This window comes from Klebsiella sp. 18074 (genome assembly GCF_902705905.1).
In the GTDB taxonomy this organism is placed as follows: Bacteria; Pseudomonadota; Gammaproteobacteria; order Enterobacterales; family Enterobacteriaceae; genus Klebsiella; species Klebsiella terrigena.
Genome location: NZ_CACSIS010000032.1, coordinates 1 through 56053, shown reverse-complemented (window position 1 = coordinate 56053; position 56053 = coordinate 1). Strand labels below are relative to the sequence as shown.

Genomic DNA, 56053 nt, shown 5'->3' with positions numbered 1-56053 from the left:
TTTAGGCAATCCGCACCCTGTTAAACTTAAGCAAAGAACACTAGCTAACAAAACCCTAAACATGTGTAAGCCCTTATTATATTTACAATATTGATTTTTGTGATTCGTATCATATAAGTTACAAGAATTCAAATGTAATTATAAAAGGTGCAGGTTGGTCTCAATCACTATACTTATTATCTTGCAGTTAACATTTGAAATTATTCCATCCAGACGAGCCATGAGCTTTTAGATATCCGATCTAATAAGCCATAGCATTCATTATGTCCGCTCCTGGCACGAAAGAGTCGATCAGGGGGCAGACATGTCTGCTCATAGCAGCCATTCAAAGCATTAATAATTTTTGTAGATTTTCTATTCCACATAATGTCAGTTATCGAGAATGGTTTGACTATCCAACTGGTAGTGCATCCTTTCCTGATCGACAAACCCATCGCGCCGGTAAAGAGAGCAGGAAAACGGATGGCGTGTAACGCAGAGTGAAAAAGATGATCGATTAAACCGATCGATTAGTAAAAATTGATCTGCAAAATGAATTATCCGGCCCGGTAGTGCCTGTGATAAATTCCAAAAAGCTCATTTAACGTATTGTTTATTAATTTATTTCCTGTCTTCTGGCGGGCGGACTTCTTTTGTCCTGCGGGCACGGCATGGGAATGCGACAGCAGGTGATGGAATGAAAAGATGTGCCAGATGTAACAAGAAAAGAAGCATTCTGGACCGGATTTTCGGGCTTGATAAAGAATTTTGCGATGGCTGTCTGATGGTGGTTAACCAGGAAATCAGAGAAAAACGAGTGGTGTCCACACCAGCACGAAAATCACCGGGACGCTCTTCCTGACAATGTTTCTTACCCGGCAGGTTATTGCCCCTGATGGGGTAACAACTCTGAAGCTTCCCTCTGTTTACATTCCCTTTGATCAATGAAAATCAACATCGATATCAGCGTCATCATTCCTGCCTTCAATGCAGCTGACAGCATCGGAGCTCTGGTCCATACACTGCTTGGCGAAACAACGCTCAGTACTGAAATCATTGTTGTGGATGACGGTTCAACCGACGAAACATGGACGCTACTCAGCGCCATTACAGATGAACGGCTTATTCTCATTCGTCAGGAAAATCAGGGCGTGTATGCTGCCCGTAATGCTGCACTGGCGATTCACCGTGGTGAATGGGCGGTGTTCCTAGATGCGGATGACCGGGTTGTGGCAGATTTTCTGCAGGAGCGGCTGCGCACAGCCCGCGAAGCACAGGCCGATGTCGTCCTTTTCAATGCCCGGCATACAGACAGCGCCGGACATCTGCGGCATACCGTTCACCGCAGACAGCCTTACGGTCAGACGCTGACGGGTCAGCAGTGGATATGCCATTGCGTCAGTCAGAGGGAATGGCCGCATTATCTGTGGCTGCAGATAATCCGTTCAGCGTATATTCGCGAGCATGACCTGCGATTCCAGGAAGGGAAAAGCCACAAGGACATTCTCTGGACGATACAGCTTGCCGCCGCAGATGGCCGATTTTATTTCTCTGACAGACAGGATTACCTGTGGGTGAATAACCCGGCGTCAATTACCCACAGCCCGGATTATTACGATATCCGCGCGTTCAGCTATTGCGACGTGATTGCAGATATTCTGGCACTCAGTACACAGACGCAGTACCGATCTGTCAGACGAGCGCTGGTCAGGCATGCGCTGGTGGAAAGCCGCCATTTTCTGGGCCTGTACCGGCGCAAGGTGAATGACCGGCTGGCGGTCCGGGCGCGTTTTCGTGCGCGGATAGCCCTTCGCCATCTGGTATCCGGCGTGAGCAACCTGAGCGATGTCTTTTTCCTCCTGAAGCTGGTCCGCAATATTTATCTGCCTGGTGTCCGCAATACTCCCGCAGCCGTTTCGCAGGTGCGGCGTTAATCCATGGATATCGCAACGCTTCTGGCGCGGTCGTGGCAAACTGCGACAACGGGTGATGACTCCATTCGCTCCGCAAGGGATATCGTCGAACACTGGTATGATAAAGGCGGTGACCTCACCCGACGGACCCGACAGTTTATGCTGCGGGAATGCCTGTGGATAGCCGCACATTACTGGGACACTGAAACGGTACTCACCCGACAGTTTCGCCTGCTGGCTGTGTTACTGTATCTGGGCGGTAGTTTTCCGAAAGGAAATGCCGACGGCATGCTCCCGGAGAAATGTTTCATTTTACTGAACGCCCCGGAATTAAGCCCCATCCTGACAGACGATACGGCCCCTGATGTTCTGGCGGCGTCCTGCCACACCCTCTTCTACCTCAGACGGATATCTCCGTTAAGGTGTTACCGCCATACGCGCTGTTTGAGCGAACATCTGTTTCAACTAATGGAGATCTGATAAAAGTGCCAGTCTTTGTACTGGTATCTGAGGGGCTGATCGCTGACGGTGTTGGCGTCAACGATCAGGGCTAACGTCATTATTTCCCTCCGCTGAATCTGCCACCTGTGATGTCAGTAACGGTTTTATATCCCTTGCGGGTCATCAGCCCGGTAGCCTTCCGGGCTCGGAGCATATCAAGGCTGCCGATAAACGGAGACTGCTCTTTCACGCTGAAGCCGTGACGGTCAGTACGCACCTGGTCGTACTTTTCCACGATAAAATTCACAGCGTCACACAGTGAGATTCCCGCATCAATGTGTTTCTGGATCACACTGTCGTTGCCAAACGGTGTGTAGTTGAGGGTAAGGCCGTAGTGTTGCTCCAGCAGATACTCCAGTAATTTTTGCCAGATTTTGACTGATGACAGACGTGACGATGCCGCCCTTTGAGGGGGCAGGGATTGTATTTGCATGGTTTGCACTCTTTTGACGAAGGAAAAGCGTCCGGGGTTTATGCGGTTGTTGCAGACGCCGGATAAATTTCGATATACAAATAGCCACAGGAACCGAGCGTATCGGCCTCACATATCAGCCCTTTTGCGTGGATCGTGATGCAGCGCTGAATGTGGGGCGTGAGTTCATTGCTGGTCAGCATAAGCTCCATCTGCTTCATCAGTACCGGAAATGCCTGGTCCGGATGGCGTAAATCTGCGTCATTAAATGTCCCGGCAATGCTGGCGCGGTCAGCAAGGTAATGCAGGTGGTTACCCTCCTGTACCAGCCGTGCACCAAAACACGGCGTGATGTTGCGTCTGAGGCCCCACCAGGGTTCCGTGATGTTATGGTTGATTACACGGGTTGCTTTCTGCATGTAAGTACTCCTTAACGGTAAGTCAGTTCAGGATGACGCTGCGCAGGATCACATACGGACCATTGCGGTCCTGTCGGCGTTCAGCAAACACGGCCAGCACACCCCGGATATCCTGCACTTCCCTGCCGTGGTAATGGCAGATACTGCCGGACCACTTATATTTCCCGGTACAGAAACGAAACAGCCGGGACTCAGAATGCTGGCGGTATATCGCCATTGCCTGACGTTTGCTGATGATTTTCATCGTAATTCTCTCCCTAAAGCCAGCCTCGCTCGGCAAACGAGACGATGTCCATGCCTCCCACGACCAGGTGGTCCAGCAGGCAGATATCCACGAGTTTAAGTGCCTGTTTCAGATGGCCAGTGAGCAGTCGGTCGGCATGGCCGGGTTCCGCATAACCTGAAGGATGATTGTGTGAAAGTACGATGGCAGCCGCATTGTGTTTCAGTGCTGCCTTTATCACTTCACGGGGATGTACCTGCGTATGGTTGATGGTGCCGGTGAAGAGCGTTTCATGAGCAATAAGACGATGCTGGTTATCAAGGAAGAGCGCCATGAAGACTTCACGCTCCAGCGTGGTGAGCTGCAGACGGAGCCAGTCACGGACCGCCTGGCAGGAGGTGAATGCCTCGCCGGGTTCGCGTAACTGGCGTTCCAGCAGGGTCAGTGCGCGTCTGATGGTGCGCTGTGCGGTGGGAGATATTTCCCCGCTGTCGGGGGGACACGTGGTGGTATTCATTTGCTTTTCCTGTCTGTTGACGTATCCGGGACGGATGTGTTGTACAGTTTCACGGCAACGACGAACCCGTCGTGCAGGGATTCAAACCATGACCAGATATGGAAGAGAGGGGTACCTGTCGGGAAATGCAGGAAGGGTTCGTCGGTCACAAGGTCACCGTCCTCATCCCCGACCGTTGTTTTCCCCAGCGCATCCCACAGGTCATTAAGGTGAGACAGTTCATACGGCATGGCGGAACGCTCAGTCGATAATGCGCATGATGGCGCTGCATTCCGGGTGATGCAGCGCATAGTCACGCAGGCGCCAGTAATGCTCCGTCATGGCGTCGCATTCTGTGCGGCATGCATGATGACTGTAAGCGATAAGACAGACCGCAATCCCTGCAGCTTCGGCGCTCATGTCTGCGGCGTTGCCATTCATGGTGTTGAACAGCGACCAGAAGGCATCGTTGTCCGTTTCCGGAGCCATGAAGGCCCCGCCGTTGCTGAGAGTATAAAAATTCCAGATACCGCCGCTGTAGTCAGCGCAGAACCGGTCTATCCACGCAAAGACCTGAGGTTCAAGGGTTATCCACTGCGGGATGTTGCCAAAGTGCTGCGGCCAGAATTCCACACGCTGTTCGTCCGGTACGGGCGTGGCTGCCAGAGCAGGTGCAGAACCGTTATCGCCAGCCTGCAGAGGTCGCTGATGGTTATCGTTAATATTAATAATGTCGGTCATGTTAATTTTCCTTATGCATGGAGATGTTGAATGGAAGTGTCGGGCCGGGGATTGATTTCGGTGGTGGGGCGCGGGTGATTACCTGTCCAACAGGTTCAGCATGTTCTCCGCCATCACCCAGAGCGCACGGTTTAACTTAACGTCTCCATCAATCCCGTTTACTGCGCGGGTGTGGGTACGTTTACCCTGCGCGGTACGGCCACTTAGCCCGCCTTTCAGCAGGTTTTCCTGAATGCGCTGGTAAGTGGTCCACAGGTCATCGCTCTCGTCCTGCCAGCGGCGGGATGCAAGAATTTGCGCTTCGGTTACTGGCTGGTACTCTTCCCCAAAACGATATGTCAGCGCCGCTGTAGCCAGTGCATGTTGTGCGGGTGACGGGAGTTGCAGGGACTGCATGGCGTCACGTTTCTCTTCCACCCGGTCAAAGACGCTGAGAACCTCATAGGCCCCCTCAATCACCTTCCCGACAACGTCGCCCCTGTGTGGCACGCGGATCTCGCCAAACGACTGTCCGCAAACGAGCGAATTGGTGCAGACGCTTCGGAATATTCCCGGCAGTAACTGAAAACTTGATGCGCCATCGTGCGAATTCAGAATGATGATTTCCGGTACCTGCTGACCGTTTATCTGACCGGCACGACGCAGGCGCAGCATATGCTTTGTATGTTCCCGTCGGCTCTGGTCGCGCACTCGTGACTGACAGGCAAAGAATGGCTGGAACCCTTCACGTTTAAGGTTCTCCAGCAGGGTAATGGTGGGTATGTAGGTGTACTTTTCGCTTCTGGAGTCGTGCTTGTCTTCCCCGAAGACGCTGGGGACATGCTGCATCAGTTCTTCGTGGGTTAAGGGACGGTCACGGCGAATCTGGTTCACCCGACCAAAACGGCTGGCTAATCGCATAGTTGATTCCTCATCTGATTAATCTGAAGGCGTAAAAGCAAAAGCCCCTGCTCCGTGAGGAGGCAGGGGCTGGATGTGTTGTTCTCAATGAACGGATAGGGCGGGATTACAGCGTATCCAGAATCTTCAGTATCTGCGCCATCAGGGCGGTGATAAGTGCAGTGACCAGCAACGTGACCGCTTCCCGGGCTGTATCAATGCTGCTGTCATCGTAGCCTGCCTGACGCAGACGAATTTCAATAAATTGACGGGCCTGATGCCCGCCGCACCAGGTCAGTGCCTGGGCCAGGGTCGTCACCAGCATTTTCAGAAAGGTCATAGGATTTACTCTGGACTGCGCAGCGGCAGCCCATTGGTCATGTGGCATTTTTTAGGTTGGGAAACGTTAATCAGGGGCGGGGGACTCAGTGGTAAGTGTAACGCCATCCCCCCTTATCAGTAGTGACGACGACTTCTGAAGCCACGCAGTTATTATAAAAACTCACGCTGACGGACTGCCCGTAACGCAGGGTGGCAGGCAAAATAGTTTCTTTATTGCTGGAGTACAGATATTTCTGGTTGGCAATGCGACAGTTTCCCCGGTTCACGTCAATATTTTCGACTTTCACGGTGTTATCCAGTGCAGTGACCACGACCGTGACGTAGCGTGTTCCGGCAGGGTGAACCTGATTACTGGTCTCCACTTTGATGGATGGCGTTGGCTCAGCCAGCGCCAGGGCTGACAGTGCAAACAGTGCGGGCACCAGCATGTGTTTAAATTTCATAAACTGTTCCTTTTAAAAATAACGTAATCAACAGGTATTAAATTCAGATGCAGGCTAGAGTGCATCTTTACCCACGCAGCCGTGGGTCCCGAATACTGGCAATACCTTTGCTGCCCCAGCCAGCGTGAATGTGGCATCCTTAACACCGTCTCCGGTTACTGAGACCTGTTTGCCATTACGTAGCTGAGCCCAGGCCAGCGCCAGGTTATTACCGCCCACTCGACTGCCAGATTCGCTGATGTCGATGGGGGCTCCACCGTCGATACTGACCTGAAGGCTTTTATCTTCATCCATACTGACCTGATGCCCGCTGGCGTCAGTGAATATGACTGTGGCCGGTTGCGAGCCGTAATCCTCACAGGTCAGAGACAGTTGCGATTGACTTTCCCCATTGATAACAAACTCTGATACTCCCTGACCCCAGCCCCGGGTCCAGGTGGTTTGATTACCGAAGGCCATTGCCACTGTCGGTACCAGCGCACAGGTCAGTAGTAAAGGGTGAATCATTTTTCTGTTCATTTTTGTGCACCTCTGGTTTTCGTAAAACGCTACCCGGAAAGGGTATCTGCATGATTTTTAGTAGAAGACAGACAGTCATAAGCATCCCGTTGGGATTTTATAGCTGCAAAAAAGAAGGGGACAACGATGAAATTCGATCGAACCGATCGACAAAATTGATCGTGGTTCAGTAAATATATTTACCGTAAACCTCGCCCGAGTTTATCGATGGTCCGGTTTCACTTCAGAAGGGTGATATATATCTGAGATTTTATTGAACACAGGCTGAGGAAATGCATCACTGAGGCGGTATGGCGCAGACACCGTCCTCTGTGACAGGAGGAACACTAAAAAAGCGGTTATAGAAGAGATTACAGGCTCTGTGGTCGCTGGTGTCAATGTGAAAATATTTTGCCATGTACTGGCTGAGTATATGCTGAAATTCGTCGTAGATTTGTTGAGACCCCCGCTTGTGCTTCACCCTGATTTCATCGACTAAACGATAACATTGCTCCAGCAGGCGGTCGCCGTCGCCGTTCAGCAACGCATGAAACGCGGCAACGGAAAATAATTCATTCGCAGGCCCGGCATTAAGCCAGACGCTGACTTCGGTACAAACCAGCGTTTCCCATAGTGACATCAAATTCAGGCGTAAGGCTTCCTCTTTTAACAGACGGGTTAGTGGAGGGAATGCGTAAATATCAGTGTCAAATAGCCTGCGTGACAGACTTAAATCAGCAAAGGCAAGATGCTTAACTCCGTACAATGCTTCCTGTACAGCATCTGAACCGTATTTATCCGTTAACGCTTTCAGTAAGGTCGATTTAACCGGTTGAGGTGTTTCCATTGCTTTTATGCCACTCAGCACTCCTGACTGACAGCAGGGGATAAAATCCTTCATCATTCGGTTTATAGCAGCAGGTGCGATGATAATGTTTCTGGCGATATTTGCACCGCCCTTAGAGTTAGGGTAAATGTGGCATAGCTCAAGATCCAGCCAGGGGATTAACCTTTTTGTCGTATCAGCAACTCTGTGCCCGTTCAGCGTATTATACGTTTTCTGGTGGCCAGCTTTGCGCTGATATAACCGAATGAGGTCTGCAATATCCGTCGGACCGGTGATACTCCCCAGTCCAAGGGAATTATTTTTTAGCATAGCTTCCACATTGAGCCAGTAAGAGTGCTTAACCAGTCTTATAATAGCATCGTCATCGATTAACCTCCGGGCTTTATCCCGATGTTCCTTACAACAATAAAACTGATTGCGGGTTTCAGATATACTGATACCACAGGCGGGATACTGGCATATTAATGCTGCTCTTTCCGTTCGTCTGGCTGCATTTAACTGTCTGCCCTGATAATGTGCCGGGCATAGCCGTAATATCCGTTCGGCGGGTGAATGGCCGATCTGTGCCATGCAGTTATTTCTTTTACATACGGCCATAATTAAACTCTTATTTAATATGATAATATCTTTGCTTTTATTGTTAATAACAATGATGCTATTTATATATCTCATTAAATATATTTATTAATCAACGTTAATTAAATGTTAATGTATTTGTCTCAAATGAGTAAGAAATACACTAGCAAAACACATTGTGTTAAATTACATGTTTTGATGGCTATTAATGGTTCATATCCACAGAGCTTTCCACCAGTCGTCATTATCTGTTTTTTAGCACTGTATTCTGAGAAAACCCCGCGCGGATTGCGACCAGTCGCGACTGGCGTGGGGTTTTTGCCTCTGTGGCTGTTTTTCGAAGACATTTAACCGGTTTACGCTCTGGCCATTCGGGTGTCTGTAGTGAGGTGTCCCGATTAATATTCCAGCCTGTTAAAGTCAAAGTATTCAAAACCATACCTGCCAGTAACATTCTCTGGCGATGCAATAATCGGATTATGTCCGTTCTCCAGGAATGCCGGTGGAATACACCATGAGTGGCGATCTTCCAGGGAAGGCATGGCAATATACACCGCAGAATGACGGCCCGGACGAATAAAACAAATCAGACCCAGTGCGATTAACTGCTCCAGAACAGATTGTGATTTACTGGCGTCACGCAACCGATTCGGGCCGTTCCGGTTTACCTCATTTTTCCTGAATGGATATCCCTTATCATCGAGAAATTTCTCCTTAAGCCACCTGAACATCTCGTAAACGTCTTCCATAAATGCATTCCGTTCAGAAGAAGGGAAAAAAAGCCTTTCCGCTTCTTCAAGATGCCATTCCACAATGTTGAAGGCGGCCTGGATTACCCCCCGCGAAATACATAAACTCTCAGATGAATACATATATGTCAGGATGGCCGCAACCCTGAGGGCATTCGCCCCCGCTTTGGCTGCAATTTCACTGATATGTTCCATCTGTTGTCCGGGGGCTGCTTTACGGCTGAGCTCTGACTGTTTTTCTGCCCAGTAAGCGGTCGCATCATCAGATAACCTGAGCGTTTGTTTCTGCGAGTCGTTACTATAAAAACGCACCTTCTGCTTATCAAGTAACTGGTTTATTTTCTGGTGGAATACATTTAATGCTTCATCAGACTGAGCGTGACCTGTATTGGTGCGGCGACGACCCAGTGTGCTGATGGTATTGATGTAAAGAAACCGTGACAGAAAACCACTCCCCTTGCTGAGTTCACCGTGGTTGCGGCAGTAATTTTCAAAGACCGGAGGCTGAACCATTAATGCCAGGGTCAGACAGGCATTGATATCGTACTCTTCGCCGCCCGGGCGGTGGTATTCATAGGTCTCCCCGTCCCAGGCTTTATTCAGTAAACCGAGGTTGTTTTTCAGATACCCTTTAAAAAAGGTAATTGCCTCATCTGAGACCACCCCGGCTTCAGAGTACCGGCTCAGACCTTCCAGGAGCGCCTTTGCGGTGGTGTCATCATAAAGCATCGCCAGACGGGCTGGAGGCTGCTGCCGGGTTTCTGCATGCTCATCTAACAGCCGTTCTTCTTCCATCCCCTCATAACCGTTTTTGATGGCAGTGTACAGATTACTGGTCAGTGCTTTCTGGTGTATTTTCCAGATATTGTCAGCACGCAGGTGCGTCTTCATCAGACTGTCGTGCTGCTGCTTCATTTGCTCAGAGAACCGGTAAAAAGGTTTCATCACTTTTTTGCTGATACTGGTCTTACCTTCTCCTGAGACCGCCAGCGTCAGTAGATACAGTGCACAGTGCATCGGATCCGATGAGTGTGGTGGTACCACCTCAATATGAGCCTGACAGGCGAGGGAAGCGGCTGCCAGTACGGCCCCCGCTATCAGTTCCGCCGGGATACCCGTCTCGTTATAAAGAGCATCAATGACATCCCGCATCACCGGCGGGAACGCGCAGACAGGGTAACCCTCCGGGGTTCTGTTTTGTACGGGAATATAAGGCTCCGGCATTTTCGGAATGACAGTGTATGGCAGTAAATTCTGCATGTAATATTCTCCTTGGTTACTGTTTTCAGTAACGGGTTAGTTGTGAATATAATAAAATAGCCAAGCGTCAAAATTTATTTAAAGTAATAATCTTACCCAATAAATAATCGCATTCTGTTTCCTTGCAACTGGCAAAAATATGTCGCAGCGAGCGCATATTTAAATCAGAGACGTTGTTATATAACCTGCGTATCCTCCTTTAATTTTTACCAATACTATCTCATCGCTTATGATGGCTGCTGGCGTTCCAGCAGCCATGCATCTAGCTCTGACTCAAGCCAGCCGACGGACTGCATACCCAGCCTGCGCTGTTTCGGGAAGGTCGGGTCGTAACGCGGTGACTTCGGGTTGATCCAGTCATAGATGGTTGAGCGGGCGATGCCCGTTTTGTTAACAACGGCGCGTATGCGCAGTATCCTGATACCTTGTACAGACATATCTGTTAATTCCCCCTGTTCTTTCGATATGGACGCAATTGTATGGTGCCGGAACAGGTAATGGCACCCGCCTGGTGGCTGTAGCAAAAAAGGCATTTTATAACAACGAGATAGGTTTTTTTTTAGGGTTTTTTTCCCGTTTTTTGTTGGTGACAGAATGTTTTTTTTCGAAAATGGTGTCGGAAGCGTCTGGCTAAGGGCAAGAATGAGTCGTTCCAGGTGTCAGGCAAGGAAATTTACTGGAGTATAGAAATTGTCATTCGAAAAGAGGGACTTCATGGCTGATTTAGACAGGGATTTTACCCCTGATGAGTTACTCATCGTATTTCGTAAAAAGAGGAAAGCGTTACGTTTTCATCTCGGGGTCAGACAGAAACATATCGCCAGGCAATGGCTGAATAAAGATACTGAAATTGTTATCGTGCTACAAACAGGGAGACAAACGAAGGATGAAGATTTAGCGCGGCGACTTGCTGATGAGCACGGAGAGAAAAAATGGCGGCGTTATCTGAAAATTTTCAGTCTTTCAGAATGGATGATAAAGGGGATCAGGAACGATATGTCTGAGGCTGAACAATACTGGGAGCAGGGAACATCGGCTCTCGAATCTGATCCAGATCATGCGGTGCAATTAATGCTGAAGGCTATCGCGTTGTTGGATCGCGGTCTGAAACGCAGTGAATCCGCAGCAGGTAAAAGAATCAAGGAACGGCATAAACTCAATTCTGCTTATGGCGGAAAGGTCAAAGCGACACGTTTTGATGGCGTTAAAGACGAAGTGATAAAACACCTGGAAGCGCAACCTGAGGGCTGGGAAACTAAAACCGATGCCATCAACGCAATTATTAAAGCGTTAAGGCCCTATATTGAGGAGCATGGATGGCCTTCCGCACAGGATAAAAACGACTCACGGGACGCGGCAATGGTGGAGGCAAGCCAGAGCAAGTTGTTGGCTGAATGGTCAGTCAAAGACAAAAGAGTGAAGGCGGCGTTCGCGAAGGCAGTACAAAAACGTATCGGGGTGTCGCAAAATCGATAGTCCGGTACCTTGAGAGCGCGTACGTGATTCAATGTGACTGCCTTTTCTCAGATGTGGCTGTGCAGAAGAGCATAGAGCTGATAATAAGACGATACGAGCTCCCCTGAACATCATCGTCTTTTTAGCGATACTGACAGGGTTGATAGCGATACAACTTTTTAATGAGTAATCTGTCGGGAGTACCTTGCACTTTTTAATGGTATGCCGGATCATACTGTCCAATCTGGCAATGGTATTCGTCGTGTAAAACCGCCTCTGCCGCTGGTACCCCAGGTCATGGGTTAATGCTTTGTAGTCCTTCTAAGATACGAGCCGCAGGCTATTACGCACCATGTGAATGATACAGAACTTAATCCGCTCTCCGGATAAACTGCATTAATGGCGTCAGAGATGCTCTTCAGCTCATCAACGTAGGTGATGAGGATATCTTAACTTCGGCACAACTCAGCTCATAGCTTAATTAGTTGATAAAAATCAGCGTGGGGCCCCTCGCTATATCTGCTCATAGATCAGGTTTGACCTGACGCAGCTATTACACAAAACTAAACCAGCTACTCTTAAAATCCGAGAATGTACAGTCTCTAACGGCTTTCCAATAGTTACCGAAATTCTCAACGACTAGGTAAATGTCATCATACAGCGGTCAGTTCTGCATCCGCAGTATATTTGCTCGTATGTTAACCTAGCATTAGTACAACATCATTCTTAGGCGAATGGCCCAGCAGGCTTTTTACTCCTTAAAAATTCACTTCTGGTTAAGTAAATTATTCAATGATTTTTGTCATTTAAATCAATTGGTTAATTTTAATTGCGATTTGCTTTTAACCCTAGCGATTTAGACGTATTATTTTGAGATTAATCCACTTGCCATGCATTCCCTACCACATTTCAAATGTGAATGGAGAATGATTTTAAGGTTATATATCATGGAGTTATTGAAGTTTCTGGCGGCGATTTTAGTAATTTACTTGTTGTTTTTTAGAAAGAAAAAACGTAAATCTCCAAAGTCTTATGCTTCAAGCCCCGTGAAAGCACCGCCAAAAGAATGGCTCGCTGACATCAAGAAAAAAGAGACGGTTGTGCGAAACGATGATAGTGAAGACGATAACCTTGCAACTTTTACATTGAGCGGTGGCCGGGGTGTTGAACTTCGGGTGACAACCAATCATTACCGGAACACCTCAAAGTCAGCAGGTGCACTAGCTCGATGGGTACTTCCGGGTGAGATGATAACTGTAGCTGGTGTAGCAATTAGCGGTGGCCACATTTACTTGGGGCAACGTATGAAGCCCTCCGGTCAGGAATCAGGCGGCTATTATGACGATGGAAATGAGGCATCATTAATTGATGACACATGTAAGATAAAACCTACTTCTTATCTTTACGAGGACAGTTCATTAGGATACTGGCCCAGTTTTTCCTCTCTTTCCCCAGAAGCACGCGGTGCGTATGTCAGTTGGCTCGCCAGCGATAGGTCTGATCCATCGTGTCCTATCGGCTATGTTTTTATCTACCTCTACGGCCTGGAAAGAAAAGCGCTCATAGATTCCACTGACCCAAAATTCCCTGATGCTGAGTTCCGTAATCTGTTCAAAGAAGTCGCTCGGTTAAGATCCGTATTCATTGAGAACCGCTCATTCCGTGGATATTCGGCCCAGTTACTCGAAGCCATGTCTATTCTGCGCCCGAACATGGGCTTAGCCACTGAGCTCGATAGCAATTCAGGTTTCAGCAACAGCATGCAATTTAAGCTGGCTCTGGCAAAAACTGTACATGAAGGAGTTCCTGTATCAGCTGAACTGGCGTTGAACTGGGTAATAAACCACACCGAGTATTCGCTGCGTACCCCGGCTCGCCGCTGTGCTAAAGAGTTTGCTGCGCTTTTCAAACGGCGTTACACCCTCAAATATGGTGAAGGGATGGTCGTTAAGGCGAATAAAACGCGCCTAAGGTTAGATTACACACCAGCAAGTCCTAGTTTGCGAGGTGTTCGACTCCCTGTTCCCGACCTGCCTGATCCAAGTGCGTTGAAGAGCCCTGTCCAGAAAATTATGGCTCTTGCCGACATATGTACGGATGAACTTGATGCTTATAGTCGCTACCTTGGTAGGAAAGGTACGTCAGTCAATGATACGGCTGCAATTATGTTGCTCCCTTCAGAGATCGTTAATGAAAGCGCAGAAAAAATATTAAGCTCATTCAAACGCTGGGCTGATGAGGCGATCCTCGTCAAGGAGGGGTTAGTCTCAGTTGCTGACTTTTGGGCACATATGAATGCCAGTTGCCCCAATAAGATCAATAAAAAAGAGGCCGATTTGATGCAGGCCTTTGCTCTGAAGATGGGTTACGGTCTGGCACCTGACCCGTATTATCACCATGTGAAGGCGGATGTTGATGGGACACTTGTTCTATTCCCTGCCGCCGAAGGTGGACGCTTCTCACCTTCTTCTGAATTTATCTCAGCAGTAATGACGCTCAGATTAGGGGCGATGGTCGCCTTGATTGACGATTCTCTTGATCAAGCTGAACAGAAAGTGCTTGAGAATGCCATCAACAACAATACTGGCTTCACCGATGATGAAAAACGCTCTCTACATGCGTATTTAACGTGGCAACTTCATACCCCAGCCAATATGACAGGAATGAAAAGCAGGATTGAGTTGATGGGGGCCGCGGAAAAAGCTGCTGTGGGTAAAGTTATCGTTAGTGTTGCCTGTTCGGATAGGACAATAGCGCCTGCCGAAATCAAACAGCTTGAGAAGATTTATTCAAGTTTGGGGCTGGATCCCTCATCTGTCTCGAGCAATATCCATCAGCATTCCGCAACTGAACATGATCTCGTCTCGTCTGTACCAACTGATCAGCCAGCAGTAGGGTTCACACTGGATGCTAATGTACTTGCCCGCCACGAATCTGCCACGGATGATGTTCGTAAATTGCTGAACACAATTTTCACCGAAGAAGAACCGGAAGAGCCAGAAAGCGCTCCAGCCTCATTAACGGAGGCGGGGGGGCTAGACTCCGCACATAGCCAGCTTTATCGCAGTTTGCTGGAGAAAGAACAGTGGTCCCGGAAAGAGGCGACAGAATTGTGCGGAAATTTGAATTTGATGCTCGGCGGTGCGCTTGAGGTGATTAATGACTGGTCCTATGCGGTGGTTGATGCTCCGGTACTGGACGATGCCGATGATGATATCTGGGTTGACCTGGAAATTGCCAAAGAATTAGAGGGATAGTGAATGTCTGTAACACGTATAAGAGTGAAAGAACGCGACGCTATTATTCAGTCACTTAAGTCAGGTGTAACGCCAAGGATAGGCATTCAGCATATCCAGGTTGGCCGCGTGAATGAGATCACCGCTCTCCACCAGGATATTGAGAGGATTGCTGACGGTGGTGCAAGCTTCAGACTTATCATCGGTGAATATGGTTCTGGTAAAACGTTCTTTCTGAGTGTTGTGCGCTCTATTGCGCTAGAGAAGAAGCTGGTGTCAATCAGTGCAGACCTTTCTCCTGACAGACGCATTCACTCATCGGGAGGTCAGGCTCGTAATCTCTATTCTGAGCTTATGAAAAACATGTCCACCAGAAACAAGCCGGATGGTAATGCGTTACTTAGCGTTGTTGAAAGATTCGTTACGGAGGCAAGGAAGGAAGCTGACACGAACGGCTCCGAGGTTTCATCAGTTATTCATAAACGCCTGGCAGCACTATCAGATATGGTCGGCGGATATGACTTTGCGAAGGTCATTGATGCATTCTGGCGCGGGCATGAGCAGGATAACGAAACACTAAAATCCAATGCTATTCGCTGGTTGCGGGGAGAGTACACCACTAAAACTGATGCCCGTAACGATCTCGACGTTCGGACTATTATCTCAGACGCTTCATTCTATGACTCTTTGAAGCTGATGAGCCTTTTTGTCCGCCAGGCAGGCTATGCCGGTCTTTTGGTCAGCCTCGACGAAATGGTGAACCTCTTTAAACTGAATAATACGCAAGCAAGAACAGCGAACTACGAACAGATTTTGCGGATCCTGAATGACTGCCTGCAAGGCTCAGCCGAGAATATTGGTTTTATCCTCGGGGGGACGCCAGAGTTCCTTTTCGATCCTCGCAAAGGTCTTTACAGCTATGAGGCGCTCCAATCACGTCTGGCGGAAAATCGGTTCGCGCAAAAAGCAGGAGTGATTGACTACTCGTCTCCCACTTTGCATCTTGCCAGCCTCACCCCTGAGGAACTGTATATTTTACTGAGAAATCTTCGTCATGTTTATGCAGGCGGAGATCCAGAGAATTATCTGGTTCCAGATGAGGCACTGACTGGATTTCTGCATCACTGTAGTAAAACCATTGGAGACGCTTACTTCCGTACCCCCCGTAATACCATAAAAGGTTTCCTGGACATGCTGGCCGTGCTGGAACAAAACAGAACGATGAACTGGCAAACACTAATCGAGGGTGTGGCGATTGAAGAGGACAGGCCCAGCGAAATGGATGACGCCATTATAGAGGAAAGCGATGACGACGACGGACTGGCGAACTTCAAATTATGAGCAGTGCCTATGATAGTCTCGATCCCCGCGTCCGTAAGTGGGTTTACAAGCAGGGGTGGTCTACATTAAGGCCCTTGCAGGAGAGTTCTATCCCGGCAATTTTAGCCCGTGATCGAGACGTGCTAATCAGTGCAGGCACAGCAGCGGGTAAAACAGAGGCTTTCTTTCTTCCTGCCTGTTCGGCAGTTGCAGATCTCACTAATGGATTTGGCATCGTCTATATCAGTCCGTTGAAGGCATTGATTAACGATCAGTACCGTCGTCTTGAGAGCCTTGGAGATGCATTGGAAATGCCAGTGACTCCTTGGCACGGGGATGTACCACAAAGCAAAAAGAAGAAGGCTCGGACAAACCCTGCTGGCATTTTACTGATTACACCTGAGTCACTTGAGTCTTTGCTCATAAATTCAATGGGCTGGCTCAAACAGGCGTTTTCGTCAGTCGCATACATCGTTATTGATGAGTTTCATGCTTTCATTGGCTCAGAGCGTGGTGTACAGCTGCTTTCTCTGCTCAATAGAATTGACCATGTGTTAGGACGCCTGGTAAATCCAATTCCCCGCGTTGCGTTGAGTGCCACGCTGGGGGAACTGGAGAAAGTACCCGAACTTTTGCGCCCGGACAAACGACTACCCTGCGTAACTGTTACAGATAGTAAGAGCGAGGCCACTCTTCAGGTACAGGTCAAAGGTTATCTGGAGCGAGTGCTCCAAAAAGAAGAAGAACTTCAGAGTTCAGCTGAACATGACGTTTGCGCTGACATTTTTAGACTTTGCCGTGGCGATTCTCATTTGGTCTTTGCAAACAGTCGAAAGCGGACTGAAAGCATTGCTGCCACGCTGAGCGACATGTGTGAGGAACATATTGTTCCCAATGAATTCTTTCCCCACCATGGTTCCCTTGCCAAGGAATTGCGGGAAGCGCTTGAAACTCGTCTTCAGAAAGGAAATTTGCCCACAACAGCTGTTTGTACAATGACGCTTGAGTTGGGAATTGATATCGGTAAGGTTAAGTCGGTTATCCAAGTTACGCCTCCGCATACTGTTTCCAGTCTGCGTCAGCGTATGGGACGTTCTGGGCGACGCGACTCCCCATCAGTTCTAAGAATGCTAATTACAGAAAATGAGCTCACTGTGACTAGCAGTATCGTTGACCACCTACGGCTGCATTTGGTCCAGTCGATGGCAATGATCAGATTGATGATCTCTAAACAATGGTTTGAGCCTGCCGATTCCCAGCAGATGCATTACTCCACGCTGCTACACCAGATTCTTGCAATTACCGCGCAATGGGGCGGAGTTCGTGCCGATCAACTCTGGTCACAGCTATGTCAAACAGGCCCGTTCCGTAATGTGGATATAGGCGATTTCAAAAGCCTGCTTAAACATATGGGGGCATGTGGCCTGCTCACTCAACTCGCTAGTGGAGAAATGGTTGTTGGGGCAGAGGGGGAGAAACTGACTAACCATTACACGTTTTATGCCGTGTTCAACACACCAGAAGAGTTCCGCATTGTCACCGGAAACAGAACCCTTGGAACAGTGCCTGTGGACTCCCCACTGCTACCAGATCAACACATCATCTTCGGTGGGCGGCGCTGGAGAGTGACAGAGATCGAGACAGAGAAAAAAGTTATCTATGTAGAGGCGACCAAAGGCGGTCAGCCACCACAATTTAGTGGGGGGGGAATGTCTGTTCATGATGCCGTTCGTCAGGAAATGCTCGCTATCTATAGGGAAGGTGATTACCGCATAGCAATAGGTAGCAAGAGAGTAGATTATGCCGATTCTGCCGCCAGAAGCCTATTTGCGGAAGGCAGTCGTAACTTCCAGAGTTATAACCTGCAAAATGAGTATTTTCTTACGAGCGGCCAATACTGTTACATCCTCCCATGGATGGGAGATAAGGTTGTCAATACGATTACAGCCTTGCTCATACGTTGTGGCTTTAAAGCTAATTCATTGGCTGGAGTTATAGAAATTGACGGCTCAAGTATCACTTCTGTTCAACAGGCCCTTAAAGGCCTGCTGCTGTCAGGCTTGCCCTCAGCGTTTGATCTTGCTGTAAATGTTCCAGAAAAGTACTTAGATAAATATGATGAATATTTACCAGAGTTTCTGCTTGCGAAAGGATTTGGGGAAAAAGCGTATGACATTGAAGGCGCGTGTACCTGGCTGAAAGAACATCTTCAGTAAACTGGTTACATAAAAAGGGGGAGATGTTCCCCTTAAGCTTGAGGCCGATTGATGATATCAATTTTTGCTCTTGGCTCGGATCTGCCAGAAATCGAGGTCATAAGGTCTGCTTTGAGCGAGCAGCGGAAGTTCGCAACTCCACACCACTACTAATTGACGGTCGTATTGAATACTGGGGGCAGGTCAATGTGCCTATTAGGCTAATGCGAAGCGGCCACGGCGTAAAGGCCAGCTTGTAGGCAATGATCTGATTTTGGGGGAATAAAACCCGCCGAAGAGGGTTTCTTTAAGCTGAAATGATCAACACCAGGTAATAACATTGCTGGATGTTCGGGTTGAAGGGATATTGCTGCCACTTGCTCAACGATGAGGGGTTTAGTTTCCCGATGTCCCAAGGTATGAAGCCTTTTACCCCTTTGGCTCCATCACCTAACTCTTCGACATACTCATGTTTAGCTGCGTTGTAAATATCAACGCGGCCGGCAACGTTGCGAACTGTATTTGCCCATAGGGCTGCCCCATAAACTGTTTGGGTGTTATCGCAGATTAGATGTTTGTGGACTTCCGTCAGATGACGGTAAATCTGCCCCGCCAAACCAGCACCAGCTCGTTCAGGCGTAACATAAGCGCCTCGTATTTGCTTACCTTCAGCTGGGTTTCCGTTTGGGTCTATGAAAGAGAAATTGTCATAAGCAAATCGAGCTATCACTTCAGATTTGTCCTCGTCCTCCATCTCAAGAACCATGATGCGATCAACGATCTCACTGTCCTCCAACCCGTCGTTGTCACGCAAATCGTCGATGTGGCTGGCAATGAACTCAGGATCGGTGAAGGCAACTTCTTCGACTACTGCTATGTGATGATAATCGGCGCTATCGTAGGTTGTTTCCGTTAGGCGGAGAATTACGACGTCGTCAGGCAGGATAAAGCATGATGTGTGTGAAACAAAACTCCCGCCTGGGAAAGACGGGAGTTGGGAAAGATCTTTGGCGTAATTGTCGCCGATTAGAGAAGGTGCCATTCCTTTTTGCAATCCTGATTTTTAGCTTCACGGTGATTGACGTGAGCAGAAAAGTGCTTTTCCATGAAATTAGCAACTGATGTTTCAATCATTCCAATAACTTCGTCGTTTAAAGACAGGTTTGGATATTGCTTTTCAGGCTTCACGGTAAAGCGCAGGTTCTCACCACGAATGGCGATCTCCGCAAATGGCTTAACAACAGTCGTGTCCAGCGCTCGCTTGAGGTCGCTTTTCAGGGTAACGATGAAGTGCTGCGAATCCTTCTGGGTACGGTTCAGCATCCTACGCACTTCAACAGTGTCAGGAAACATAGAACGAGGCTCAAAGCTCGCGATTACACTCGTATTGTCACGAATGGTTTGAATCGAGCGCTGATTCTTCGTTTTAGCTTGTGCGTGTAACATATACCCACCTTAGCCTGGACACCCATGTGTCTCATGGCGATTGCTCCACCCATGTGGAACCTATCAAGTCAGTTGACGCCATCGTCAGCTGTCTATTAAATCTACATAATAGAGTCGTAATATGCAACCACAAAACAGCGAAAAGCCTTTTGTACAAAGGGAAAATAGCTTCTCTGGAGTATGCCGAGACGTCACTGTGATAAGGTGACTTAGCGGGATTTTTTCTCCCAATGGGTAGCATCTTGAACGTTTTGGGAAAGGATCTCACGTTTTGTTTCCTGCGTTAGCTGATCGCCATGGCTAACATAATGGGTAATGATGTATGGATTGGGTACCAAGCGCTGATTATGCCAGGCATTAAGATCGGCAACGTGTCAATCATTTCATCACGTTCAGCCGTTACCTCTGATGTTCCCACTTATTCAATTATCGGTGGTAATCCGGCCAGGGTCATTAAAAAACGCTTCACAGATGAAAACATTCTGGCACTGGAGAAGCTGGCATGGTGGGACTGGCCTGTAGAAAAGATTACCCTAAAACTCACGGCAATCATGTCCGCTGATATTGAAGCACTACTGGACGAATAGATGCTGCCGTTTGTCTTTTGCTTAGTCAGGATAAGTAACATCCGCTTTTGGCACAGGGCTGCTGTTGCAGCCCTGACAACCTTAGACTTCGATCGATTCAGAGATCTCTAATGCATCATCGACTTCAATGCCCAGATAACGGACTGTGCTTTCCAGTTTCTTATGGCCCAACAGAAGTTGGATCACCCGGAGATTCTTGGTTTTCTTGTAGATTAGGTAAGGTTTTGTTCTTCTCATGGAATGTGTGCTGTAAAGCGAATCTTCGAGACCAAGCTTTTCTACCCACCCATGAAAAATTCGGTTGTATTGCCGGGTTGATATGGGCTGGTTAGTTCCGACTCGAGACCGAAACAAGAAGTCTTTACTATGCAAATTGCCAAGCTTTATCAATGCAGCAACAGCTTCTCTTGTCCCTTTGGTTATCTCAAATTGCACAGGGCTACCGGTTTTCTGTTGCAACACCGTAGCTCTGCTTGAAACAGAGCTACCATATGCCACATCAGATACTTTGAGTTTGACCAGATCACAGCCTCGAAGCTTACTGTCCAGGGCCATATTGAACAGAGCTAAATCGCGCGTTTTACCTTCTAGTTCAAGTCGGATTCGTATCCCCCAGATATGAGATATCTGAAGTGGTCTTTTTTGGCCGATGATACGGTCTTTGTTCCACGGTGACGTCTTCATACTCAAATCTCCTGCAATGTGGGAGATTTGAGTATGGTTGTCCCTAATGAGCGAGGAGCGGAAATTGGCGAAGAAGAGAATGGGAGCATGGTATCACCCAGCAGTCTCGTTTAAGACTTCATAGAAAAGCCACTTACGTGGCTTTGAGTTGAGTTCCTGGTTCTGGCACCTTTATCCCGGAGGGCGCAAGCCTATCATTCGCTACCAGAATGAGCCGATTAAGATACTTGTCTATACAGTCGGGATGGTGCCGCCATCTATCACATATTCAGTGCCGGTGATGGCGGCAGCATAAGATGACGCTAGGAAGGCAATGAGATTAGCCACTTCAATGGGTTTTGAAGGGCGACCCAGCGGAATACCCCCGAGTGCCTTCATGATGATCTGCTTACCGCCTTCGTAATCCGTTCCAGCCTGCTGAGCCAGTCGTTCCGCCATTGCCACCGCAGCTTCGGTTTCGATCCAGCCGGGCGCGACGCGAATCACCCGAACTCCCTTCGGCGATACCTCTTTCGACAAGCTTTTGCTGTACGCTGACAGCGCCGCTTTCGCTGCTGCATAGCCGGTGGTGGATTCCGGCAACGGCAGTTCACGCTGGATAGAAGTGACGTGAATGATCACCCCACCTCCCTGCATCAGCATCCCTGGCAACAGCGCGCGATCTAAACGTACCGCGGGCAACAGATTAAGATTGAGTTCCTGTTGCCACTCCTCTTCGCCTAACGCCGCAAATCCACCTCCGGGTGAGGTAGAACCGCCCGCCACATGGATGATGATGTCGATTCCTCCCAGGTGTGCCTGAACGGCCTCCGCTACTGAGGCACACCCTTTGACCGTGGTCAGGTCCGACGCCACGAAGGCGTCTGCAATACATTCCGTGGGCACGTGGCGCGCGGTTGTTAACACCCTGGCACCCTGCTGTTTTAACAGCCCGACCACCGCTTTACCGACGCCTTTGGTACCCGCAGTAACCAGCACGCGTTTACCCTGGAAATCAAGATCCAATGACATTAGAGAATCTCCAGGGTGTTGATCTTGTCGCCGATCAGGCCGAAAGAATGAGTAAGCTTTACCGGGCTACCGGGAAAGTTACCGACGACGTTCGAAGTGACCGTCACCCGGTCACCTTCGTTAAGAACCTTAATGGGTTCAACGCTGTAGTCAAACGTGTCCTGCGCGGCACGTTGCCATGCCGCGATCGCCATGTGGCCCTGATGGGTTTTATTTTCGTCGGTTACGACAGCATCGACGGTAAAACAATCCTTAACTCTGGCGATATCTGCACCATTGCTGATAGAGAAATAGGTAGAAATAGCGTGCGGTAATGTGATTGACATGGCTCAGTACTCCCGTTATTTACAGTACTGTTATATTCAACATAGACTGTGAAATTGACAAGTACGCACGAAAAAGTGAGTGACTGAATTATGAGTAAGTTATATAACCCGGAATCTGCCGCCAGAGGTGTGGAACATGTCCTGCGACTGCTGGAAGGTCGCTGGAAATTGATCATACTTTTTCATCTTTTTGACGGGAAGATACAGCGCTATTCAGATTTTGAAAAACTGATCCCCGGCATTTCGCAGAAAATGCTGGCGCAGCAACTGAGACAGCTGGAAGCCGACGGGATCGTGTCGCGGACGGTCTATCCCCAGGTGCCGCCGAAAGTGGAATATCGACTCACTGAATGGGGGCAAGCGCTGTGCCCTGCTCTCGATGCAATGCTGAAATGGGCGGAAAAACGCGATGTTTAACCAGCCAAAAGCTTAGTCGATTGAGAATTTATCGACGTCCGCTCCTGGCACTAAACGGGCTAAAGCAGACTGATTTGATGAGATAAGGGTATAGATGAATTCTCCATACCCTTAAACGATTACTTCCCAGTTGATTTGCTTGGTTTCAGTCCTGGGGTATTGCCGGGTGTATCCTTATTATCACGTCTGCGTTGATCGGGTTTTCCTGTTGATTTTGCGATTGGTTTTGGACCAGGTTTAAGCCCCATAATCATACTCCTTAGCCATGTCAGAGGTTATTCCTCAGTGTGGATATAAGGGGAGCGGTAAGAATTATCAAGCTTGGATGGGCGGTGAAAAGTGACTGCTTGACTATTATGTGAGCAATGTCAGATTTTAACACATAGCGGCCAGCCCATTACTGAAGTTAACCAAAAATGAGTCGCGATGAGCCCTCAATAATGAGGGCCACCTCGGAGATTGTTAGGCTGATTTCGCCAATTGCCGATGCAGGACCTGAAGGCTAGTTCCCGCCCCTGCCCATGCAGCAGCCGAGCCGACCACATACAGGTTTTGCTTGGCGCGTGAGACGGCTACATTGATTATGTTTGGTGGGCTTGCCGCCCACTGACGTGCCCTTTGCTGACTCGCTTTCGGCGCACCCAGCAACAGGATTACCGTGTCCGCCTCTCGGCCCTGGAACGTGTGGATTGTGCCTACACGATCACGGCACCATTCATCCAGCTTTACGCCGAACGTTCGCAGCAGATTAGTTTCACTGTCGAGACGCCGACGCATGTTCTGCTCTACGATCTTGAATGGTGTGATGATAAATACGTCCGGATTTGTAATGCCCGATGCTGCCAGCTCTTTGAGCATTCGCACAACCGCTTCGCCCTCGTCGGGACACCACTTCGTCTCAGCATCGCCATTGATATCCACCCAGTGAGATCTCCCCAAAGCCGAGCCGATAGATCCGGGTTTTTTAGGCCCGACAGCATGGACCATCTGCCCGGCATAGGCGATGGAGTTAGAAACATCAAACATTGGGTTCTGGCAACGCCTGTGAACGAGCAATGGCAGCCCGACTTCTCGATCACCTACGTCCATGACGAAGGTGGATTTGAAGCGCGATGCCTGATCAGCAAGGGTCTGCGTAGATGCTGCGGGGGCAGACCATTCGACTTGGTCAATGTCAAAGAACTTGCAGATTTCGGCGTTCAGCTTTTCAGGAAGTGAAACTACAGGTGGGATTTGCAACGGGTCACCTACCACGATGGAGCGCTTTGCCCGCATGATAGCTCCAACTGCTGCCTGAGGAACGGCTTGGCCCGCTTCATCTACCAGAAGCCAACCAATGCTCTCTGGTGGCAGATCCCCGAACATCGTCCGAACAGAGGCGAATGTCGTGGACACGGTCGGCACAACCACGAAAAGGCTTGACCAAAGGTCGGGGAGAAGTTCACGGTGAGCGGAAGACTGGAAGGCACCAGCTACCATGCCTGACATCAATAACCCAAGATTGTGTTGCAAGCGGCTGGCCGAAGCATCGATGAACGTTTTATGCACAGTCAGGGCAGCGGCGAAAAGATCCTCCCGCAGGCGATGAACCTCATCGGGAAGCCAGGGTGCAGTGAGGTGGATAGCCTCGTGCTCGCGCTCGAAGAACCTCTCATCAACGACCCTGTCTCCCATACGGTTTCGTGCCTGTGCCTCGGTTGCCTTCAATTTCGAGACAGCCTGACATTTGCTGGAAATTTCCTGGTCGAGTTGCTGTAACTGGGACTCAGTATTGCCCCACTCAGCCCTTGCAAGCTCTAGGGCACCGTCCGTCCCCTGCGCCCGTATGACTGATTGCTGCAAGGTCGCCGAGAGCTTCTGCAGTGTCGATCTCCACGACTTCCAGGCCGCAGTCGCAAACAAACGGGAGAAGAAACCTGGACGGCAAGCAAGATGGCTGTCGAGCATGATCTTGTCCTGCTCGATCTGCGATTTTGCCTTCTCATGCTCTCGTTGGCAGGATTCAGCAGTCTTGTGTGCCTCTTCGACGGCTTCATTCAGACTCGGTCGACGCTGTTCAGCTCTTTGAAGTTCGGTGATCGCTCCCTTGAGCGCCTGGATATCCCGTCGCATCTCTTCGATGCTGGCGATTTCGGCGTCTACCGTCTCCTTAAGTTTAAGAAAGGCGGTTCGCGCTTTCTGCCAGGCCGCAGCAGCATCCGCTTCGTTGGTGCTGGGCCGCTCATTGACAACCACGCTGGGCATCACGCGATCGATGGTTTCGCCAGTTCGCTCGTCCTTGATCTCACGCATGACATTTATGCCGCGAGCTGCTTTCAGGTAGGTAAGGAAACCACCGTCTTCATTCCACCAGAAACCTTGCTGAAACGCGCCTCGGTTGCTGCTCTTGCCGAGAGCTGCGGCGATCAACCCCCAGGTTTCGACAGTGTCGGAGGGGATGTCCCCCTCGGCCTCGGCTTCGAAATAGCCGGCGCGTTTGGGATTCGCAATCAGGTCGCTGATGGACCGGAAGTAGGCGATCTGTTCATGGCGACCATTGGCTTCCTTGAGAGGAAGCTCTTTACTGACGTTTTCGACTGCTTTGTTATTGGAGGAGGCTACGACGATCTCATGGCCCTTCAAGGATGCATGTAACTTGTAGAAGTGCAGGAATGCATTGGAACCGAATGCCAGCTTCTCGCCTGTTGTGGAAAAGGCATCCTGCGGTTTGTTGAAGCCGGACATCGCCGTGGCCCGATCGAGAATGCATCCAACGACGATATCCCGGAGAAGAGTGGTCTTTCCGGTTCCCGGAGGCCCATTGACGCCGATGATACCTGGAGCATCATTCAGCTCAGCACGCGCCGCATTCACGGCAGCCTGTTGAAGCAGCACCAGTGGATGGCCGCCTTTCGAAGGCCAACGAGCCTGCGGCATGAGCGACGGTGCGACGAACGGCTCAACTGCGGAAATGGGCGATAGCACGTCGATTTTCTGGTCAGGTCTTCCAATTCCCATGTAGCGGCGCAAACCGGTTCCGGCTTTGCCCGTCTCGAGCAATTTGGTTGCTTCACCGAGATCTTCAAGATAGAAGGAATTCAGTAACGAAGGTTCAGGCGGCGCCTTAGCCTTGAAATGATGAAACACCTTAATCGCGAATGTGGGTGGCTCAACCAAATGCTCGGGTACACTGAACTGCGATACAAGCCATTTATAAGCGTTATGAACAACATTCAGATCGATCGGTATGGGTTCTCCATCTTTGTTGTGGTGGCGAACCATTCGATCCAGATGCTCGATAATGCGCGGCTCAACATTCGGCCAATTCCCTAAACTCCCAAGCTTCAGATCGAGAGCCGGCTTGAGTGCCCAGGCAAAACTGGACACGGCAACGCCTTTGTCCTCAAGCACAAAGCCTTCTTTGTCGATCAGGATCGAGCCGATGGCCGCTTTCTTACCGTCCGGGCGTGAACGCTCCTCATCCTCGCCAAAAACCTTGACCAGCTCGTCCGTCGCCTTGTCGAGAGCGATGGAGCCGAGGACGACCTCGAAATAAAGCTTATAACTGGGCTTGCTGCGGGCATTTGGTCCCCATGGAACACCTCGCTCCAATAGAGCAACCCTAGAGCGGTCGCCGGTTGCCATATCCTCTGGGCGTTTATAAGCTTGAGGCGACAGTGCTTCGAGGGCTGTCCATGCTGCCAGTATTGCTCGCGCATCATTCGCCTTACCTGATGGAGAAAAAGACGGGATCGGACCAAGGTCGATTTGGTCTTTGTCGAATTGCTCTCGTATGGCAGAGTCTGGGATGGCCTTCAGTTGAAGTTGCTCTTCCGCAGCAGGCGAATTGTGGGGCACAACTCGAGAAGATTGAATGGACACCGAATCGGGATGGTGTGTTGATGGGCTGGAAGCCGACATGGCGACCACGCTGTGGCCGCTTAGTGCAAATAGAGATTGCTCGATTTTAGCCGTCAGCGTCCGCGCCCTGGCAGTGTTGCGAAAGGTCAGCTCGCTCAACAACTGTTCAAGTTCGCTAACATTGTTGCTGGACTGCTCGAAGATTGCTTCCAGATCGAAGATTGATTTTTGCGCATACTGCCGTGTCTTCATTTATTTCTGCGGCTCCATATCCCTTCAATTAAGAGATATTATGCTAATTAGTTTGATTTCTAAAACTATTAGCTTTCGCTTGAAATATAAATTCTCATCTGGCCCACTACTAAAGTGGGAACTGTCATTAATTATCCGTCATCCCGTTAAACGCTCTCCCCTCATACCTCCCACAATCATACTTCCGCGATCAGCAGCCATAACAAAATCAGCCCACCATTGCATCATCGGTCGCCGTTGCTCAAGGTAATCACTGCGGTTATAAGCGCGACGTACCTCATTCTTATCCACATGTGCCAATGCAGCTTCAATAACATCTGGTGGAAAGCCTTGCTCATTAAGGGCTGTGCTGGCGATAGAACGCAAACCATGTGAAACGAGCACGCCACCAAAACCTGCACGTTTTAGCGATGCGTTAACGGTCTGGCTATTCATTGGTTGCTTTGGTTTGATACGGCTGGGAAAGATAAATTCTCGGTTGCCGCTTAATGGTTTCATCACTTCCAAAACAGCAATTGCTTCATCTGACAATGGAACAGTATGGTCGCGGTTCATTTTCATGCGTGCTGCAGGAATCTTCCACTCTCGCGCTTCTATGTCTACCTCTTCCCAGCGAGCTTCAGCCGCTTCGGCAGGGCGGGTAATAGTAAGAAGTTGCCACATGAACAGGCAGCGTGTGGAAAGGCTAATGCTGGCTGTTCGCATTGTCTGCATCAGTTGAGGTAGCTGGTCCGGTCGAATGCTGGGCATGTTCTTTTTCTGAGGCTTCTCGAAGGCTTTACCGATATTAACGCTGGGAACAGCATCAATCAGCCCTGTGTTTTGGGCATAGATCATGACCTCATTAATGCGTTGGCACAGTCGACGAACGGTTTCCAGTGCTCCTCTGGCCTGAACAGGTTGAACGGCCTGAACCAGTGTGTGAGCTTTAATATCTGTAACGCTAACGTCCCCAATTGCAGGAAAGACATCTCTCTCAAGAGAGCGCCAGATATCTTCTGCATAGTCCGCTGTCACGCTTGCTTTCTTCACATTCCACCAACGTTCAGCTACGAGCTGGAAAGTATTGGTTTTGGCTTCAATTGAACTGCGCAGTTGTTCCTGCTGATGTTCCTGGGGATCAATTTGTTTCGCCAGAAGAGAGCGGGACTCTGCCCGATAGTTTCGGGCATCGGCAAGGGTAACTGACGGGTAGGGGCCTATGCTCTTCTTCGCACGTTTCTTAGTGACAGGGCGAATGTAGCGAAACTGCCAGATTTTACTTCCGCTGGATTTGATTAGTAGCTCAAGGCCATCACCATCATAGAGAACGTAGTCCGCTTCCTTGGGCTTAGCAGATTCAATTTCTTTAACGGATAGAGGTTTGGTTTGTCTTGCCATTGCCGGGTTTCCATAGTTTTAGGCACCTCAAAAACAATAAAGCTTTATGAGGTGCCTAACAAGGTGCCTAAAAGGTTCGGATTTAATTAGTCGGCATCAGACTTCGCGGGACAAAATGAGGGCACAAAAAAGCCCGCAGGGCTTGCGCCGTGCGGGCTCTTAGGACTTCATCGGATGACTCTGGTAATCACCGATGGAGAATTTTGGTGGAGCTGGCGGGAGTTGAACCCGCGTCCGAAATTCCTACATCCTCGGCACTACATGCTTAGTCAGTCTTTACATTCGCCTGGCACCTGCGGACAGACACGCCACTACCAGACTAGCCTGATTAGTTTTAACGCTTCAACCCCAGGCAGGGTATTCACGCGATCTCTTTTGGATTTGACCTCTCTTTGATCCCCGTCTTAAGAGCGGAAGCTAGGGAGAGAGGGCTCAGAGCAGGTTATTAAGCTGCTAAAGCGTAGTTTTCGTCGTTTGCGACTATTTTTTTGCGGCTTTTTACGAGGCCAACCGCCCCTCGGCATGCACCTTGGGTTTCGCGAATCCCGTCGAATCCAGAATCAGCCCCAATGTGTTAGAACAAGTATAACAGATTTATGTACAGGCTTACCAGTCCCCGTTCGGTGGTTTATGGCGCCTGGTTGGGCAAAAAAGCAGCATCAACAACGATATAGCACAAGGGCCAGCTTAGCTGGCCCTTAGAGGAGGAGATTAGCGTCCGGCGTGTTTCATAATGCGCGCTTTATCTACCGCCCATTCGCGGTCTTTCAGATCGGTACGCTTGTCGTGCTGTTTCTTACCTTTCGCCACGCCGATTTTGACTTTGCACCAGGCGTTTTTCCAGTACAGCGACAGGGCAACGACGGTATAACCTTCCCGGTTAATACGGCCGTACAGCGCATCGAGCTCACGCTGATTCAGCAGCAGCTTACGGGTGCGCGTCGGGTCACAGACGTAGTGGGTTGAAGCCACGGCCATTGGCGTAAAGTTGGCACCAAACAGATAGGCTTCGCCGTCCTTCAGGATCACGTAGCTATCGCCGATGTTGGCTTTGCCGGCGCGCAGAGATTTGACTTCCCACCCTTGCAGGGCAAGACCCGCCTCGTATTCATCTTCGATAAAGTATTCATGACGGGCGCGTTTATTCAGCGCAATGGTGGCTGATCCAGGTTTGTGTGATTTTTTCTTAGTCATAGTGTCCTGAAGTCATCGCTTATCTTATACATAGTTACCTCAATCCATCCTGCGAGGTGTAACGCGTTATCTTAGCACGAGTTGTGGCACAGCGTTTTTTTTAGCAGCAGATAAATGATATTATTTGCGCCGTGTTTAAATGTGGAACTTGCTATGCCTCAGATTAGCCGTACCGCGCTGGTGCCGTTCAGCGTGGAGCAGATGTATCAACTCGTAAACGATGTGAAGTCCTACCCTGATTTTTTGCCAGGCTGCACCGGTAGTCGCGTGCTGGAGTCCGGGCCGACGCAGATGATGGCGGCGGTTGATGTGTCCAGGGCAGGCATCAGCAAGACTTTCACAACGCGAAATACGTTAACCAGCAACCAGAGCATCCTGATGAGCCTGGTTGATGGCCCGTTTAAATCGCTTATTGGCGGCTGGCGGTTTATTCCGCTGAGTCCGGAGGCGTGCAAAATCGAATTCCATCTCGATTTTGAGTTTACCAATAAGCTGATTGAAATGGCGTTTGGCCGCATCTTTAAAGAGCTGGCGCTCAACATGGTGCAGGCGTTTACCTCCCGTGCCAAAGAGGTTTATCGTGTCGGCTAAAATCGTCGTTGAAGTCGCCTATGCCTTGCCTGAAAAGCAGTATCTGCAAAGCGTAAAGCTGGAGGAGGGGGCGACCGTCGAACAGGCGATTATTGCCAGCGGGCTTCTGGCTCTACGCGACGATATCGACATTGCGAAAAACAAGGTGGGAATTTATAGCCGCCCGGCTAAGCTGCACGATGAGGTTCATGACGGCGATCGGGTGGAGATTTACCGGCCGCTGATTGCAGACCCGAAAGAGCTTCGGCGCCAGCGGGCAGAAAAAAAGAACGACGAGAAGTAGTGCCGGTTGACATAAAAAAAGCGCTCAATGAGCGCTTTTTGCGTTTCCAGAGCGGTATGACTACCGCCGCGGTCTGCGCATCAGTCTTTGGTCAGAGCCGGTTTGTTATCAATGTTGGTTAACACACCGCTGCTGTTAAAGGTCAGTGTGAGGGTCTGCTGGGTAATTTTTTCATGCCCAGGCTGCTGACGGAAAACGTAGAACCAGGTGTTAGTGCCAAACGGATCCGACATCATTGGGGTACCCAGAGCATAAGCAACCTGCTGTTGCGTCATGCCGACACGAATTTTTGCTACATCGTTAGGTGCCAGATAGTTACCCTGGTTGATGTCAGGACGGTAAACCACTCGTTCCAGAGTGGAACAGCCTGCGGTCAACATAAGAAGAACCGCTGCGGCAGCAGTCAGCGTTTTACAGCGCATAGTGATTTGATTCCTTTTCGGGCCCGAGCAGTACGTGGCTCATCTGTAATATGCCGATAATAATAGACCTTTGCCCAGTTGGAAACCTTCGACTGCAGGTCTTGCGGCAATTTGCTGTTCACTATGACTCTGCGGAAATCAAAAAGTTTACGCCGCGAGCAACTCTTTCGCGTTTGCCAGCGTGTTGCGCGTGACTTCGCTCCCGCCCAGCAGGCGAGCGAGCTCCTGCAGACGCGCGCGTTTATCCAGCGGATGCATGTGGGTTTCGGTCATCTCACCGTCGGTCTCTTTGCAGACGATAAAGTGATGGTGACCGCAGCCAGCCACCTGCGGCAGGTGAGTGACGCACATTACCTGAGTCGACTCCCCCAGCTGGCGCAGCAGTTTGCCGACCACGGCGGCCGTTGGGCCGCTGATGCCGACATCAACCTCATCGAAAATCAGGGCCGGTGTTTCCATCTTCCTCGCGGTAATGACCTGAATCGCTAGCGCAATGCGGGATAGCTCGCCGCCGGAGGCCACTTTAGCGATAGGCTGCAGCGGCTGGCCGGGGTTGGTCGTCACGCGAAACTCGATGCGATCCGCGCCTTCGGCGGTCAGATGACGCTCATCAAAGGCGATATCGATAGCAAAGACCCCGTGAGGCATGGAAAGTGAGTGCATACTTTCAGTGATCAGCCGGGTCAGCTCATCGGCGCTGCGCTGACGCGCGGCGTGCAGCTGGCGGGCCGTTTCCAGCGCCAGCTGGTGATGTTCAACCACCGTCTGGCTGAGCGACTCCAGAGAGCCCGCGCTGTCGTCCAGCAGGCGCTGCTCTTCTAACAGCGCCTGATAGAACGCAGGCAGCTCTTCCGGCGTAATTTGATGCTTACGCGCGAGGGAAATCTGCCGCGAGATGCGCAGCTCCAGTTCGAACAGGCGGTTCGGGTCGAGATCCAGGCGGTCGTTGTAATGGCGCAGCTCGTCGGTTGCCTCGCTAAGCTGAATTGAGGCTTCTTCCAGCATATCCAGCACGCTTGAGAGCTTGCTGTCCATGCCGACCAGCTCGCCCACCAGCTGCTTAGTGGCGTAGAGCTGGCTCTGCAGGTTTGCCTCTTCGCCGTCCGCCATCACCGTCAGCGCATGCTGGCAGGTGCTCAGCAGCTGGCCGCTGTTGGCAAGGCGTTTGTACTCTTCGTCGATTTGTTCGAATTCACCCTGCTGAGGGCAGAACTCGTTCAGCTCTTTTAGCTGATACTGCAGCAGGTCGGCGCGGGCGGCGCGTTCCTGGCTCTGCTGCTGATGCTGGGCCAGCTCGCGGCAGCTCTGGTGCCACTGGCGATAATGCCCGGCCATGAGCTGAGTAAGCGCATACTCACCGGTATAACCATCGAGCAGCGTTTTTTGATGTTCTGGCTTGGTTAACAGCTGGTGCGCGTGCTGGCCGTGGATCTGGATAAGCAGCTGGCCGAGCTCGCGAAGCTGGGAGAGAGGAACGGCGGTACCGTTAATGAAGCCGCGCGAGCGGCCGTCGGTGCTGATGACGCGGCGAAGTAAACACTCACGTCCGCTTTCCAGCTGGTTCTCTTCCAGCCAGCGCTGCGCCGCGGGCGTATCTTTTAGCGCGAAGCGCGCGCACAGGTCCGCGCGGCTGGCGCCTCTTCGCACCATGTCTGCTTCCGCTCTGCCGCCAAGGCACAGCCCAAGCGCATCGATGGCTATCGATTTCCCCGCACCGGTTTCCCCGGTGATGGCGGTCATGCCGCTGTGGAAATCGATCTCCAGTTCACGAACGATAGCAAAATTACTGATGGTGAGTTGCGCCAACATAGCTGCCTTCCTGTATGAAAAACCATTACTGTGTTTTCGTACAGTATAGACTGGTTTTTTATCCAGTAAAGAGGCAGCTTATAAAATCAGAATAATTTTTTAGACCAGCCGAGCTTGGTGCTCAATGTGTTGAAATAGCTGTAATCTTTCGGGTGAATAAGATTCAGGTGGTAGTCGCAGCGGTGGATTAAGACATCTTCGCCGTCCTGAATCGGCAGGGCTATCTGGCTGTCGCAGCTGATCTCAAGGTCGCTGCAGCGCTGGGAGAAGCGCAGGCGAATAGTGCTGTCGCCGTTAATAACCAGCGGGCGGGCCGAAAGCGTATGCGGGAACATCGGCACCAGGGTGATGGCATCGAGCGAAGGCGTCAGAATGGGGCCACCGGCGGAGAGCGAATAGGCGGTGGAGCCCGTCGGGGTGGAGATGATCAGGCCGTCGGAGCGCTGGGAGAAGGCAAAGACCTCGTCGATATAGACCTCGAACTCAATCATATGCGCGACCTTGCCCGGATGCAGAACCACTTCATTAATTGCCGTGCTAATGCGCTTCTGGCAATCCTGCTGGCAGACCTGGGCCTCCAGCAGAAAGCGTTTTTCGGCGATATAGTGGCCTTCAAGCACGTCGGCAAGCTGCTGCAGCGCGTTATCCGGGTCGAGGTCGGTCAGAAAACCAAGATTGCCGCGGTTAATGCCGATAACCTGAATATCATACCGCGCCAGGGTGCGCGCGGCGCCGAGCATGTTGCCATCACCGCCAACGACGACCGCCAGATCCGCCTGTTGGCCAATTTCCGCCAGCGTTCCCGTTTTGACGTTGCTAAGCTGTAGCTCATGGGCGATCTGTTGTTCAACCAGAACTTCATAGCCTTTGCTGCATAGCCAGCGCCAGAGCATTTCATGTGTGGTCAGCGCGGTCGGGTGACGAGGGTGCCCCACAATGCCTATACACTTGAAATGGTTCTTCATGTTCTGGATGTCCTTGCGTTAAATGAATGATGACAATCTGACTGCTTCCCTTGAAACCCGGAAACTGATCCCCATAATAAGCGAAGTTAGCGAGATGAATGCGAAAAAAACGCGGAGAAATTCATGAGTAGTAAAGAACAGAAAACGCCTGACGGGCAAGCCCCGGAAGAAATTATCACGGAACAGCACGACAACGTTGAGGCGGTTGAGCCTGAGGTTTCTGCTGACCAGGTGGATCCGCGCGATGAAAAAATTGCGAATCTGGAAGCGCAGTTGGTTGAAGCCCAGACTCGTGAACGCGAAGGTGTCCTGCGCGTAAAAGCGGAAATGGAAAACCTGCGTCGTCGCACTGAGCTTGACGTGGAAAAGGCGCATAAATTCGCTCTGGAGAAGTTCGTTAACGAACTGCTGCCGGTGATCGATAGCCTGGACCGCGCGCTGGAAGTGGCCGATAAAGCTAATCCGGACATGGCTTCTATGGTTGAAGGTATTGAGCTGACGCTGAAGTCGATGCTGGACGTTGTCCATAAATTCGGCGTAGAAGTGATTGCCGAGACCAACGTGCCGCTGGATCCTAACGTCCACCAGGCCATCGCGATGGTTGAGTCTGAAGACGTGGCGGCAGGCAACGTGCTGGGCGTGATGCAAAAAGGCTACACCCTGAACGGTCGTACTATTCGCGCAGCGATGGTGACCGTGGCGAAGGCGAAGTAATTCGCTGTAAAACGGCCGCCTGCGGGTGGCCGTTTTTTTATGCTTTATTTCCCTGCTCTAGCGCCGGCTTGGCGGCAAAAAAAACGGCGAACCGAGATTCACCGCTTCACTAAGTTGATGCCCGATTACTCCTCCGCGCTTTCACGAAGCGGCTTCACCGGCATCACCTTCACCTGCTTAATCATATTGTCCTGAACGTCGAGAATATCGATGTCGTACTGCTCGATGCGCACGCGCGTGCCGGGAACGGGGATCTCTTCCTGCGCTTCGAGAATAATGCCGTTAATCGTTCGGGCTTCGTCTTCCGGCAGGTGCCAGTTAAACGCCTTGTTGATTTCACGAACGTTGGCGCTGCCGTCAATAATCACCGATCCGTCGTTGAGCGGGGTCACTTCCTCCGCCAGCGTGGGTGACATCGAGGTTGTAAAGTCGCCGACAATCTCTTCCAGAATATCTTCAACGGTCACCAGGCCCTGGATATCGCCATACTCATCGACCACCAGTCCCACCTTCTTCTTATTGCGCTGAAACTTCACCAGCTGCGTGCTCAGCGGCGTGCCTTCCGGCACGAAGTAAATCTCGTCCGCGGCGCGGAGCATCACCTCTTTGGTGAACTCCTTTTTCTCGGTCATCAGGCGGTAGGCCTCCCTGACGCGCAGCATGCTGATGGCGTCATCCAGCGAACCGCGGTAGAGCACAATGCGGCCGTGCGGCGAGTGGGTGAGCTGGCGGACGATAGACTTCCAGTCATCGTTAATATCGATACCGATAATCTCATTACGCGGAACCATAATGTCGTCCACGCTGACCTTCTCGAGGTCCAGCACCGACAGCAGCATGTCCTGATTGCGGCGGGAGATCTGCGTGCGCGATTCATTCACGATGGTGCGCAGCTCGTCTTTGCTCAGCGCCCCGCTGATAATGATATCGGTCTTGATGCCCATCATTCGCATCAGAAGGCGGGTGATGGTGTTCAGCAGCCACACCAGCGGCATCATCAGCACCTGCAGCGGCGCCAGCAGGAAGCTGCTCGGGTAGGCGACTTTCTCCGGATACAGCGCGGCGATAGTCTTGGGCAGGACCTCGGCAAATACCAGCACCACGAAGGTCAGAATCCCGGTAGCAATCGCGACGCCGGCATCGCCGTACAGGCGCATACCCACGATAGTCCCCAGCGCAGAGGCGAGGATATTAACCAGGTTGTTGCCGATCAGCACCAGGCTGATTAAGCGATCGGGTTTGCGCAGCAGCTTTTCGACGCGCCTGGCCTGCCGGTTGCCCTGTTTCGCCATATGACGCAGGCGGTAGCGGTTCAGCGTCATCATGCCGGTCTCAGAACCGGAGAAATAGGCTGAGATGATCACCATGATAATCAACGTCACGATTAACGTGGTGGTAGAAATGTGTTCCAGGAGGGACTCCTTAAAGCCTGTCCCACCGAACGATTACCGGTCCGATCCGGCAGAGACTGGAACCTTCGCATACTTAGGGTATGCGGCGGTTTGTCGGCGCTGCCGGCGTTCAGATGGCCTGTTGTAATGCTATCCGGTGGAGTTGCTCGTAGTCTGGATTTAGCTAATAAACTGCTGAAGGACGCGGCTGCCAAAATAAGCCAGCGTCAGCAGGCCTGCGCCGGTGACGTTAAACCAGACGACCCGGCGACCGCGCCAGCCTTCATGGTAGTGTCCCCATAGCAGGACGATATAAACGAACCACGCCACGATCGACAGCACGGCTTTATCAATGTTTTCCGTGCTGAACAGGTTGTGCATGTAGAACAGCCCGGTGCACAGCGTCAGCGTCAGCAGCACCACGCCGACCTGGGTGATATGAAACATTTTACGCTCAATACTCATCAGCGGCGGCATTTCGTGACTAAAAGCCAGCTTTTTGTTTTTCAGCTGATAGTCAATCCAGGCCAGCTGCAGGGCATACAGGGCGGCAATGATTAGCGTCGCGTAAGAGAAGAGCGACAGGCCAATATGCACCAGCATGCCCGGGGTTGTTTCCAGGTGCGTGATGTACTCGTTGGGTACGAAGGTGGCGAAGGCCAGATTGATCAGCGCAAAAGCGTAGACGATGGGCAGCAGCAGCCAGCCTCGGTTGCGCGACGCGACGATGGTCATCACCGTACAGATCATCAGGCTGACCAGCGAGCCGACGTTGAGCAAGCTGAGATTTTGCCCGCTATCGCCGCCGGGGAAAATGCGTGACTCCAGCGCAAAAGCATGACAAATCAGCGCAATAGTTGCTGAAAGTATCGCCATCCGCCGCCAGCTGCTGTTCTTTTGCAGTAGGCCGGGGACGATCAGCGCCAGGCTGATGGAATAGGCGACAAGCGCGAGTAGAGCAAAAACAGGCATATGGGCGTCGACTGTTGACTAAATAAGAAAGAGAAGCAGTATAGCGTTACGCGACGTCTGCTCCAACCGTTGCATCACATCCCGGTACATGTCGTGTTATACTGCGGCAAATTTGTATTTGTGGTGTCGCTGCGGCGACCGACAGTTTCCACCTCAGGCGAGAGACAATGTTTGATAATTTAACCGATCGTTTGTCGCGTTCGCTGCGCAACATCAGCGGCCGCGGACGCCTTACCGAAGACAACATTAAAGAAACCCTGCGCGAAGTGCGCATGGCGCTGCTCGAGGCGGACGTCGCACTGCCCGTCGTGCGTGATTTCATCAGCCGCGTAAAAGAGAGCGCGGTGGGTCATGAAGTTAACAAAAGCCTGACGCCGGGCCAGGAATTCGTCAAGATCGTGCGCAACGAGCTGGTTGCGGCAATGGGCGAAGAGAACCAGGCGCTGGACTTAGCCGCTCAGCCGCCCGCCGTGGTGCTGATGGCGGGCCTGCAGGGCGCCGGTAAAACCACCAGCGTCGCGAAGCTGGGTAAATTCCTCCGTGAGAAGCACAAGAAGAAAGTGCTGGTTGTCTCCGCGGACGTTTATCGCCCGGCGGCGATTAAACAGCTGGAAACGCTGGCTGAGCAGGTGAGCGTTGATTTCTTCCCGTCCGACGTCGGTCAGAAGCCGATCGACATCGTTAACGCCGCGCTGAAAGAAGCGAAGCTGAAGTTCTACGACGTGCTGCTGGTGGATACCGCCGGTCGTCTGCACGTTGACGAAGCGATGATGGACGAAATCAAGCAGGTTCACGCTACCCTTAACCCGGTAGAGACCCTGTTTGTCGTCGATGCGATGACCGGCCAGGATGCGGCGAACACGGCGAAAGCGTTTAATGAAGCGCTGCCGCTGACCGGCGTCGTGCTGACTAAAGTGGACGGCGACGCCCGCGGCGGTGCGGCCCTGTCGATTCGTCATATCACCGGTAAGCCGATTAAATTCCTCGGCGTCGGCGAAAAAACCGAAGCCCTGGAGCCGTTCCATCCGGATCGTATTGCCTCCCGTATTCTCGGCATGGGCGACGTGCTGTCGCTGATCGAAGATATCGAGAGCAAGGTTGACCGCGTGCAGGCCGAAAAGCTGGCCTCCAAGCTGAAGAAGGGCGACGGCTTTGACCTCACCGACTTCCTCGAGCAGCTGCGTCAGATGAAGAACATGGGCGGCATGGCCAGCCTGATGGGCAAGCTGCCGGGCATGGGGCAGATCCCGGACAACGTTAAGTCGCAGATGGACGATAAAGTGCTGGTGCGGATGGAAGCCATCATCAACTCGATGACGCTGAAAGAGCGCGCCAAGCCTGAGATCATCAAAGGTTCGCGCAAGCGCCGTATCGCCGCGGGCTGCGGGATGCAGGTGCAGGATGTTAACCGTCTGCTCAAGCAGTTTGACGATATGCAGCGCATGATGAAGAAGATGAAGTCGAAAGGCGGCATGATGAAGATGATGCGCGGCATGAAGGGCATGATGCCGCCGGGCTTCCCTGGTCGTTAATCGGCCTGGCTTGTTTGCCATTTCGGCACCGGGGTGTGCTCGCCATCCTCACGTACTACGTGTACGCTCCGGTGGCTGCGCGCACTTCGGCACCGAACTGACCGCACCGCCGACGGCCTTTTATAGCTGATTTATCAACTGCTGATTGCAATTTCCCCAAAAATGAGTAAAATTTTCGGGCTTTTAATATGACACCCGGGCCCCGTTCCTCGATGGGGCCCGGTTGTTCTATTCACACAAGAGGATGTTATGGTAACTATTCGTTTAGCTCGTCACGGCGCTAAAAAGCGTCCGTTCTACCAGGTTGTTGTCACCGACAGCCGTAATGCACGCAACGGTCGCTTCATCGAGCGCGTTGGTTTCTTCAACCCGATCGCTTCCGCGAAAGAAGAAGAAACTCGTCTGGATCTGGATCGTATCGCTCACTGGGTTGGCCAGGGCGCTACCGTTTCCGATCGCGTAGCTACGCTGATCAAAGCAGCGAACAAAGCAGCTTAATCTGTCACGGTGGTCATGATGAGCAAGCAACACACCGCACAAGCACCTGTTGATCCGATCGTATTGGGCAAAATGGGTTCTTCCTACGGTATCCGTGGTTGGCTCAGAGTGTTTTCCTCCACCGAAGACGCCGAAAGCATTTTTGACTATCAGCCCTGGTTAATCCAGAAGGCGGGTCAGTGGCAGGTTGTTGAGCTGGAAAGCTGGCGCCACCACAATCAGGATATCGTCATCAAGCTGAAGGGCATTGACGATCGCGATGCTGCGAATCTGCTGACTAATTGCGAAATTATCGTGGATTCCTCGCAGCTGCCGAAGCTCGGAGAGGGCGACTATTACTGGAAAGACCTGATGGGCTGCCAGGTAGTCACCACCGAAGGCTATGGCCTGGGCAAAGTCATCGATATGATGGAAACCGGGTCAAATGACGTTCTCGTCATCAAGGCAAACCTGAAAGATGCGTTTGGCATCAAGGAGCGGCTGGTTCCGTTCCTCGATGGGCAGGTTATCAAGAAAGTCGATCTCGCTACTCGTACAATCGAAGTAGATTGGGATCCTGGTTTTTAAATTCTCCGGATAAACGGTAAAAGACGGCGCTATGTGGATTGGCATAATTAGCCTGTTTCCTGAAATGTTCCGCGCAATTACCGATTACGGGGTAACTGGCCGGGCAGTAAAAAATGGCCTGCTGAGCATCCAGAGCTGGAGTCCTCGTGACTTCGCGCATGACCGGCACCGTACCGTGGACGATCGTCCTTACGGCGGCGGACCGGGGATGTTAATGATGGTGCAACCCTTGCGGGACGCCATCCATACAGCAAAAGCCGCGGCAGGTGAAGGCGCTAAGGTGATATATCTGTCGCCTCAGGGACGCAAGCTTGATCAAGCGGGCGTCAGCGAACTGGCAACGAATCAGAAGCTGATTTTGGTGTGCGGTCGCTACGAAGGGATAGACGAGCGCGTAATTCAGACCGAAATTGATGAAGAATGGTCAATCGGCGATTACGTACTCAGCGGTGGTGAGTTACCAGCAATGACGCTGATTGATTCCGTTTCCCGGTTCATTCCGGGGGTTCTGGGTCATGAAGCTTCGGCAACGGAAGATTCCTTTGCCGATGGTCTGCTGGACTGCCCACACTATACCCGCCCTGAAGTGTTAGAAGAGATGGAGGTACCGCCAGTATTGCTGTCGGGAAACCATGCTGAGATACGTCGCTGGCGTTTGAAACAGTCGCTGGGCCGCACCTGGCTTAGAAGACCTGAACTTTTGGAAAACCTGGCTCTGACTGAAGAGCAAGCAAAGTTGCTGGCGCAGTTCAAAACTGAACACGCACAACAGCAGCATAAACATGATGGGATGGCGTAAGCCCCCGATATCAGTTTACCCAGGATAAGAGATTAAATTATGAGCAACATTATTAAGCAAATTGAACAAGAACAGATGAAGCAGGACGTACCTTCCTTCCGCCCGGGTGATTCCGTGGAAGTGAAAGTATGGGTTGTTGAAGGTTCCAAAAAACGTCTGCAGGCATTCGAGGGCGTGGTTATCGCTATTCGTAACCGCGGTCTGCACTCTGCATTCACTGTTCGTAAAATTTCCAACGGCGAAGGCGTTGAGCGTGTCTTCCAGACTCACTCTCCGGTAGTTGACAGCATTGCTGTTAAACGTCGTGGTGCTGTACGTAAAGCTAAACTGTACTACCTGCGTGAGCGTACCGGTAAGTCTGCTCGTATCAAAGAGCGTCTTAACTAAGATTCGCTTTCGCGACATCCTGATAAAAAGGGCTGGCCTGATAGGCTGGCCCTTTTTTTATCTTTGTTTTAACTATCTTGATGTAAATCATTTACAATATCGCCCTTACGATGGAGGGGCGGTGGCCGGCAATATTTATCGACAGTCAGCACATAAACGGCGGGCCGCATGGCTGGCGCTGTTTTCGATCCTGCTGATCGTCGTCGCACCGCTGATCTCTATCTCATTGCAAAAAGATCCGATGGGCGCGATGCCCGGGATGCACCACGCGATGATGATGGCGGACACGCCTCACGCCATGGAAATGCCGCACGGCATGGAGATGTCCCATTCCGCTGTGCAGACGTCTGCGCCTTCACATACCCTGCCGGCCGACCACGCCGAGGCCTGCGGCTACTGCGTGCTGCTAGCTCACGTGCCGGGCCTGCTGCTGGTGTTGGCGCTGCTTATTACCTTCATCCTGCGTCGGCTGCGTATCTTTACGGCCCGCCCGGTGCAGAAGCATTGGCACTACTTCCCCTGGCTCTATCCCGACACCCGCGCGCCGCCGCGCCAGTCTGCTGTTTCCTGTTGATAAAAAAATAATGTGCGCACTGCGCAACGTTCTCTTTTTGCTTTCGGAAAGGAAAAGTATGACTACCTGCACCTCGCGCGCGGCATGGCTGAACCTGCTGCGACGTCTTCATTTTTATATTGGCCTGTTTATCGGGCCGTTTATCTTCGTGGCCGCGCTAACCGGTACGCTGTATGTGGCCACGCCGCAGCTGGAAAACTGGCTGTATCACGACGCGCTGAGCGCGACACCCGGCGGGGAGAAGCAGCCGCTGAGCGCCCAAATAGCGGCCGCGGAGGCGCTAACTCAGGGAAATCTTCGCCTGCAGGCGGTGCGCCCGGCCATGGTCGCCGGCGAGACCACGCGGGTGATGTTCGCCGACCCGCTGCTGGGAGAGTCAGAATCCCGGGCGTTGTTTATCGATCCGGTAACCTTGCAGGTCAAAGGCGATATGACGGTCTATGGCACCAGCGGTATTTTGCCTCTGCGCCAGTGGATTGATTATGCGCACAGGTCCCTGCTGGCAGGAAATATCGGGCGGCTGTATAGCGAGCTGGCGGCATCCTGGATGTGGGTTGCCGCGCTGGGGGGCATTACGCTATGGGCCATGACCCGGCCACGCCGGCGCATCAATAACCGCCAGCAAAATACGCGTCGGCTGCATGTTTCCCTCGGCTGGGTGCTGCTGCTGGGAATGCTGCTGTTCTCCGCCACCGGCTTAACCTGGTCGCAGTGGGCCGGGGATAATGTCGATAAGATGCGCGCCGCTTTCGGCTGGCTGACGCCGCAGGTCAACGTCCGGCTGCACGCCACGATGCCGATGGCTCATGATGCCCATGCTGAGCATCATATGGGGAATATGGCGATGCCCGAAATGATGCCGCCGCTGAAGGGCGAGCAGTTTGACCAGGTGCTGACGCTCGCGCGTAGCGCAGGTCTCGACGCCAGCAAGCTTGAGATTCGCCCTCCCAAAGGGGCGGGATTCGCCTGGACGGTGAACGAAATAGACCGAAGCTGGCCGACCCAGGTGGATGCGGTAGCGATAGACGGTGAGCGGATGCAGGTTGTCGACCGTACGCGCTTTGCCGATTTCCCGCTGATGGCGAAACTCACCCGCTGGGGCGTCGATTTCCACATGGGGATCCTCTTTGGCCTGGCTAATCAGCTGCTGCTGATCGCCTTTGGTGCGGCGCTGTGCGTGATGATAGTCGTTGGGTATCGCTTGTGGTGGATCCGTCGTCCGCCGAAGGCGGCGTTTAATCCGGCAGGTACGCTGGTGCAGGCCTGGCTTAATCTGGCATGGCCCGCCCGTACGCTCACGCTGGTGATGGCCGTCCTGCTGGGGCTGGCGCTGCCGCTGATGGGTGCCAGCCTGCTGCTGTGTGTTGCCGTGGACTATCTACGCTGGCGTGCGGCCAGCGCAGTGACGCTCGCCAGTTCAGTAGACTAAGGGGGTTAAGGCGTGCTGATAACCACCGTCACCCGGCGGTTTTCGGCACGACCTTTTGCCGTATCGTTGCTGGCAATCGGATATTTTTTACCTAACCCGCGGGTCGTTAAATTGCCTCGCGGGATGCTGGCACCTTCCGCCCAGGCGTCAGCGACGCTGTTTGCGCGTTTGAGCGACAGCATCTCGTTGTAGCCATCTTCGCCATAGTTATCCGTATGACCATCTAAACGACTGTGCGTAATCCCGGTTGAGGCAAGGCGAGAAGCCATGCTGTGAATTTGCTGCTGGCTTTCGGGACGCAGGCGGTAGTCATTTTTATCAAACAGAATGGTGTCAGAGATGCCCAGGGACCAGTCGCCGTTACTTTCCGTAAAGCCGTAGGACTTCATCGCCGCAACCTGCTGCTGAGAGAATTTTCCTTGCGGAGCCTGGCAGCCGGTGAGAAAAACCGCGGCCAGCAGAGCGGGAGCAAAATATTTCCTGAGCATGATGATTCCTTTTATTTTTGTACCTGCTGCAAACGCTGATGTTTCATCCGATACATATTTTGATCGGCAAACTCTTGCAGATTTTCGGCAGAAGTATGCTCCCACGCCAGCGCGTAACCAATGCTGAGCGACAGGGTAGCGGTGTGGCCGTTGTGCAGATTAAACGGCTGGAGAAACTGTGCGGAGAGTAAGGCGCACTGTGCCTGGACTTCAGCCTCGGTGTGGACATTGCGCAGCAGAATGGCAAATTCGTCGCCGCCTAACCGCCACGCCTGATGGTGGGTACCGGCAAACGCCATCAGCCGGCTGGCCACTTCGATTAAGACCTTATCGCCCGTCGCGTGCCCCCAGTTATCGTTGATGAGCTTGAAGTTGTCGCCATCAAGGAATAAGAGCGCGGAGCTGCGGTGGGTGACGTCGTCATTCATCAGTTTGCCGATGACGTTACGAAACGCCGCGCGGTTGGCAAGCCCGGTCAGCGGATCGTGCAGAGAGCTGCGCAGAAGCTGGGCGTTTTTGGCCTGCAGCGGCCGCCGCCAGTCCTCCATCTCGCCGAGCAGGCTATTAAAGTCCTGGGCGAAAAGGTGAAACTCTTCAATGTGCTCTTCGGGAACGCGACGAGAGAAGTGGCGGTTTTCGCGGATATCGTGCACCACTTCGGTAATGCTCTGCAGCGCGGTAACGATGCCGCGGTGCAGGGAGTGGGTCAGCAGCAGGGCGATAAAGGACGCCAGCAGGATGCTGCCGGTCAGGACGATAATGGAAATGCCGAGGAAGTGGCTTATCAGCCGATCCAGCGCCGTCAGGTGAAGCTCGCCGATAATTTTCCCTTCATGCCAGATGGGCTGCGCGGTGGGTTGTGGGAAAAGCCATTTGCTGATAAGACCGCTGAGTTTTTCTTCGCTCACCAGATCGTGGTTATGCCAGAAGGCAAAATGATTTTTCTGGCTATCAAGCACCAGCGCTTCGGAAAACTGTCCCTGCTTCCCCAGCGTCGCCAGCGTATCTTCTGCCGCCGCGCTGTCGCCAAACACCAGCGCCGCTTCAAGGCTGCGGCTCATTGTGGCGGCCGTGAGCTCGAGATTCTTCTGCGCGTATTGTTTCAGTGTAAATACGGAGGCGGTGCTGAGCAGCAGCCAGACCAGAGTCATCGATATGATTACGCTTATCATGCTGATACGGCGTAGCGCTCTTTTGAAGGTGGGGCGCGGGCCCTTAGGATAATCCTTATTCATGTGCGTTTTTCCGGGCAAGCATCAGTACGTCTGGATTGACCCGCACACCGCTGTGCGTCAGGACATCAAGATTAACGGAGAATTTGACCCTGTCGTCATTGATGAGCAGGCAAAAAGCACTGCCAATAGCGCATTCGGTATTCTGTTCCGCGATAAGTAATAGGGGCCTTGGCCGGTATTTAGAGGTGAATTCGGACTGCTGTAACGGCGATTCGCTACCAAAATAAAAACCATCACAAACCGTATTCAACGCTTCCTCTGTGCTGTGAACAACGACCGGCTGATAGGGCAAAGCCTCAGGCGATTGCTGGGTCAGACTTTGGGTGTAGCGTGACGTAGAGAAAATACACAGCCTGGGCGGGGCGGAGAGTTCTGGCCAGCGGGTGTACGTCACGATCCCTGAAACAATGGCTCGCACATTTGCAGACGGCCCGGCGGCAAAAGCGGGATAGCTCACGATTAATAACAAAGACATCAAAAAAAGACGGTGAAACTGTTTCATTAACGGATCCGTCTGGTTCGTCATGGTACGTGAATTGCAGCGCGCTGTTGCCCGGCCGAAGAATAGCATTGTTGGTGAAAATCGTCATTAGCCACGGTCTTTGCAATGGGTTAATTTTGGCCAGGATTTTTCGTAAAGAAAAGGTGGCCCGACGGATAATTTTTGGGTGGTCGTTGCGGGTGGTGTTAACTTAAGTTTACGATTTGTGGCGGGTGAGGGGCCATTTATTTTGTTTGTGTAAATTAAAATTTACGGAATATGGATTGAAATCTTTACTTTGTGTGGTATCGTTACGTTCTCCTCAGTGAGGAAAACACTATCGCAAACGAGCTACCCAGGATCGCAATCATGCAAAAAGACGCGCTGAATAACGTACATATTACCGACGAACAGGTTTTACTGACCCCGGACCAGCTGAAAGCTGAGTTTCCACTGAATATCGAGCAGGAAGCGCAGATCGCGCAGTCTCGCAGGACCATTTCTGAGATCATTGCCGGCCGCGATCCGCGCCTGCTGGTGGTCTGCGGTCCTTGCTCAATTCACGATCCGGAAGCGGCAATTGAGTACGCTCATCGTTTTAAAGCACTTGCCGAAGAGGTCAGCGATAGCCTCTACCTGGTAATGCGCGTCTATTTTGAAAAACCCCGCACCACCGTCGGTTGGAAAGGGCTGATTAACGATCCGCACATGGATGGCTCGTTTGATGTTGAAGGCGGTCTGAAGATTGCGCGCCGACTGCTGGTTGAGCTGGTCAATATGGGGCTGCCGCTGGCCACTGAAGCGCTGGATCCTAACAGCCCGCAGTACCTCGGCGATCTGTTCAGCTGGTCGGCTATCGGCGCACGTACCACTGAATCCCAGACGCACCGCGAAATGGCATCCGGCCTGTCAATGCCGGTCGGCTTTAAAAACGGTACCGACGGTAGCCTGGCGACGGCGATCAACGCCATGCGCGCCGCGGCGATGCCGCACCGCTTTGTCGGAATTAACCAGGCCGGCCAGGTCTGCCTGCTGCAAACCCAGGGCAACCCGGATGGTCACGTCATTCTGCGCGGCGGTAAAGCGCCAAACTACGGCCCGCAGGACGTCGAGCAATGCGAAAAAGAGATGACTCAGGCGGGACTGAAACCGTCGCTGATGGTAGATTGCAGTCATGGTAATTCCAATAAAGACTACCGCCGTCAGCCAGCGGTGGCAGAATCCGTCGTCGCGCAGATCAAGGATGGCAATCGTTCCATTATTGGTCTGATGATTGAAAGTAATATCCACGAAGGCAACCAGTCCTCTGAGCAGCCGCGTTGTGATATGAAATACGGCGTATCCGTCACCGATGCTTGCATCAGCTGGGAAACCACCGATGCGTTGCTCCGCGAACTTGATAAGGATCTGCGCGGCCATCTGGCGGCTCGTCTGGCGTAAGAGGATAGTATGGTTGCTGAACTGACCGCGTTGCGCGATCAAATTGATGAAGTTGATAAGGCGCTGCTGAGCCTGCTGGCTAAGCGCCTGGAGCTGGTGGCGGAAGTTGGTGAGGTCAAGAGCAAATACGGCCTGCCCATTTACGTCCCGGAACGGGAGGCGGCGATGCTGGCCTCCCGCCGCGAAGAGGCTGCCGCGCTTGGCGTGCCGCCGGATTTGATTGAAGACGTGCTGCGCCGCGTGATGCGCGAGTCCTATTCCAGCGAAAACGACAAAGGTTTTAAAACCCTCTGTCCGAACCTGCGGCCGGTGGTGATTGTCGGCGGCGGCGGGCAGATGGGACGCCTGTTCGAGAAAATGTTGACGCTTTCAGGCTATCGGGTACGTATTCTGGAGAAAGAAGACTGGCCGCGGGCGACGGAGATTGTTGCCGACGCCGGGATGGTGATCGTCAGTGTCCCTATTCATACTACCGCTGAAACGATTGCCCGGCTGCCTTCGCTGCCGGCGGACTGCATTTTGGTTGACCTGGCATCAATTAAAGCGGAGCCGCTGCAGGCGATGCTGGCGGCGCATAATGGCCCGGTGCTGGGCTTACATCCGATGTTCGGTCCGGACAGCGGCAGCCTCGCCAAGCAGGTCGTGGTCTACTGCGACGGCCGCCAGCCGGAAGCCTATCAGTGGTTCCTTGAGCAAATTCAGGTTTGGGGCGCCCGTCTGCATCGCATCAGCGCCGTTGAGCACGATCAGAACATGGCGTTTATTCAGGCTCTGCGCCACTTTGCGACCTTTGCCTATGGCCTGCACCTGGCGGAGGAGAACGTTCGCCTGGATCAGCTGCTGGCGCTGTCGTCACCGATTTACCGCCTTGAGCTGGCGATGGTGGGCCGGCTGTTCGCCCAGGATCCGCAGCTCTACGCCGACATTATTATGTCGTCGGAGAGTAACCTGGCATTGATTAAGCGCTACTACCAGCGTTTTGGCGAGGCGATTGGCCTGCTGGAGCAGGGAGATAAGCAGGCGTTTATCGACAGCTTCCGCAAAGTTGAACACTGGTTTGGCGATTATGCCCAGCGCTTCCAGAGCGAAAGCCGCACGCTGCTGCGCCAGGCGAATGATAATCGGCAGTAGCTGAAAACCGTATATAATCAAAGCCAGAGGGGCAACCCGCTGGCTTTTTTTATAGGGATGAAAACGATGGCTGAACCACAACCGCTGTTTGATTACGTCGGACACCTGCCGGAATGCCCGACCTGGAATGAGGCTGAGCAAGCTCTTTACTGGGCCGATATTATGGCGGGCGAAATTCACCGTTACGAGATGCGCAGCGGTGAACATCAGGTCCTGCAGTTTCCTGAAGAGGTCGGCTGCTTTGCGCTGCGCGAGAAGGGCGGCTTCATCGTGGCGTTGCGTAGCGCTATCTGGTTAACCGATGCGCGCGGCCTGCTGCGTCGCAAAATCTGCGATAACCCCAGCAACCCGCAGCTGGCCCGTTTTAACGACGGCGGGACCGATCGCGACGGGCGCTTTTATGCCGGTACCTTCTGGGCGCCGGGAGATTATAACGGCGCGCTTCTGGTGCGTATTGACAACGATCTTACCCCGCGGGTCATCCAGTGCGATATCCACGGCGCTAACGGCCTCGCCTTTAGCGAGGACCGGCGCTGGATGTATACCTCCGATACGCCGAATGCCGTTATCTACCGTACGCCGCTGGATGAGCAGGGCGAGCCGGGGAGGCGTGAGGTTTTCCAGCGCTTTCAGCCGGGGGAAGGCATTCCTGACGGCGCGGCTATCGATGTCGAAGGGTGCTACTGGAGCGCGATGTTTGACGGCTGGCGTATAGCCCGCTTCTCGCCGACCGGAGAACAGCTGGAAGAGTATCGTCTTCCGGTTCGCTGCCCGACGATGGTCTGTTTTGGCGGGGCGGATATGCGTACGCTGTTTATCACCACCACCCGGGAAAACATGGCTGCGGATGAAGTGGCGAAATATCCGCTCTCCGGCGCGATCTTCACCCTGCCGGTTGCGGTGGCAGGGATGAAGAAGCGGGCGTTTATCGAGCGTTAGATGGGCTCGACGGGCACCACGTTTTCGCCAGGATAGCAGCCCAGTACCTTCATTGAGCGGGTGATCTCCGCCAGTTCCTTGAGCGCTTTGCGCATGGAGATTGATTCCAGGTTGGCCTGGATATCCAGATAAAACATCTCTTCCCACGGGTTGCCGTAGATTGGGCGCGACTCCAGCTTGGTCATGATCAGGTTGTGGTTGCGCAGTACCAGCAGCGCTTCTACCAGCGCACCCGCCTGCTGGCCGGTCGCTATGAGCAGGGTGGTTTTTGCCGGAACCTGATCGGAGACGTTCACCGCCTTGCGCGCCAGTACCAGGAAGCGGGTGATATTTTGCGTCTGGTTGGCCTCACAGTGTTCAAGTACCTGCAGTCCGTACAGCGCACCGCCGGCTTCGCTGCCCAGCGCCGCGATGGTTGGCGATTTGGCCTGCGCGACTTTCTCCATTGCCGCCGAGGTACTTTCGGTATATTCGATTTTCCAGTGCGGATAGCGGCTTAGATACTGGCTACACTGCTGGAACGGCTGCGGATGGCTGTAGACGGTGTTAATTTGCTGCGGATCGGTAGAGGCGGCAACCAGGACGCAGTGATCGATAGGGATCGTCAGTTCGCCAACGATCGACAGGGTGGTGTGTTGCAGCAGATCGTAGACGTCGTTGATCCCGCCAGAGCTGGTGTTTTCGATTGGCACTACCGCGTAGTCAGCCTGGCCGGTTTCAACCTGGTCGAAGATATCCGCAAACCTGGCGCAGCCGCTTTCGATAAACTGTTCAAAATGACGGGCCGCATATTGCCGGGCGGCAAGGTGCGAATATGACCCTTTTGGCCCCAGAAAAGCGACGCGCGCTGAATGTGGGTTGATCTTATTCAGGTGCTGCTGCAGCAGGGTTTGCTGGGTGAGAACGGAATCCTCGATGATCAGCTGGAACAGGCGGGTGATGTAGTGCGCATCCAGATGGTGGGCCTTGCCCAGGGTCATCAGGCGCTCCAGCAGGTCACGCTCGCGGTCGATATCGCGTACCGGGCGATGCGACGCCAGCTTGGCCTTGCCGACTTCGACAGCCAGCCCGCGGCGCTCTGCCAGCAGCGCGAGCAGCTTCTCATCCAGGGCGCTTATCTTATCGCGCAGGGCCAGTAATGGATTTTCCTCGGTCATATGTGTTGCCTTTCTTGTTATTGGTTTAGATACCCTAAATCGTTCGAGCCACCGACAGCGCGCGTGCAGCCTGAAAAATAGCGGGCATAAATAAAAAAGGCCTCCCTGGTGGGAGGCCTTGTAGTTCGTCTTCGCATTCTTTATCACACGACGAATTGCCTCCCGGTTAGGGGAAGGTAAAAAAGAATGCGAAGAAGAACGGCAGTAGTTTCAAGATAAATTCCTTTAATCAGCTGGGATTACAGTACCCGGACTGTTTTCATCCTGTCAATAAAAAACGCGCCCGAAGGCGCGTGGCGTTACACAATATTAAGTTAAGGACAGTAAAGTTCAGGATTACTCTTCTTCTTCCACAAAGCCTGCCTCTTTCACCGATGTTGCGGCGCGGCGGGCTTCCCCTTTGTGTTGCACTTTGTTCAGCTGCCGTTCCAGCTTGTTGATTAATTCGTTGATCGCGGCGTACATATCTTCACTTCGCGCGCTGGCAACCAGGTGGCCGTTTGGCGTATTGATGGTTGCGTCAGCGACAAAACCCTGCGGCTCCTTAGAGAGAATGATGTGCGGGTTGATTAAGTGGGTTTGCCATTTATCCAATTTGGCGAGACGGTCTGCGACATGCTGGCGAATAGCCGGAGTAATTTCCATTTGTTTACTGGTAATGTTCATTGTCATAAATTTTACCTCTTGTCTTTCCCGTCTTAGTGAACTCAGCATACCTCGCCCAATGTCAAAATGCGTGATCTAAATCACATTTTAATGTCACTTTTTGTCAACGAATGCAATTTGTGAGGCAGGACAGGAACGGGGGAGATTTTACTTGTCGAACGGGGGAAAGAGCGTCATATTTGATGGGATGACTTGACGCTAAAACGCTTCAGCGTATAGCTCAGATGAATAAAAAAACGGCAGCCTCAGGGCTGCCGTTTTGCTTACCTCAAAAGCGATCAGGTGTTTTTGCCGTTAGCCGCGATAATTTTGGCCACCTTATCTGCCTGTGCGTTCATTTGCATCTGGCGATAGGCGTTTTCCATTTTCGGCAATGCATCGCGGGTAGCCTGCGCATCCGGATAGCTACGCAGCATGCCGTCAACGCGGTTTACGACGGCAACCCACGCGCCGCGGTCGGTATAGTAATCAACGACCGATAGTTCGTACTTCGCCAGACGATCCTTCAGGAACACCATACGTTTGTAGGCGTCGGTCGAATACTGGCTGTTCGGATAGCCGCGCACCAGCTTCGAGAAGTCATTGAAGGCATCGCGTGCGTGCTGCGGGTCGCGATCGGAGCGATCGACACCGAAGAATCCCTGAAGCGCGCTATCATCCAGAGCCATATTTGTCAGACCACGCATATAAATGACGTAATCAATGTTAGGATGGGTCGGGTTCAGACGAACAAAGCGGTCGATGGCCGCCTGAGCTAACGGCAGATCGGCATTTTTGTAGTACGCATAAATCAGGTCCAGCTGTACCTGTTGGGAATAAGGGCCGAACGGATAGCGATTATCCAACGCTTCCAGTTGCGTTATTGCCTGTTTCCAGTTACCGTCCTGCAGTTTTTGCTGGGCAGTCGCGTAGATTTCATTCGGCGGATTATCAGGCACCTCTTCCTTTGAGCCGGAGCAACCCACCAAAGCCAGGCTCAGTGTGGCAGCTGCCACCAGGTATTTCATGCGCGTCATGACGTTTTGACTTCCTCAAAATGTTTATGCGGGAGAATCTCTGTTCCTGCTCCCGATTAAGACCAGCTACAATAGCACACTATATTATACGGCAAAGCCGTAAAACCCAACGTTAAACGAAGAAGCTGTATATGGCACAACGAGTACAACTCACCGCAACGGTGTCCGAAAATCAACTCGGGCAACGCTTAGATCAGGCTTTGGCCGAAATGTTCCCGGATTATTCGCGTTCGCGCATAAAAGAATGGATCCTTGACCAGCGAGTGCTGGTAAACGGCGCTGTCAGCGACAAGCCGAAAGAGAAAGTTTTAGGGGGAGAAAGCGTCTCTATCGATGTTGAAATCGAAGAAGATGTGCGCTTCGAACCGCAGGATATTCCGCTCAATATCGTCTACGAGGATGACGACATCCTCGTGATCAATAAGCCGCGCGGCCTGGTCGTCCATCCGGGGGCGGGCAATCCTGACGGTACTGTGCTGAATGCGCTGCTGCACTACTGTCCGACGATTGCCGATGTTCCGCGTGCGGGCATCGTCCACCGACTGGATAAGGACACCACCGGCCTGATGGTTGTGGCGAAAACCATCCCGGCGCAAACGCGTCTGGTGGAGTCGCTGCAGCTGCGCGAAATCACCCGTGAATATGAAGCGGTAGCGATTGGTCACATGACCTCTGGCGGCACGGTAGAAGAACCGATTAGTCGTCACCCGACCAAGCGTACGCATATGGCGGTGCACCCGATGGGTAAACCGGCGGTAACGCATTACCGCATTATGGAGCATTTCCGCATTCATACGCGCCTGCGTCTGCGTCTGGAAACCGGCCGTACCCACCAGATCCGCGTACACATGGCGCATATCACCCATCCGCTGGTTGGCGATCAGGTCTACGGCGGCCGTCCGCGTCCGCCAAAAGGGGCATCAGAGGAGTTCATCACCGCACTGCGTCAGTTCGATCGTCAGGCTCTGCACGCTACAATGCTGCGTCTGTATCACCCGATCAGCGGTATTGAGATGGAGTGGCATGCGCCGATCCCTCAGGATATGGTTGAGCTGATTGACGCGATGCGTGCCGATTATGAAGAGCACAAGGACCGTATTGACTGGCTATGACTAAACTGATTGTACCGCAGTGGCCAATGCCGGAAAGCGTGGCGGCCTGTAGCTCCACGCGCGTTGGCGGCGTCAGCCTGCCTCCGTATGGCTCGCTCAATCTGGGCGCCCATTGCGGAGACAATCTGCCCGATGTTGAAGAAAACCGCCGGCGGATGTTTGCCGCAGGCGGGCTCCCCGCGTATCCGGTGTGGCTCGAACAGGTTCACGGTACGGCGGTGCTGAAACTCGACGGCGGGCCGTATGCCTCAAAACGTGCGGATGCGTCATACTGTAATACGCCGGGCACCGTTTGCGCGGTGATGACCGCTGACTGCCTGCCGGTGCTTTTTTGCAACCGTGCGGGTACCGAAGTAGCGGCGGCCCACGCGGGCTGGCGCGGATTATGCGACGGCGTGCTGGAGGAAACTGTCGCCTGCTTCGCCGATAAGCCGGAGAATATTCTGGCGTGGCTCGGCCCGGCTATCGGTCCCGAGGCTTTTGAAGTCGGCGCGGAAGTTCGCGAAGCCTTTATGAGCAAAGACGCGAAGGCCGACAGCGCTTTTCGTCCGGTCGGTGAGAAATACTTTGCCGATATCTATCAGCTGGCTCGCCAGCGCCTGGCCAACGTCGGCGTGGAGCAAATCTTTGGCGGCGATCGCTGTACGCTAAGCGAAAAGGACGATTTTTTCTCTTATCGCCGTGATAAGACGACGGGTCGTATGGCTAGTTTTATCTGGCTGATATAACCTGGTGCATCAAGACGATCCGGAAGGCAGACTTATTTTTCGCATAGTTCAGGTCTTTAACCTTGAATAATTGAGGGATGACCTCATTTAATCTCCAGTAGCAAATTTGACCTGTTATGGGAGGAGTTATGCGTCTGGATCGTCTTACCAATAAATTCCAGCTTGCTCTTGCCGATGCCCAGTCGCTCGCGCTAGGGCACGACAACCAATTCATCGAACCTCTTCATCTAATGAGCGCCTTGCTAAATCAGGAAGGGGGATCGGTGCGTCCTTTATTAACTTCAGCGGGCATTAACGCCGGCGAGTTAAGCACCAGTATTACTCAGGCGTTGAGCCGTTTACCGCAGGTGGAAGGCACCGGCGGCGACGTGCAGCCGTCGCAGGATCTGGTGCGTATTCTGAACCTTTGCGACAAGCTGGCGCAAAAGCGGAAGGACAACTTTATTTCGTCGGAACTGTTCGTTCTGGCGGCGCTTGAATCACGCGGTACGCTAACCGATCTGTTGAAATCTGCCGGTGCAACAACCGCCAATGTGACTCAGGCGATTGAACAAATGCGTGGAGGTGAAAGCGTGAACGATCAGGGGGCCGAAGACCAACGTCAGGCATTGAAAAAATTTACCGTCGATCTGACCGAGCGTGCTGAACAGGGCAAGCTGGATCCGGTCATTGGTCGTGATGAAGAGATCCGCCGTACTATTCAGGTACTGCAGCGGCGGACTAAAAATAACCCGGTGCTTATCGGTGAGCCCGGCGTCGGTAAAACGGCTATTGTCGAAGGGCTGGCGCAGCGTATCGTCAACGGCGAAGTACCGGAAGGGCTAAAAGGCCGGCGGGTACTGGCGCTGGATATGGGCGCGCTGGTGGCTGGCGCTAAGTATCGCGGCGAGTTTGAAGAGCGTCTGAAAGGCGTGCTGAACGATCTCTCGAAGCAGGAAGGCAACGTCATTCTGTTTATCGATGAGCTGCATACCATGGTGGGCGCGGGTAAAGCGGACGGCGCGATGGATGCAGGTAATATGCTGAAGCCTGCGCTGGCGCGCGGTGAACTGCACTGCGTCGGTGCGACTACCCTCGATGAATATCGGCAATATATTGAAAAAGATGCTGCGTTGGAGCGGCGTTTCCAGAAAGTCTTCGTGGCCGAACCTTCGGTGGAAGACACCATTGCGATTCTGCGTGGCTTAAAAGAGCGCTATGAGCTGCATCACCATGTGCAGATCACCGATCCGGCTATCGTTGCGGCTGCAACCCTGTCGCATCGCTACATTGCCGACCGCCAGCTGCCGGACAAAGCGATTGACCTGATTGATGAAGCCGCTTCCAGCATTCGTATGCAGATTGACTCGAAGCCGGAAGAGCTCGACCGACTCGACAGGCGTATTATTCAGCTCAAGCTGGAGCAGCAGGCGCTGAAGAAAGAAGCCGACGAGGCAAGCCTGAAGCGTCTGGATATGCTGAATGAAGAACTGGCGGATAAAGAGCGTCAGTATTCCGTATTAGAAGAGGAGTGGAAGGCGGAAAAAGCATCCCTCTCCGGAACTCAGACGATTAAAGCCGAGCTGGAACAGGCAAAAATTGCCATCGAGCAGGCGCGACGCGTTGGCGACCTGGCTCGGATGTCAGAGCTGCAGTACGGCAAAATCCCGGAGCTGGAAAAACAGCTGGCAGCGGCCACGCAGTCTGAAGGTAAAACGATGCGTCTGTTGCGTAATAAAGTGACGGATGCGGAAATTGCCGAAGTACTGGCGCGCTGGACCGGTATTCCGGTCGCGCGAATGCTGGAAGGCGAACGTGAAAAACTGCTGCGTATGGAGCAGGATCTGCATCACCGCGTCATTGGCCAAAATGAAGCGGTGGAAGCAGTATCTAACGCTATTCGCCGTAGCCGTGCCGGCTTGTCCGACCCTAACCGTCCTATCGGCTCGTTCCTGTTCCTTGGGCCGACCGGTGTCGGTAAAACCGAACTGTGTAAAACGCTGGCGAACTTCATGTTCGATAGCGATGACGCGATGGTGCGTATCGATATGTCCGAGTTTATGGAGAAACACTCCGTCTCGCGGCTGGTGGGTGCGCCTCCGGGATACGTCGGTTATGAAGAGGGCGGCTATCTGACGGAAGCCGTACGCCGTCGTCCTTATTCGGTGATTTTGCTGGATGAAGTCGAAAAAGCGCATCCTGATGTGTTCAACATTCTGCTGCAGGTGCTGGATGATGGGCGTTTGACGGACGGACAGGGGAGAACGGTCGATTTCCGTAATACGGTAGTCATTATGACCTCTAACCTTGGCTCCGATCTGATTCAGGAGCGGTTTGGTGAGCTGGATTATAGTCATATGAAAGATGTGATTATGGGGGTTGTTAGCCAAAGCTTCCGTCCAGAATTCATCAACCGTATAGATGAGGTTGTGGTATTCCACCCGCTGGGTGAAAAACACATTGCCTCTATTGCCCAGATTCAGCTGCAGCGTCTGTACAAACGTCTGGAAGAGCGTGGCTATGAAGTGCGCATGTCCGATGAGGCGCTGAAGCTGCTCAGTGCGAATGGTTACGATCCGGTGTACGGTGCGCGGCCGTTAAAACGCGCCATCCAGCAGCAGATCGAAAACCCGCTGGCGCAGCAAATCCTTTCCGGCGAACTTATTCCCGGTAAAGAAGTGCAGCTGGTGGTGAAAGATGACCGGATAGTGGCAGTGCAGTAAATCACAAAACGACAAAAACGGGCCCGATGGGCTCGTTTTTGTTTAAAAACCAGGCAAGAATTAAAGTCTGAGCGTGGTTTTGTATGAAAAGTAATCGAACGCATCTTTTTTTTGAATTTATACTTGTCACCTCGGAATTACCGCCTATAATGCGCCTCCACTGACACGGAACAACGGCTTACAGGCCGCCGGGTTAGCGGGGTTCAGCGATGAACGCCGACAGAGAAAAAGCAAAATTAAACGCTTGACTCTGAATGAGGAAAACGTATTATACGGGACCTCGCAACGGTGAGCGAAAGCCGCGTTGCACTGCTCTTTAACAATTTATCAGACAATCTGTGTGGGCACTCAAAGTGACATGGATTCTTAACGTCCTCGGACGAAAAATGAATACCAAGTCTCTG

At 52.2% G+C, this 56053-nt stretch carries 56 protein-coding genes, 1 other RNA gene, 1 pseudogene and 1 other annotated feature (1 of these 59 cut by a window edge); of the genes and pseudogenes, 24 read left to right on the top strand and 34 right to left on the bottom strand.

Annotated features, from left to right (window positions below):
- On the bottom strand, positions 1 to 63 hold the start of the coding sequence (locus tag GVK32_RS24290; protein WP_112216470.1) for a hypothetical protein. Its footprint begins 321 nt before the window's first position; the window shows 63 of its 384 coding nt (coding positions 1–63); its start codon is at positions 61 to 63; its stop codon lies beyond the left edge, outside the window.
- Positions 64 to 923: 860 nt separating this feature from the next.
- On the opposite strand from GVK32_RS24290, the gene GVK32_RS24285 reads away from it, so the two are divergent.
- Together GVK32_RS24285 and GVK32_RS24280 are read left to right on the top strand one after the other, a co-directional pair.
- A complete protein-coding gene (locus GVK32_RS24285; RefSeq protein ID WP_159873032.1) occupies positions 924 to 1913 on the top strand; it encodes a glycosyltransferase in 990 nt (329 codons plus the stop codon).
- Between the two features lie 3 nt (positions 1914 to 1916).
- Positions 1917 to 2372, top strand: a complete 456-nt coding sequence (locus GVK32_RS24280) for a hypothetical protein (protein ID WP_227697893.1) — start codon at positions 1917 to 1919, stop codon at positions 2370 to 2372.
- A gap of 79 nt (positions 2373 to 2451) precedes the next feature.
- On the opposite strand, the gene GVK32_RS24275 is transcribed toward GVK32_RS24280, so the two are convergent.
- The 12 genes from GVK32_RS24275 to GVK32_RS24220 form a co-directional block, all read right to left on the bottom strand.
- The gene (locus tag GVK32_RS24275; protein WP_159873030.1) at positions 2452 to 2826 is read right to left on the bottom strand and encodes a TA system toxin CbtA family protein; all 375 of its coding nucleotides are present in this window, start codon (positions 2824 to 2826) and stop codon (positions 2452 to 2454) included.
- Positions 2827 to 2864: 38 nt separating this feature from the next.
- Complete coding sequence (locus GVK32_RS24270; RefSeq protein WP_159873028.1) at positions 2865 to 3224, bottom strand: type IV toxin-antitoxin system YeeU family antitoxin; 360 nt, start codon at positions 3222 to 3224, stop codon at positions 2865 to 2867.
- Positions 3225 to 3246: 22 nt separating this feature from the next.
- Positions 3247 to 3468, bottom strand: a complete 222-nt coding sequence (locus GVK32_RS24265) for a DUF987 domain-containing protein (protein WP_032755299.1) — start codon at positions 3466 to 3468, stop codon at positions 3247 to 3249.
- Between the two features lie 13 nt (positions 3469 to 3481).
- Positions 3482 to 3964 carry a DNA repair protein RadC gene (gene radC, locus GVK32_RS24260; RefSeq protein ID WP_159873026.1) on the bottom strand — a complete coding sequence of 161 codons (483 nt, stop codon included), beginning with the start codon at positions 3962 to 3964 and terminating at the stop codon, positions 3482 to 3484.
- A gap of 240 nt (positions 3965 to 4204) precedes the next feature.
- Positions 4205 to 4684: an antirestriction protein gene (locus tag GVK32_RS24255; protein WP_032755291.1), complete on the bottom strand. Its 480-nt coding sequence runs from the start codon at positions 4682 to 4684 to the stop codon at positions 4205 to 4207.
- Positions 4685 to 4762: 78 nt separating this feature from the next.
- Entirely contained in the window at positions 4763 to 5584 is an 822-nt protein-coding gene (locus GVK32_RS24250; RefSeq protein ID WP_102811930.1) for a DUF932 domain-containing protein, read from the bottom strand.
- 106 nt (positions 5585 to 5690) lie between these two features.
- On the bottom strand, positions 5691 to 5903 hold the full coding sequence (locus GVK32_RS24245) for a hypothetical protein (protein ID WP_004136899.1): 213 nt from the start codon (positions 5901 to 5903) through the stop codon (positions 5691 to 5693).
- Positions 5904 to 5988: 85 nt separating this feature from the next.
- Positions 5989 to 6348 (bottom strand): hypothetical protein, encoded by a 360-nt coding sequence (locus GVK32_RS24240; protein ID WP_004136901.1) that lies wholly within the window; start codon positions 6346 to 6348, stop codon positions 5989 to 5991.
- A 54-nt stretch (positions 6349 to 6402) separates the two neighbouring features.
- A complete protein-coding gene (locus GVK32_RS24235) occupies positions 6403 to 6867 on the bottom strand; it encodes a hypothetical protein (RefSeq protein ID WP_102811929.1) in 465 nt (154 codons plus the stop codon).
- Between the two features lie 277 nt (positions 6868 to 7144).
- Positions 7145 to 8263 carry a hypothetical protein gene (locus GVK32_RS24230; protein WP_227697892.1) on the bottom strand — a complete coding sequence of 373 codons (1119 nt, stop codon included), beginning with the start codon at positions 8261 to 8263 and terminating at the stop codon, positions 7145 to 7147.
- A 404-nt stretch (positions 8264 to 8667) separates the two neighbouring features.
- Positions 8668 to 10278, bottom strand: coding sequence for a YfjI family protein (locus GVK32_RS24225; RefSeq protein ID WP_159873024.1), 1611 nt, complete (start codon positions 10276 to 10278; stop codon positions 8668 to 8670).
- A 227-nt stretch (positions 10279 to 10505) separates the two neighbouring features.
- Positions 10506 to 10715 (bottom strand): AlpA family transcriptional regulator, encoded by a 210-nt coding sequence (locus GVK32_RS24220; protein WP_032755279.1) that lies wholly within the window; start codon positions 10713 to 10715, stop codon positions 10506 to 10508.
- Positions 10716 to 10992: 277 nt separating this feature from the next.
- Here GVK32_RS24220 and GVK32_RS24215 point away from each other — a divergent pair, with 277 nt between their 5' ends.
- From GVK32_RS24215 to GVK32_RS24200, 4 genes are all read left to right on the top strand, one after another.
- A complete protein-coding gene (locus GVK32_RS24215) occupies positions 10993 to 11754 on the top strand; it encodes a hypothetical protein (RefSeq protein WP_004114617.1) in 762 nt (253 codons plus the stop codon).
- 926 nt (positions 11755 to 12680) lie between these two features.
- Positions 12681 to 14990, top strand: a complete 2310-nt coding sequence (locus tag GVK32_RS24210; protein WP_159873022.1) for a TerB N-terminal domain-containing protein — start codon at positions 12681 to 12683, stop codon at positions 14988 to 14990.
- A gap of 3 nt (positions 14991 to 14993) precedes the next feature.
- Complete coding sequence (locus tag GVK32_RS24205; protein WP_102812036.1) at positions 14994 to 16310, top strand: ATP-binding protein; 1317 nt, start codon at positions 14994 to 14996, stop codon at positions 16308 to 16310.
- On the top strand, positions 16307 to 18505 hold the full coding sequence (locus tag GVK32_RS24200) for a DEAD/DEAH box helicase (protein ID WP_159873020.1): 2199 nt from the start codon (positions 16307 to 16309) through the stop codon (positions 18503 to 18505). The genes GVK32_RS24205 and GVK32_RS24200 overlap by 4 nt, the downstream gene beginning before the upstream one ends.
- Positions 18506 to 18791: 286 nt before the next feature.
- Here GVK32_RS24200 and GVK32_RS24195 read toward each other — a convergent pair whose 3' ends face one another.
- Positions 18792 to 19526, bottom strand: a complete 735-nt coding sequence (locus GVK32_RS24195; RefSeq protein WP_159873018.1) for a hypothetical protein — start codon at positions 19524 to 19526, stop codon at positions 18792 to 18794.
- Positions 19511 to 19930, bottom strand: coding sequence for a hypothetical protein (locus GVK32_RS24190; protein WP_039316115.1), 420 nt, complete (start codon positions 19928 to 19930; stop codon positions 19511 to 19513). The genes GVK32_RS24195 and GVK32_RS24190 overlap by 16 nt, the downstream gene beginning before the upstream one ends.
- A gap of 308 nt (positions 19931 to 20238) precedes the next feature.
- Between GVK32_RS24190 and GVK32_RS24185 the strand changes: the two are divergent.
- Positions 20239 to 20517, top strand: a pseudogene (locus GVK32_RS24185) (chloramphenicol acetyltransferase); the annotation flags it as partial.
- Positions 20518 to 20598: 81 nt separating this feature from the next.
- Here the strand turns inward: GVK32_RS24185 and GVK32_RS24180 are convergent.
- From GVK32_RS24180 to GVK32_RS24170, 3 genes are all read right to left on the bottom strand, one after another.
- Positions 20599 to 21201, bottom strand: a complete 603-nt coding sequence (locus GVK32_RS24180) for a site-specific integrase (RefSeq protein WP_126124799.1) — start codon at positions 21199 to 21201, stop codon at positions 20599 to 20601.
- A gap of 231 nt (positions 21202 to 21432) precedes the next feature.
- Positions 21433 to 22212 (bottom strand): SDR family oxidoreductase, encoded by a 780-nt coding sequence (locus tag GVK32_RS24175; protein ID WP_159873016.1) that lies wholly within the window; start codon positions 22210 to 22212, stop codon positions 21433 to 21435.
- Positions 22212 to 22538, bottom strand: a complete 327-nt coding sequence (locus GVK32_RS24170; RefSeq protein WP_159873014.1) for a nuclear transport factor 2 family protein — start codon at positions 22536 to 22538, stop codon at positions 22212 to 22214. Before GVK32_RS24170 ends, GVK32_RS24175 begins: the two co-directional genes overlap by 1 nt.
- Before the next feature lie 90 nt (positions 22539 to 22628).
- Between GVK32_RS24170 and GVK32_RS24165 the strand changes: the two genes are divergently transcribed.
- On the top strand, positions 22629 to 22955 hold the full coding sequence (locus tag GVK32_RS24165; RefSeq protein ID WP_159873012.1) for a helix-turn-helix domain-containing protein: 327 nt from the start codon (positions 22629 to 22631) through the stop codon (positions 22953 to 22955).
- 462 nt (positions 22956 to 23417) lie between these two features.
- On the opposite strand, the gene GVK32_RS24160 is transcribed toward GVK32_RS24165, so the two are convergent.
- From GVK32_RS24160 to smpB, 4 genes are all read right to left on the bottom strand, one after another.
- Entirely contained in the window at positions 23418 to 27047 is a 3630-nt protein-coding gene (locus tag GVK32_RS24160) for an ATP-binding protein (protein WP_159873010.1), read from the bottom strand.
- A gap of 138 nt (positions 27048 to 27185) precedes the next feature.
- Positions 27186 to 28427: an integrase gene (locus tag GVK32_RS24155; protein WP_025107349.1), complete on the bottom strand. Its 1242-nt coding sequence runs from the start codon at positions 28425 to 28427 to the stop codon at positions 27186 to 27188.
- A gap of 204 nt (positions 28428 to 28631) precedes the next feature.
- Positions 28632 to 28995, bottom strand: a transfer-messenger RNA (tmRNA) gene (gene ssrA / locus GVK32_RS24150).
- 143 nt (positions 28996 to 29138) lie between these two features.
- Positions 29139 to 29621, bottom strand: coding sequence for an SsrA-binding protein SmpB (smpB, locus tag GVK32_RS24145; protein ID WP_041146801.1), 483 nt, complete (start codon positions 29619 to 29621; stop codon positions 29139 to 29141).
- A gap of 153 nt (positions 29622 to 29774) precedes the next feature.
- Here smpB and GVK32_RS24140 point away from each other — a divergent pair, with 153 nt between their 5' ends.
- Entirely contained in the window at positions 29775 to 30212 is a 438-nt protein-coding gene (locus tag GVK32_RS24140; RefSeq protein WP_200842933.1) for a type II toxin-antitoxin system RatA family toxin, read from the top strand.
- Complete coding sequence (locus tag GVK32_RS24135; protein WP_159873006.1) at positions 30202 to 30495, top strand: RnfH family protein; 294 nt, start codon at positions 30202 to 30204, stop codon at positions 30493 to 30495. Before GVK32_RS24140 ends, GVK32_RS24135 begins: the two co-directional genes overlap by 11 nt.
- 80 nt (positions 30496 to 30575) lie before the next feature.
- Here the strand turns inward: GVK32_RS24135 and bamE are convergent, their stop codons facing one another.
- The 3 genes from bamE to nadK all read right to left on the bottom strand — a co-directional run bounded on the left by bamE (position 30576) and on the right by nadK (position 33691).
- Positions 30576 to 30917 (bottom strand): outer membrane protein assembly factor BamE, encoded by a 342-nt coding sequence (gene bamE, locus GVK32_RS24130; RefSeq protein WP_041146798.1) that lies wholly within the window; start codon positions 30915 to 30917, stop codon positions 30576 to 30578.
- A 147-nt stretch (positions 30918 to 31064) separates the two neighbouring features.
- A complete protein-coding gene (gene recN / locus GVK32_RS24125; protein ID WP_159873004.1) occupies positions 31065 to 32726 on the bottom strand; it encodes a DNA repair protein RecN in 1662 nt (553 codons plus the stop codon).
- A gap of 86 nt (positions 32727 to 32812) precedes the next feature.
- A complete protein-coding gene (nadK, locus tag GVK32_RS24120; protein WP_041146796.1) occupies positions 32813 to 33691 on the bottom strand; it encodes an NAD(+) kinase in 879 nt (292 codons plus the stop codon).
- Between the two features lie 123 nt (positions 33692 to 33814).
- On the opposite strand from nadK, the gene grpE reads away from it, so the two are divergent.
- Positions 33815 to 34405, top strand: coding sequence for a nucleotide exchange factor GrpE (grpE, locus tag GVK32_RS24115; protein ID WP_076948147.1), 591 nt, complete (start codon positions 33815 to 33817; stop codon positions 34403 to 34405).
- Positions 34406 to 34530: 125 nt separating this feature from the next.
- Here grpE and GVK32_RS24110 read toward each other — a convergent pair whose 3' ends face one another.
- Positions 34531 to 35817 (bottom strand): HlyC/CorC family transporter, encoded by a 1287-nt coding sequence (locus GVK32_RS24110; RefSeq protein ID WP_159873038.1) that lies wholly within the window; start codon positions 35815 to 35817, stop codon positions 34531 to 34533.
- A gap of 159 nt (positions 35818 to 35976) precedes the next feature.
- Complete coding sequence (locus GVK32_RS24105; RefSeq protein ID WP_041146793.1) at positions 35977 to 36768, bottom strand: inner membrane protein YpjD; 792 nt, start codon at positions 36766 to 36768, stop codon at positions 35977 to 35979.
- Positions 36769 to 36935: 167 nt separating this feature from the next.
- Between GVK32_RS24105 and ffh the strand changes: the two genes are divergently transcribed.
- The 7 genes from ffh to GVK32_RS24070 all read left to right on the top strand — a co-directional run bounded on the left by ffh (position 36936) and on the right by GVK32_RS24070 (position 42554).
- The gene (gene ffh, locus GVK32_RS24100) at positions 36936 to 38300 is read left to right on the top strand and encodes a signal recognition particle protein (RefSeq protein ID WP_159873002.1); all 1365 of its coding nucleotides are present in this window, start codon (positions 36936 to 36938) and stop codon (positions 38298 to 38300) included.
- A 249-nt stretch (positions 38301 to 38549) separates the two neighbouring features.
- Positions 38550 to 38798 carry a 30S ribosomal protein S16 gene (gene rpsP, locus GVK32_RS24095; protein WP_041146791.1) on the top strand — a complete coding sequence of 83 codons (249 nt, stop codon included), beginning with the start codon at positions 38550 to 38552 and terminating at the stop codon, positions 38796 to 38798.
- 18 nt (positions 38799 to 38816) lie between these two features.
- Positions 38817 to 39365 (top strand): ribosome maturation factor RimM, encoded by a 549-nt coding sequence (gene rimM / locus GVK32_RS24090; protein ID WP_045855721.1) that lies wholly within the window; start codon positions 38817 to 38819, stop codon positions 39363 to 39365.
- A 31-nt stretch (positions 39366 to 39396) separates the two neighbouring features.
- A complete protein-coding gene (gene trmD / locus GVK32_RS24085) occupies positions 39397 to 40164 on the top strand; it encodes a tRNA (guanosine(37)-N1)-methyltransferase TrmD (protein WP_045855697.1) in 768 nt (255 codons plus the stop codon).
- Positions 40165 to 40203: 39 nt separating this feature from the next.
- Entirely contained in the window at positions 40204 to 40551 is a 348-nt protein-coding gene (gene rplS, locus GVK32_RS24080) for a 50S ribosomal protein L19 (protein ID WP_041146788.1), read from the top strand.
- A gap of 121 nt (positions 40552 to 40672) precedes the next feature.
- A complete protein-coding gene (locus GVK32_RS24075) occupies positions 40673 to 41125 on the top strand; it encodes a DUF2946 domain-containing protein (RefSeq protein ID WP_159873000.1) in 453 nt (150 codons plus the stop codon).
- Between the two features lie 58 nt (positions 41126 to 41183).
- Entirely contained in the window at positions 41184 to 42554 is a 1371-nt protein-coding gene (locus tag GVK32_RS24070) for a PepSY domain-containing protein (RefSeq protein ID WP_159872998.1), read from the top strand.
- Positions 42555 to 42559: 5 nt separating this feature from the next.
- On the opposite strand, the gene GVK32_RS24065 is transcribed toward GVK32_RS24070, so the two are convergent.
- Genes GVK32_RS24065 through GVK32_RS24055 form a run of 3 tightly spaced genes read right to left on the bottom strand, consistent with a single transcriptional unit; the run spans position 42560 to position 44779 of the window.
- A complete protein-coding gene (locus GVK32_RS24065; protein ID WP_159872996.1) occupies positions 42560 to 43042 on the bottom strand; it encodes an OmpA family protein in 483 nt (160 codons plus the stop codon).
- A gap of 11 nt (positions 43043 to 43053) precedes the next feature.
- On the bottom strand, positions 43054 to 44277 hold the full coding sequence (gene dgcN / locus GVK32_RS24060; RefSeq protein WP_159872994.1) for a diguanylate cyclase DgcN: 1224 nt from the start codon (positions 44275 to 44277) through the stop codon (positions 43054 to 43056).
- Positions 44270 to 44779, bottom strand: coding sequence for a YfiR family protein (locus GVK32_RS24055; protein ID WP_159872992.1), 510 nt, complete (start codon positions 44777 to 44779; stop codon positions 44270 to 44272). The genes dgcN and GVK32_RS24055 overlap by 8 nt, the downstream gene beginning before the upstream one ends.
- Before the next feature lie 348 nt (positions 44780 to 45127).
- Here GVK32_RS24055 and aroF point away from each other — a divergent pair, with 348 nt between their 5' ends.
- From aroF to GVK32_RS24040, 3 genes are all read left to right on the top strand, one after another.
- Positions 45128 to 46198, top strand: a complete 1071-nt coding sequence (gene aroF / locus GVK32_RS24050; RefSeq protein ID WP_041146783.1) for a 3-deoxy-7-phosphoheptulonate synthase AroF — start codon at positions 45128 to 45130, stop codon at positions 46196 to 46198.
- Positions 46199 to 46207: 9 nt separating this feature from the next.
- On the top strand, positions 46208 to 47329 hold the full coding sequence (gene tyrA, locus GVK32_RS24045) for a bifunctional chorismate mutase/prephenate dehydrogenase (RefSeq protein ID WP_159872990.1): 1122 nt from the start codon (positions 46208 to 46210) through the stop codon (positions 47327 to 47329).
- A 66-nt stretch (positions 47330 to 47395) separates the two neighbouring features.
- Complete coding sequence (locus GVK32_RS24040; RefSeq protein WP_159872988.1) at positions 47396 to 48268, top strand: SMP-30/gluconolactonase/LRE family protein; 873 nt, start codon at positions 47396 to 47398, stop codon at positions 48266 to 48268.
- On the opposite strand, the gene pheA is transcribed toward GVK32_RS24040, so the two are convergent.
- The 4 genes from pheA to bamD form a co-directional block, all read right to left on the bottom strand.
- Positions 48265 to 49425, bottom strand: coding sequence for a bifunctional chorismate mutase/prephenate dehydratase (gene pheA / locus GVK32_RS24035; RefSeq protein WP_159872986.1), 1161 nt, complete (start codon positions 49423 to 49425; stop codon positions 48265 to 48267). The genes GVK32_RS24040 and pheA overlap by 4 nt on opposite strands.
- 90 nt (positions 49426 to 49515) lie before the next feature.
- Positions 49516 to 49640 (bottom strand) — a sequence feature (Phe leader region).
- Positions 49592 to 49639, bottom strand: a complete 48-nt coding sequence (gene pheL, locus GVK32_RS28965) for a pheA operon leader peptide PheL (RefSeq protein ID WP_121497579.1) — start codon at positions 49637 to 49639, stop codon at positions 49592 to 49594. Its footprint overlaps the feature before it by 48 nt.
- Positions 49641 to 49761: 121 nt before the next feature.
- A complete protein-coding gene (raiA, locus tag GVK32_RS24030) occupies positions 49762 to 50097 on the bottom strand; it encodes a ribosome-associated translation inhibitor RaiA (RefSeq protein ID WP_045855684.1) in 336 nt (111 codons plus the stop codon).
- A gap of 272 nt (positions 50098 to 50369) precedes the next feature.
- Positions 50370 to 51107, bottom strand: a complete 738-nt coding sequence (gene bamD, locus GVK32_RS24025; protein WP_041146779.1) for an outer membrane protein assembly factor BamD — start codon at positions 51105 to 51107, stop codon at positions 50370 to 50372.
- Between the two features lie 131 nt (positions 51108 to 51238).
- On the opposite strand from bamD, the gene rluD reads away from it, so the two are divergent.
- The 3 genes from rluD to clpB all read left to right on the top strand — a co-directional run bounded on the left by rluD (position 51239) and on the right by clpB (position 55649).
- Positions 51239 to 52219: a 23S rRNA pseudouridine(1911/1915/1917) synthase RluD gene (rluD, locus tag GVK32_RS24020; RefSeq protein WP_041146778.1), complete on the top strand. Its 981-nt coding sequence runs from the start codon at positions 51239 to 51241 to the stop codon at positions 52217 to 52219.
- Positions 52216 to 52947 carry a purine nucleoside phosphorylase YfiH gene (yfiH, locus tag GVK32_RS24015; protein ID WP_115192099.1) on the top strand — a complete coding sequence of 244 codons (732 nt, stop codon included), beginning with the start codon at positions 52216 to 52218 and terminating at the stop codon, positions 52945 to 52947. Before rluD ends, yfiH begins: the two co-directional genes overlap by 4 nt.
- Before the next feature lie 128 nt (positions 52948 to 53075).
- Positions 53076 to 55649: an ATP-dependent chaperone ClpB gene (gene clpB / locus GVK32_RS24010; protein ID WP_159872984.1), complete on the top strand. Its 2574-nt coding sequence runs from the start codon at positions 53076 to 53078 to the stop codon at positions 55647 to 55649.
- Positions 55650 to 56053: the final 404 nt, after the last annotated feature.

What these genes read in the sequence shown, in the direction of transcription:
- radC (WP_159873026.1), bottom strand. Translation starts at nt 3,964, where the DNA reads ATGAATACCACCACGTGTCCCCCCGACAGCGGGGAAATATCTCCCACC.
- GVK32_RS24170 (WP_159873014.1), bottom strand. Translation starts at nt 22,538, where the DNA reads ATGTCAATCACATTACCGCACGCTATTTCTACCTATTTCTCTATCAGC.
- rpsP (WP_041146791.1), top strand. Translation starts at nt 38,550, where the DNA reads ATGGTAACTATTCGTTTAGCTCGTCACGGCGCTAAAAAGCGTCCGTTC.
- GVK32_RS24155 (WP_025107349.1), bottom strand. Translation starts at nt 28,427, where the DNA reads ATGGCAAGACAAACCAAACCTCTATCCGTTAAAGAAATTGAATCTGCT.
- bamD (WP_041146779.1), bottom strand. Translation starts at nt 51,107, where the DNA reads ATGACGCGCATGAAATACCTGGTGGCAGCTGCCACACTGAGCCTGGCT.
- yfiH (WP_115192099.1), top strand. Translation starts at nt 52,216, where the DNA reads ATGACTAAACTGATTGTACCGCAGTGGCCAATGCCGGAAAGCGTGGCG.
- aroF (WP_041146783.1), top strand. Translation starts at nt 45,128, where the DNA reads ATGCAAAAAGACGCGCTGAATAACGTACATATTACCGACGAACAGGTT.
- ffh (WP_159873002.1), top strand. Translation starts at nt 36,936, where the DNA reads ATGTTTGATAATTTAACCGATCGTTTGTCGCGTTCGCTGCGCAACATC.
- GVK32_RS24285 (WP_159873032.1), top strand. Translation starts at nt 924, where the DNA reads ATGAAAATCAACATCGATATCAGCGTCATCATTCCTGCCTTCAATGCA.
- GVK32_RS24175 (WP_159873016.1), bottom strand. Translation starts at nt 22,212, where the DNA reads ATGTCATTGGATCTTGATTTCCAGGGTAAACGCGTGCTGGTTACTGCG.
- tyrA (WP_159872990.1), top strand. Translation starts at nt 46,208, where the DNA reads ATGGTTGCTGAACTGACCGCGTTGCGCGATCAAATTGATGAAGTTGAT.
- recN (WP_159873004.1), bottom strand. Translation starts at nt 32,726, where the DNA reads ATGTTGGCGCAACTCACCATCAGTAATTTTGCTATCGTTCGTGAACTG.
- GVK32_RS24275 (WP_159873030.1), bottom strand. Translation starts at nt 2,826, where the DNA reads ATGCAAATACAATCCCTGCCCCCTCAAAGGGCGGCATCGTCACGTCTG.
- bamE (WP_041146798.1), bottom strand. Translation starts at nt 30,917, where the DNA reads ATGCGCTGTAAAACGCTGACTGCTGCCGCAGCGGTTCTTCTTATGTTG.
- GVK32_RS24240 (WP_004136901.1), bottom strand. Translation starts at nt 6,348, where the DNA reads ATGAAATTTAAACACATGCTGGTGCCCGCACTGTTTGCACTGTCAGCC.
- GVK32_RS24105 (WP_041146793.1), bottom strand. Translation starts at nt 36,768, where the DNA reads ATGCCTGTTTTTGCTCTACTCGCGCTTGTCGCCTATTCCATCAGCCTG.
- GVK32_RS24270 (WP_159873028.1), bottom strand. Translation starts at nt 3,224, where the DNA reads ATGCAGAAAGCAACCCGTGTAATCAACCATAACATCACGGAACCCTGG.
- GVK32_RS24210 (WP_159873022.1), top strand. Translation starts at nt 12,681, where the DNA reads ATGGAGTTATTGAAGTTTCTGGCGGCGATTTTAGTAATTTACTTGTTG.
- GVK32_RS24190 (WP_039316115.1), bottom strand. Translation starts at nt 19,930, where the DNA reads ATGTTACACGCACAAGCTAAAACGAAGAATCAGCGCTCGATTCAAACC.
- trmD (WP_045855697.1), top strand. Translation starts at nt 39,397, where the DNA reads ATGTGGATTGGCATAATTAGCCTGTTTCCTGAAATGTTCCGCGCAATT.
- dgcN (WP_159872994.1), bottom strand. Translation starts at nt 44,277, where the DNA reads ATGAATAAGGATTATCCTAAGGGCCCGCGCCCCACCTTCAAAAGAGCG.
- pheA (WP_159872986.1), bottom strand. Translation starts at nt 49,425, where the DNA reads ATGACCGAGGAAAATCCATTACTGGCCCTGCGCGATAAGATAAGCGCC.
- nadK (WP_041146796.1), bottom strand. Translation starts at nt 33,691, where the DNA reads ATGAAGAACCATTTCAAGTGTATAGGCATTGTGGGGCACCCTCGTCAC.
- GVK32_RS24070 (WP_159872998.1), top strand. Translation starts at nt 41,184, where the DNA reads ATGACTACCTGCACCTCGCGCGCGGCATGGCTGAACCTGCTGCGACGT.
- GVK32_RS24040 (WP_159872988.1), top strand. Translation starts at nt 47,396, where the DNA reads ATGGCTGAACCACAACCGCTGTTTGATTACGTCGGACACCTGCCGGAA.
- GVK32_RS24250 (WP_102811930.1), bottom strand. Translation starts at nt 5,584, where the DNA reads ATGCGATTAGCCAGCCGTTTTGGTCGGGTGAACCAGATTCGCCGTGAC.
- GVK32_RS24265 (WP_032755299.1), bottom strand. Translation starts at nt 3,468, where the DNA reads ATGAAAATCATCAGCAAACGTCAGGCAATGGCGATATACCGCCAGCAT.
- GVK32_RS24200 (WP_159873020.1), top strand. Translation starts at nt 16,307, where the DNA reads ATGAGCAGTGCCTATGATAGTCTCGATCCCCGCGTCCGTAAGTGGGTT.
- GVK32_RS24055 (WP_159872992.1), bottom strand. Translation starts at nt 44,779, where the DNA reads ATGAAACAGTTTCACCGTCTTTTTTTGATGTCTTTGTTATTAATCGTG.
- rluD (WP_041146778.1), top strand. Translation starts at nt 51,239, where the DNA reads ATGGCACAACGAGTACAACTCACCGCAACGGTGTCCGAAAATCAACTC.
- GVK32_RS24280 (WP_227697893.1), top strand. Translation starts at nt 1,917, where the DNA reads ATGGATATCGCAACGCTTCTGGCGCGGTCGTGGCAAACTGCGACAACG.
- rimM (WP_045855721.1), top strand. Translation starts at nt 38,817, where the DNA reads ATGAGCAAGCAACACACCGCACAAGCACCTGTTGATCCGATCGTATTG.
- GVK32_RS24065 (WP_159872996.1), bottom strand. Translation starts at nt 43,042, where the DNA reads ATGCTCAGGAAATATTTTGCTCCCGCTCTGCTGGCCGCGGTTTTTCTC.
- GVK32_RS24195 (WP_159873018.1), bottom strand. Translation starts at nt 19,526, where the DNA reads ATGGCACCTTCTCTAATCGGCGACAATTACGCCAAAGATCTTTCCCAA.
- GVK32_RS24160 (WP_159873010.1), bottom strand. Translation starts at nt 27,047, where the DNA reads ATGAAGACACGGCAGTATGCGCAAAAATCAATCTTCGATCTGGAAGCA.
- smpB (WP_041146801.1), bottom strand. Translation starts at nt 29,621, where the DNA reads ATGACTAAGAAAAAATCACACAAACCTGGATCAGCCACCATTGCGCTG.
- GVK32_RS24225 (WP_159873024.1), bottom strand. Translation starts at nt 10,278, where the DNA reads ATGCAGAATTTACTGCCATACACTGTCATTCCGAAAATGCCGGAGCCT.
- GVK32_RS24235 (WP_102811929.1), bottom strand. Translation starts at nt 6,867, where the DNA reads ATGAACAGAAAAATGATTCACCCTTTACTACTGACCTGTGCGCTGGTA.
- raiA (WP_045855684.1), bottom strand. Translation starts at nt 50,097, where the DNA reads ATGACAATGAACATTACCAGTAAACAAATGGAAATTACTCCGGCTATT.
- clpB (WP_159872984.1), top strand. Translation starts at nt 53,076, where the DNA reads ATGCGTCTGGATCGTCTTACCAATAAATTCCAGCTTGCTCTTGCCGAT.
- GVK32_RS24165 (WP_159873012.1), top strand. Translation starts at nt 22,629, where the DNA reads ATGAGTAAGTTATATAACCCGGAATCTGCCGCCAGAGGTGTGGAACAT.
- GVK32_RS24180 (WP_126124799.1), bottom strand. Translation starts at nt 21,201, where the DNA reads ATGAAGACGTCACCGTGGAACAAAGACCGTATCATCGGCCAAAAAAGA.
- rplS (WP_041146788.1), top strand. Translation starts at nt 40,204, where the DNA reads ATGAGCAACATTATTAAGCAAATTGAACAAGAACAGATGAAGCAGGAC.
- grpE (WP_076948147.1), top strand. Translation starts at nt 33,815, where the DNA reads ATGAGTAGTAAAGAACAGAAAACGCCTGACGGGCAAGCCCCGGAAGAA.
- GVK32_RS24220 (WP_032755279.1), bottom strand. Translation starts at nt 10,715, where the DNA reads ATGTCTGTACAAGGTATCAGGATACTGCGCATACGCGCCGTTGTTAAC.
- GVK32_RS24215 (WP_004114617.1), top strand. Translation starts at nt 10,993, where the DNA reads ATGGCTGATTTAGACAGGGATTTTACCCCTGATGAGTTACTCATCGTA.
- GVK32_RS24245 (WP_004136899.1), bottom strand. Translation starts at nt 5,903, where the DNA reads ATGACCTTTCTGAAAATGCTGGTGACGACCCTGGCCCAGGCACTGACC.
- GVK32_RS24140 (WP_200842933.1), top strand. Translation starts at nt 29,775, where the DNA reads ATGCCTCAGATTAGCCGTACCGCGCTGGTGCCGTTCAGCGTGGAGCAG.
- GVK32_RS24205 (WP_102812036.1), top strand. Translation starts at nt 14,994, where the DNA reads ATGTCTGTAACACGTATAAGAGTGAAAGAACGCGACGCTATTATTCAG.
- GVK32_RS24230 (WP_227697892.1), bottom strand. Translation starts at nt 8,263, where the DNA reads ATGGCACAGATCGGCCATTCACCCGCCGAACGGATATTACGGCTATGC.
- GVK32_RS24255 (WP_032755291.1), bottom strand. Translation starts at nt 4,684, where the DNA reads ATGACCGACATTATTAATATTAACGATAACCATCAGCGACCTCTGCAG.